Here is a 55573-nt window from a genome sequence, read left to right as displayed (position 1 = left end):
GATGCCGTTGACCGCGTAGAGCTGGTTGCCCTCCCCGTCGAACGTCGTGTTGTACCCGTGCATGACCATCACCAGCTCGTCGGCGGGTGGCCGGTCCTGCGGCGGGTCGATGATGAACGTCCCGTACATCCCGCGGGCGATGTGCTCGGCCAGCGGACCGACGTGGCAGTGGTAGAGGTGCACGCCGAACGGCTCGGCCTCGAAGGTGTACGTGAAGCTCTCGCCGGGTGCGATGACCCCGGGGCCGATCAGAGGCACACCGTCCATGTCCGCCGGGTGGATGCCGTGGAAGTGCATCGTGTGCGGATGCGCGGAGCCGTTGAGGAACCGGACCCTCAGCAGGTCACCCTGCCGGCAGCGGAGCGTCGGACCCGGCACCCGGGCGTTGAAGGTCCATGCCGGGAAACGCACCCCCGGTGCCACCTCGATCTCGAGGTCGTTGGCCGCCACGACCCACTCCCGCACGGTGCGACCGTCGGCGGTCAGCGAGACCGAGCCGTAGTCGAAGTCGCGCAGGGTCTCCGTCGGCGAGAAACCGTTGGCGTCGTGGTCGACGGTGCCGCCGGCGCGGAAGGTCGCGCCGTCGACGCCCCCGCCGTGGGCGGCATGGCCGGCCGGGGCGGCCGCCACGGGAGCAGATCGCGTCAGCGCGCCGGCGCCGAGCGTGACGCCCACCGCGCCGAGTGCCGCACCGCCGGCGAGGAACGCGCGGCGCGAGGTGCTGGCCGAAGTCCGCTGCGGCGGCCCGTCCGGCCGGTCGCTCACGGCTCGATCCTCCCGTGCACGAGCCGGGTCAACGGGGCGCCCAGGGCACGCTGCTGACCGGCGACGCTGATCCACAGGGGGCCACCGAACGGCGCCTTCTCGCCGATCTGGATCACCGCGCCGGGAACGAGCCCGAGCGTGCCCAGGTAACGCAGCGACTCGCTGTCGCGGTCGGACACCCTGACGACCCGGAAACGGTCGCCCCTCCGGGCGCTGTCGAGCCGATCCCCCCAGTCCTCCCGGTGTTGTCCGGAACGCGGCGGGATCGGGTCCCCGTGCGGATCCCGGGTGGGCCGCCCCATCGCCTGGTCGATCCGCTCCTCGAGCCGGTCGCTGACCGCGTGCTCCAGCAACTCGGCCTCGGCGTGCACCTCGTCCCAGGTCATGCCGAGCGTCCGGGCCAGGAAGGTCTCCAGGAGCCGGTGCCGCCGCACCACCCGCAGGGCTGCGCGCTCCCCCTCGGGGGTCAGCCGCAGCCCGCCGCCCGCCGGACGTTCGACGAGCCGCTGGGACTCCAGCCGCTTGATCATGGCCGAGGCCGAGGGGGAGGAGACCCCGAGCCTGCGCGCCAGGGCTCCGGTCGTCGCCCGCTCACCACAGCTGAGCAGGCCGTAGACGGCCTTGAGGTAGTCCTCGCCGGCGCGGGTAGCCCCCACGAAGCCGGAGGGTAGACACGCCTATCGAGAGGTGTCGAGATGCCTCTCATCCTTGAGACAGCTGCCCGACGCGTCTCCAGGATCGTGCTTCACCCGCGGTTCACCGGTGGTGCCCTGCGGGTGCCCGATGCGGCGGGTCTGTCGGGGCGTCAGCCGGTGAACAGGGTCAGGGCCGTCTTGACCGTCTGGAACAGGCCGTAGGCGAGCGGGATGCCGACCAGCGTCCAGGCGAACGCGATCAGGCCGGTGGGCGTGTGCGTGGTGCCGTGCTCGTCGGGCGTGCGGGCGGAACTCATCGGGCGGTGCTCCGTTCCGGGGTGCGGGTGGACGGCGCGGCGTCCTTCCTCGGCTCGTGCCACTTGCTGTCGACCGGCTTGACCAGCAGGTTCGCGACGAACCCGACGGCCAGCAGGCCGACCATGATGAACAGCGCCGGGCGGTAGTCGCCGGCGACCAGCTCGCCCGGGGTGCCGCGGGCGTCGAGGACGCTGTTGATGATCAGCGGTCCGGCGACGCCGGCGGCCGACCAGGCGGTCAGCAGCCGGCCGTGGATCGCGCCGACCTGGAACGTGCCGAACAGGTCGCGCAGGTACGCCGGGACGGTGGCGAACCCGCCGCCGTAGAAGCTGATGATGATCGCGGCGAGGATGACGAAGATCCAGGTGGCCGAGCTGCCGATCGTCGCCAGCGCGACGTAGAGCAGCAGGCCGACGCCTAGGTAGACCATGTAGATGGGCTTGCGGCCGATGTAGTCCGACGTCGTCGACCAGATGAAGCGGCCGCCCATGTTGAACAGCGAGAGCAGCCCGACGAAGCCGGCGGCGGCGGTGGCGGCCACCAGCGAGCCGTCGGCGGTACGGAAGAAGTCCTGGATCATCGGCGCGGCCTGCTCGAGGATCCCGATGCCCGCGGTGACGTTGCAGAACAGCACGGTCCACAGCAGCCAGAACTGCGGTGTCCTGATCGCGTTGTTCGCCGACACGTTGTCGGTGGTGACGAGCGCCTTCTGCTTCACCGTGGAGGGGTCGAAGCCGTCGGGCCGCCAGCCCTCGGCCGGCACCCGCACGATGAAGGCGCCGAACAGCATGAACGCCAGGTAGACCAGGCCCAGGGTGAGGAACAGCAGGGCCACGGACGAGCCGCTCGGCACGGTGCCCGCGGTGCCGTCGTAGGCGGGGTCGTAGACGTTCATCAGCTGGCGGGACAGCGGGGAGGCGATCAGCGCGCCGCCACCGAAGCCCATGATCGCCATGCCGGTGGCCAGCCCCGGACGGTCGGGGAACCACTTGATCAGCGTCGAGACCGGCGAGATGTACCCGATGCCCAGGCCGATGCCGCCGAGGAAGCCGTAGCCGAAGTACAGCAGCCACAACTGCTCGGTGGCGATGCCGAGGGAGCCGACGAGGAAGCCGACCGACCAGAACATCGCCGCGGCGAACATCGCCGCCCGGGGGCCGTTCTTGTCCACCCAGGTGCCGAACGCCGCCGCCGCGATGCCCAGCATGACGATGGCGATCGAGAAGATGATCCCGATCGCGGTCAGGCTGGTGTCGAAGTGCTCGACCAGCGCGGTCTTGTAGACGCTCGTGGCGTACGCCTGCCCGATGCACAGGTGGACGGCGAGCGCGGCCGGTGGGATCAGCCACCGGTTGAAGCCCGGCTTCGCGACGATGCGTTCACGGGCCAGGAAGCCGGGAAGTGCCACGGAACAACCTCCGGAACGGGGACGGCGACCGGTCGGAACGTACGTCGGCGTGCCGGTACCCGCGCGTTCAAATGAAGAAGATCTTGTGGTGCGCGACCGATCCGGTCTCCGCGTCCACCCGGTGGAAGCCGATTCGGCGAGGTCGGTGGCCGGACCTAGGCTCGCGGCATGGCCTACGAAGTGCAGGGCGTCGTCGCCCGCAGCAAGGGAGCCCCGGTCAGCATCGAGACGATCCTCGTCCCCGATCCGGGTCCGGGTGAGGCCGTCGTCGACGTGCAGGCGTGCGGGGTCTGCCACACCGACCTGCACTACCGCGAGGGGGGCATCAACGACGACTTCCCGTTCCTGCTCGGCCACGAGGCCGCCGGGGTGGTGTCCGCGATCGGGGACGGCGTCACGAACGTGGCCGTCGGCGACTACGTGGTCCTCAACTGGCGGGCCGTCTGCGGGCAGTGCCGCGCCTGCCGCAAGGGCAAGCCCTGGTACTGCTTCAGCACGCACAACGCGGCGCAGAAGATGACGCTGGCCGACGGCACGGAGCTCTCGCCGGCGCTGGGCATCGGCGCGTTCGTGGAGAAGACCCTCGTGCACTCCGGTCAGTGCACGAAGGTCGACCCGGCGGCCCCGCCCACGGCGGCCGGGCTGCTCGGCTGCGGCGTCATGGCCGGCGCCGGCGCCGCCATGAACACCGGTGGCGTGGGCCGCGGCGATTCGGTGGCGGTGTTCGGCTGCGGTGGCGTCGGCGACGCCGCGATCGCCGGCTCGAAGCTGGCCGGGGCGACGACGATCATCGCCGTCGACATCGACGACCGGAAGCTCGAGTGGGCGCGCGGCTTCGGCGCGACGCACACGATCAACTCCAAGGACGCCGACCCGGTCCCGCGGATCAAGGAGATCACCGGCGGCTTCGGGGTCGACGTCGCGATCGACGCCGTCGGCCACCCGCACGTGTACGAGCAGACGTTCCGGGCCCGCGACCTCGCCGGCACCGTCGTCCTCGTCGGCGTCCCCAACCCGGCCATGAAGATCGAGCTGCCGCTGATCGACGTGTTCGGCCACGGCGGCGCGCTGAAGTCCTCCTGGTACGGCGACTGCCTGCCCAGCCGCGACTTCCCGATGCTGATCGACCTCTACCTGCAGGGCCGGTTCCCGCTCGACGACTTCGTCAGCGAGACGATCGGCCTCGAGGACGTCGAGCAGGCGTTCGAGAAGATGCACCGCAGCGAGGTGCTGCGCTCGGTGGTCGTGTTCTGATGCCGGCTCGCATCGATAAGGTCGTCGTCCCCGGGGTCTTCAGCCTCGACGGGCAGGACTTCGACGTCGAGAACAACGTCTGGCTCGTGGGCGACGACGACGAGGTGCTGGTGATCGACGCGCCGCACGACGCCGCCCCGATCGTCGACGCGATCGGCGGCCGGCGGGTGACGGCGATCGTGCTCACGCACGGGCACAACGACCACATCACGGCGGCGGTGGCGCTGCGGGAGGCCACCGGTGCGCCCCTCTGGTTCAACTCCGAGGACCGGATGCTGTGGGACATGCTCTACGAGCAGGCGCACCCGCACGTCGTGCCCGACCGGGCTCTGGCCGAGGGCGTGACGTTCGAGGTCGCCGGAACGACCCTGACGGCCCTGCACACCCCGGGCCACTCGCCCGGCAGCACCTGCCTCTACGCGCCCGACCTGGGCACGGTGTTCACCGGCGACACGCTGTTCTGCGGCGGGCCGGGCGCCACGGGCCGCTCGTTCAGCGACCACCCGACGATCGTCGCGTCGATCCGGGCGCGCCTGCTCACCCTGCCCGGCGACACCGTCGTGAAGACCGGCCACGGCGACGACACCACGATCGACGCGGAGCGGGCCACCGTGGGCTGACCGGGGTCACTCCCGAGGGGTGTCCCGGTGGGTGCGCTCGAGGCGCTGGCGGATCGCCGCGACGTTGAGCGCCAGGTCCTCGAGCGCCTCGACGGCGCGCGTCGCGAGCGCGAACGTGAGGTTCTCGCGCTGCTCCTCGGCGCTGGGCCCGCGGTCCTCCCGCGCGGAGCGCGTCGCCCGCGCCCACGGGTCCTCGTCGCGGTGGCTGGCGCCGGGGCTGTCGCGGGGCACGTCGCCGAAGAGCTCGCGCAGCATGCGTTGGGCCTGTGCGATGAACTCGCTGGGGTCGGGTCGGTCGCTGGGCATCGGGTTCTCCTCTCCAGCTCCCGTCAGCATGACGCACGGGCGGGCGGACGGCGCCCGCTGACGACAGTTCGCCCAGTGGCCACCTTCACCCCACCGGCACCGACGAACCGCGCCCGCGCCGGTACGCTCGACGAGTGCCTCGCGGTGACGGACGGCTGACGCACGACCTCGACCCCCACTCTCCCGGACCCCAGGACGCCTGCGGCGTCTTCGGCGTCTGGGCGCCGGGGGAGGAGGTCTCGAAGCTGACCTATTTCGGCCTGTACGCCCTGCAGCACCGAGGGCAGGAGGCGGCCGGGATCGCGGTGTCCGACGGCGCCTCGGTCGTCGTCTACAAGGACCTCGGGCTGGTCAGCCAGGTCTTCGACGAGGCCACCCTCGGCAGCCTGCGCGGGCACCTCGCGGTCGGGCACACGCGGTACTCCACGACCGGCGCCTCCACCTGGGAGAACGCGCAGCCGACGTTCCGCACCACCGAGGCCGGCACCGGCCTGGCCCTGTGCCACAACGGCAACCTGGTGAACACCGCGGAGCTGGCGAGCAAGGCCGCCGACGACGGCGTACCCGGGGCCTTCGTCGCCACCAACGACTCCGACCTGATCACCGCCCTGATCGCCGCGCGCCCCGATCTCTCGGTCGAGGCCGCCGCGATGGAGGTGCTGCCCCAGCTGCGCGGTGCGTTCAGCCTCACCTTCATGGACGAGGACACCCTCTACGCCGCGCGCGACCCGCAGGGCGTCCGACCGCTCGTGCTGGGCCGGCTCGAGCGCGGCTGGGTGGTCGCCAGCGAGACCGCGGCCCTCGACATCGTCGGCGCCTCCGTGGTGCGCGAGGTCGAGCCCGGCGAGCTCATCGCGATCGACGAGAACGGCCTGCGCAGCCAGCACTTCGCCGTGGCCGATCCGAAGGGCTGCGTCTTCGAGTACGTCTACCTGGCGCGGCCCGACACCACGATCTCCGGCCGCAGCGTGCACGCCGCGCGCGTCGAGATCGGCCGCCGGCTGGCCAAGGAGCACCCCGCCGACGCCGACCTGGTCATCCCGGTCCCCGAGTCGGGCACCCCGGCCGCCGTCGGGTACGCCGAGGCCAGCGGCATCCCCTACGGGCTGGGCCTGGTCAAGAACTCCTACGTGGGCCGCACGTTCATCCAGCCCAGCCAGACGATCCGGCAGCTGGGCATCCGGTTGAAGCTCAACCCGCTGCGTGACGTCATCCGCGGGAAGCGGCTGGTGGTCGTCGACGACTCGATCGTGCGCGGCAACACCCAGCGCGCGCTGATCCGGATGCTGCGGGAGGCCGGCGCGGTCGAGGTGCACGTGCGCATCTCCTCGCCGCCGGTGAAGTGGCCGTGCTTCTACGGCATCGACTTCGCCAGTCGCGCCGAGCTGGTGGCCAACGGCCTGGACATCGACGGTGTGCGCGCCTCGATCAACGCCGACTCGCTGGGCTACGTGTCCGAGCAGGGCCTGATCGCGGCCACCGAGCAGCCGCCCAACCGGCTGTGCAGCGCCTGCTTCACCGGCCAGTACCCGATCCCGCTGGGGGAGTCGGAGGTGCTGGGCAAGCACGTGCTCGAGGTGGCCGGCCGCGCGGTGAGCGGCTGGACCGGGCAGCAGGCGGGCAGCGCCACGGTGCCGGGTGGCGCCGAGGACGCGCTCAGTCGCCCGTGAGCGTCGAGCGCCCCGTGAGCAGCGAGTTCACCTACGCGGCCTCCGGCGTCGACATCGACGCCGGGGAGCGCGCCGTCACGCTGATGAAGGCCGCGGTCGAGAAGACCAACCGGCCCGAGGTCGTGGGCGGCCTCGGCGGCTTCGCCGGCCTGTTCGCCCTCGACGTCGGCAAGTACCGGCGCCCGCTGCTGGCGTCCTCGACCGACGGCGTGGGCACGAAGATCGCCCTGGCCCGGCAGCTGGACCGGCACGACACGGTCGGCATCGACCTGGTCGCGATGGTCGTCGACGACCTCGTCGCCTGCGGGGCCGAGCCGCTGTTCCTCCAGGACTACGTGGCCTGCGGGAAGGTCGTCCCCGAGCGGATCGCGGCGATCGTCACCGGGATCGCCGCCGGCTGCACGCAGGCCGGCGCCGCGCTGGTCGGCGGCGAGACCGCCGAGCACGGCGACCTGATGGACGCCGACGAGTACGACCTGGCCGCCACCGCGGTCGGGGTCGTGGAGGCCGACGCCGTCCTCGGCCCCGAGCGGGTACGGCCGGGCGACGCCGTCGTCGCCATGGCGTCCTCGGGCTTCCACTCCAACGGCTACTCGCTGGTCCGCCGGGTCGTCTCGGCCGCCGGGCTCGACCTCACCGCCACCCCGGTGGGGCTGGACCGGCCGCTGGGCGACGAGCTGCTCGAACCCACGCGGATCTACGCGAAGGCCTGCCTGGCCCTGGTCGAGACGCTCGGCGTCGACGCGGTGCACGCCTACGCGCACATCACCGGCGGCGGCCTGGCCGGCAACACCGCCCGCGTGGTGCCCGGGGGCCTCGAGGCGGTGCTCGACCGCACGACCTGGGCACTGCCGCCCGCCGTCCGGTTGATGGAGGAGCACGGGGTGCCGCGGGAGGAGTCGGAGCGGGCGTTCAACTGCGGGGTCGGCATGGTCGCCGCCGTCGCTCCCGACGCCGCCGACGCCGCGGTGCGGCAGCTCACCGCCGCCGGGATCCCGTCGTGGGTCGCCGGCGAGGTGCGGACGACGGACGGCGACGGCGCATCAGCCCGCCTGGAGAACACCTACCGCTGAAGACCCAGCTTTCGGTACAGAAAGCTGAAGTCCCCCGCGCAGCTTTCGGTACAGAAAGCTGGCGGGAGGCGCGCACGACGAACACCGCAGCACCCGGGGGTGCTGCGGTGTCGGTGGATCAGAGCGTGCGGATCAGCGAGGGCTGGCTGCCCAATCGTCGTCCGCGTCGTCGTCCGCCCAGCGGTCGGCGTACTCGTCGTCCTCGTCGTCGTCATCGGTCGCCCGCGCGGGCGCGGAGTACGACGACGACGACCCGGCCAGCTCGCGCTGGAGCGCGGTGAGGTCGGTGTTGGGTGAGCTGTACTTGAGCTCACGGGCCACGCGTGTCTGCTTGGCCTTCGCTCGGCCGCGCCCCATCGGCTCGACCCCCTCGTTACGGAGTGCGGTGGCCCAGCCAGCGGCTGAGCGGCCCGCGTGGCGACCCCGACTGAGTGACTATGTCTCGGACAACCTTACGACACGGATCGGCGCGGAGCACACGTCCCTCCCCCCGCGGTCCGGGCGACACCCGCGAGGGTGATCGATTGTTCAGCGGGGCAGCCGGATGGTGGCCAGTCGACCCACCGAGCGCACCCGCTCCTCGGCCAGCCGGTCGGCCGCCTCGGCCGGCGCGATGCCCGCCCGGTCGGCCTCCTGGAAGACCCGCAGGGCGACGTCGAAGATGCCGCTGGCCTTGGCCTGGGCGCGCTCGAACGAGAACCCGTGCCGCTCGTCCTCGACCTGGATGACGCCCCCGGCGTTGACCAGGTAGTCGGGTGCGTAGAGGATCCCGCGCTCGATCAGCTGCCGGGCCACCTCGGGCGTGGCGAGCTGGTTGTTCGCGCCGCCGCAGACGATGCGCGCCGGGAGCACTGCGACGGTCTCCCGGTCGAGCGCGCCGCCGAGCGCGCAGGGCGCGTAGACGTCGTGCGCGGTGCGCACCAGCGCCGCGGTGTCGGCGACCGCCCGGACGCCGGGGTGGCGGGCCTGGAGGCGCTCGACCGCGGCCGGGTCGACGTCGGTGACGACGACGTCGGCGCCGTCCTCGACCAGGTGCCCGACCAGCCACGAGCCGACCTTGCCCACGCCGGCGACGGCGACCGTCCGGCCGGCCAGCGACGGCGAGCCCCAGCAGTGCTGGGCGGCGGCGCGCATGCCCTGGAAGACGCCGTACGCGGTCAGCACCGAGGAGTCCCCGCACCCGCCGTAGGCCTCGGACCGGCCGTGCGCGAAGCGGGTCTCGCGGGCCACGACGTCGAGGTCGGCGTTGTAGGTGCCGACGTCGCAGGCGGTCAGGTACCGGCCGCCCAGCGCCTCGACGAACCGGCCGTAGGCGCGCAGCAGCGGTTCGGTCTTGTCGGTGCGCGGGTCGCCGATGATCACGGCCTTGCCACCGCCGAGGTCGAGCCCGGCCAAGCTGTTCTTGTAGGTCATCCCCCGGGCCAGGGCCAGGACGTCGGCGAGCGCGGCCGCCTCGCTGGCGTAGGGGTAGAACCGGGTGCCGCCGAGCGCCGGGCCGAGCGCCGTCGAGTGGATCGCGATGATGGCGCGGAGCCCCGATTCCGGGTCGCTGCAGAAGACGACCTGCTCGTGACCTGACCCCAGTACGTCCACGCCGCCAGCCTAGGACGACGGCCGGGCACGCCTGGAACGGCCCGGCCAGGCATGATCTCCGGTCGGGGACCGGACACCGGCGCCGGGGCCCGCACGACCACGGGAGGACCGACATGGCCGCACGCACGCGACTGCTGGCGCTCGCCGCTGCAGGCACCCTGCTGCTCTCGGCCTGCTCCTCCGGCGACGACGAGGACTCGGGCGGGGGCGAGGGAGGGAGCAGCGGCGACCTGTCCTTCGCCGTCATCACGCACGGCTCGGCCGGCGACGCGTTCTGGGACGTCGTGCAGAACGGGGCCGAGGCGGCCGGGGACGACCTCGGCGTCGAGGTCGACTACCAGAGCGACGGCGACCCGCAGCGCCAGGCGCAGCTCATCGACGCGGCGGTCAACCAGGACGTCGACGGCATCGTGGTCTCGATGGCCAACCCCGACGCCCTGCAGGACTCGATCGAGGCGGCCGTCGAGGCCGGCGTCCCGGTCGTGACCATCAACTCCGGCGGCGACCGGTCGGTCGAGTTCGGCGCCATCGGGCACGTCGGCCAGGACGAGACGATCGCCGGCGTCGGCGCCGGCCGCCAGCTGGCCGGCGACGGCGCGAGCAGCGTCCTCTGCGTGATCCACGAGGCGGGCAACATCGGCCTGGAGCAGCGGTGCGACGGCGCGTCCGAGGGGCTGGGCACCGATGTCACCCCGCTGCAGGTCGACATCAACGACCTGCAGGCGGCCCAGTCGACGATCACCTCCGAGCTCCAGCGCGACCCGGACATCGACGCCGTGCTGACGCTGAACTCCGCCGTCGCCGCCGTCGCGGTCGCCGCCACGGCCGATGCGGGGTCCGAGGCGCAGATCGCCACGTTCGACCTCAACGCCGATGTCATCAGCGGCATCCAGGGCGGCGACATCAGCTTCGCCGTCGACCAGCAGCAGTTCGAGCAGGGCTACCTGCCGATCGTGATGCTCAAGCTGTACGCCGAGAACCTCAACACCGTCGGCGGCGGTCAGCCCGTCCTGACCGGCCCCGGCATCGTCGACGCCGACAACGTCGACGAGATCGCCGATCTCGCCTCGGCGGGCACCCGCTGAGCACGCCCGGGACGGAGACCGCCGAGCCCGCGGCGGGCGCCGCGACCGGCAGGGCGGCCGACGAGCGGCTGACCGCGAGCGGCCCGCTGCGCAAGCTCCTGGTGACGCCGGAGCTCGGCGCGCTGGTCGGCGCGGTGGTGATCTTCACGTTCTTCGCCGTCCAGTCGCCGCAGTTCCGGTCGGCCCGCGGGATCGCCAACTGGCTGGACCCGGCCTCGACGCTCGGCATCATGGCCGTCGCCGTGGCCCTGCTGATGATCGGCGGCCACTTCGACCTCTCGGCCGGCGTGCTGACCGGGACGACGGCGCTGACGGTGGGCATCGTCGCGGTCGAGTTCGAGCAGCACATCTGGCTGGCGATCGCCGTCGCCCTGGTGGTGGCGCTCGCGGTCGGCTTCCTCAACGGATGGCTGGTCACCCGCACCGGCCTGCCCAGCTTCATCATCACGCTGGGCACGTTCCTGATGCTCCAGGGCCTCAACCTGGGCCTCACCAAGTTCTTCACCGGCACGGTCACCGCCGGGGGCATCGCGTCGGCCTCCGGGTACGGCGGCGCCGAGGCGGTGTTCGCGTCGCGGATCAGCATCGGCGGGGCGGAGGTGCGCATCGCCGTCCTGTGGTGGGTGCTGTTCACCGCCGTCGCCGCCTGGGTGCTGCTGCGCACCCGCTTCGGGAACTGGGTGTTCGCCACCGGCGGCGACGCGGTCGCGGCGCGCAACGTCGGGGTCCCGGCCCGCCGCACGACGATCACCCTGTTCCTGACGACGGCGACGGCGGCCTGGTTCGTCGGCACGACGCTGGCCGTGCGGCTGACCTCGGTGCAGGCCAACGCCGGCATCGGCCAGGAGCTGACCTACATCGTCGCGGCCGTCATCGGCGGCTGCCTGCTCACCGGCGGCTTCGGCTCGGCGGTGGGCGCGTCGCTCGGGGCGCTCATCTTCGGCATGACGCAGCTCGGCATCGTGTACCTGGGCTGGGACGCCGACTGGTTCGCCTTCTTCCTCGGCTCGATGCTGCTGCTGGCCGTGCTCGCCAACCGGCTGGTCCGGCGCTACGCCGAGGCGGCGCCCCGATGACGGCCGGGGACGGCGCCCCGCTCCTGGAGCTGCGCGACGTCGGCAAGAACTTCGGCACGGTGATCGCGCTGGACGGCATCAGCACCACGGTGCGCGCCGGCGAGGTCACCTGCGTGCTCGGCGACAACGGCGCCGGGAAGTCCACGCTGATCAAGATCCTCGCCGGGGTGCACCGGCCGGACCGGGGGGAGATGCTGCTCGACGGCCGGCCGGTCAGCTTCGGGGCACCCCGCGAGGCGCTCGACGCCGGCATCGCGACGGTCTACCAGGACCTCGCGATGATCCCGCTGATGGCCATCTGGCGGAACTTCTTCCTCGGCTCGGAGCCGACCCGCGGCTGGGGCCCCTTCCGCCGGTTCGACGCGGCCTCCGCGCGTGCCGAGACCCGGCGGGCCCTGGCGGAGATGGGCATCGACATCCGCGACCCCGACCAGCCCGTGGGCACGCTGTCCGGCGGTGAGCGCCAGTCGGTCGCGATCGCCCGCGCCCTGCACTTCGGCGCCCGCGTCCTGATCCTCGACGAGCCGACGTCGGCGCTCGGCGTCACCCAGGCCGGCGTCGTGCTGCGGGACATCACCCGGGCCCGGGATCGCGGGGTCGGCGTCGTCCTGATCACGCACAACCCGCATCACGCCCACCCGGTCGGCGACCGGTTCCTGATCCTGAACCGGGGTCGCAGCCTCGGCAGCTACGCGAAGGGCGAGGTCACCCGCGAGGAGCTGACCCACCTCATGGCCGGTGGCCGCGAGCTGGACCAGCTGACCCGGCAGCTGGAACGCCCCGCCGGCTGACCGGAAGCGCACCGCTCAAGCTCTGCCGCGCAGGTGACGATTCGTTATCTGCGGCCCTCCCGCGTCACGGTACCGATACAGCGTGGCGAGTGTGCCGCGTGTTGCCGCTGTGACTGCTGGTGACACTGCGACGCTTCCGCAGGTCGTACCGCCCCACCCTCTTCCCCAGGGAGCACGTCATGTCGCAGCGCCGTCCTTCCGGACCGGCGACCTCGCGCCCCGGCTCGCGCCGGACCTCCGCAGGCCGTCCCGGCCGTTCGTTGCGGACCGTGCTGGTGACGGGGCTGACCGCCGTGCTGGCGGGGACGGTGCTCGTCGGCGCCGCGGTGCCGGCCGTCGCCGCCCCGCGCAATCCCACCGACACCGAGATCGCCGGGGCCCAGAGCGAGCAGGACGCGGCCGCGGCCGAGGTCGGTCGCATCGCCGCGCTCGTGGCGGGGGCCGAGGCCGAGCTCGAGCGCGTCGGCGTGCAGGCCGAGGCGGCCGGCACGGCCTACCTCGCCGCCGAGGAGGCGCTGCTCGCGGCGCAGGAGGCCGCCGAGCGGACCGCCGCCGAGCTCCAGGCCGCCGCGGACGCCGTCGCCGCCTCGCTGGCCCGCATCGCCACGTTCTCCCGCGACAGCTACATGAACGGCAGCAACCTCAGCGAGTCCGCCGCCCTGCTCGATTCCGACGGGCCGGGCGAGCTGATCCAGCGGGCCGCGCTGCTGGACTACGTCGCCGACAACCAGATCGACGTCCTCGGCCAGCTCGAGGTGGCCCGGGTGCACCAGGCCAACGCCGACTCCGCCGCCCGCAAGGCCCGCGACGAGATGGCCGCAGCCGAGGAATCGGCCCGGGAGGCCAAGGCGGCGGCCGACGCCCAGCTCGCCGCTCAGCAGAGCGCGTACGAGCAGGTGGCCGCGCAGAAGGCCGATCTGGACCAGCAGCTGCAGGCGGCGCAGATCCACCTCCTGGAGCTGCAGGGGGCCCGCAACGCCTACCAGCAGTGGGTCGCCGAGCAGGAGGCCGCGGCAGCGGCCGCGCGGGCCGAGGCCGAGCGGGCCGCGCGGGAGGCCGCCGAGGCCGCCGCGGCGGCCGCCGGGCGGGACAACGCTGCCGGTGGCGGCACCAGCGGCACGCCCCCGTCGAACGCCAACTACGTCTTCCCGACGTCGGGCTACATCAGCAGCTGCTACGGCTGGCGCTGGGGTGCCCTGCACGGCGGCGTCGACATCGCCGCCCCGGTCGGGACGCCGATCTACGCGGTGACCTCCGGGATCGTCGCCCGCAACGGCTTCGCCAACGGGTTCGGCCTGGCCCTCTACATCCGTGGCGACGACGGCGCCGTCACGGTGTACGGGCACGTGAACCGCGAGTTCGTCCGCGCCGGCCAGCGGGTGCACGCCGGCCAGCTGATCGCCGAGGTGGGCAACCGCGGCAACTCCACCGGCCCGCACCTGCACTTCGAGGTGCACCCGAGCGGGGCGCTGCACGGCGGGCAGGTCAACCCGATGCCGTGGCTGCGGGCCCGCGGTGTCGCCGTCGGCGGCTGCTGACCGGTAGCCGAGAACCGCTGTCGACCGGGGCTGTCGGCCCCCACGGACGAGCTGCGGCCCGCCACCTCGGGGATGGGTGGCGGGCCGCAGCTGCCGTGTCAGCTGGTCGGGGACGCGGTCTCGGCCGCCTCGTCGTCGGAGAGGCCGCACTCGGTGGTCAGGTAGGACTGGACGTTGGTGAACGCCGCGCCGTACTGCGTCTGGATCGCGGCCACGTCCTGCTGCCACTGCGCCGAGGCCGCCTGGTCGGTGAAGTCGACGCCCGCGGAGACGGTCGCGATCTCGTTCACGCCCTGGGCGAACTGCGCCCAGTCGGCGGCGAGCTCGGCCGGGGGCTCCAGGGCCTCGATCTCCTGGGCCACCTGGGCGAACAGGTCACCGAAGCTGGACGGGTCCGACTCGCCCAGGAAGCTCGCGGTGATCCGCTCCTGGATGGCGGCGGCCGACGTGCAGAACTCCGAGTCGGCCTGGGGAGCGGTGTTCTCGGTGGTCTCGGTGGCGCTCGAGCTCGAGGAGCTCGACGTCGACTCGGAGGCGGTGGTGTCGTCGCCGGAACCGCCGCAGGCGGTGAGCAGGACGACGGCTGCGGCGGCAGCGAGTCCGCTGCGGCAGAGGATGAGGGTTCGGCGCATGGTCGTGCAGGCTAGCCGCCCGCTGCGCAGCCGGGCGCGGACGCGGCTACCGTGCCGGGCGTGGACGTCCCGGCCGACCCGCGCGCATCATGGGCACTGCCGCCCCCGGGCACGATGGACCCCGTCGTCGACCTCGAGCCGCTGGTCACCCGGGTTCTCGCGCCCAATCCCTCGAGCATGACCCTCGACGGCACCAACACCTACGTGGTCGGCGCGCCGGGCAGCGGCCAGGCGGTGCTGGTCGACCCGGGTCCCGACGACCCCGCGCACCTGGCCGCCGTCGAGCGGGTGCTCGCCGGCCGGGACGCGCGCTGCGTGGCCGTGCTGGTGACCCACCACCACGGGGACCACGCCGAGGCGGCCCTGCCGTGGGGGGAGCGGTTCGGCGCGCAGGTCGCCGCCGCGTCGGCCGTCGTCGCCGGTCCGCGGGGGCGGGTGCTGGAGGCCGGCGACCGGCTCGGGCTGGCCGGCACGACGATCGGCGTCGTCCCCACGCCGGGGCACACCGGGGACCACCTGGCCTTCCGGGTGGAGTCCGGCGCCGTCCTCGTCGGTGACCACGTGCTCGGCCGGGGCACGTCGGTGGTCACCCACCCCGAGGGCGACGTGGTCGCCTACCTGGAGTCGCTGCGGCGGGTGCTGGACCTGGGGCCCAGCGCCCTCTACTGCGGCCACGGCCCAGAGCTCACCGAGAACCCGGCCGCGGTGCTCGAGTACTACCTCGCCCACCGGGCCTACCGGGAGCACCAGCTGCTCGCCGGCCTCGCCAACGGGCCGCGGACGGTGGCCGAGCTGGTCGCCGCCATCTACGCCGAGGTGCCGCGCGCCCTGTGGCCGGCGGCCACGCAGTCGACCCGCGCCACGCTGGCCAAGCTGCACGCCGAGGGCCGGGTCGAGTGGTGGGGCACCGACGAGGACGACCCAGACCGGGTGCGCCTGGCGTGATCGCGCCGATCACCGCGGCCGACAGCGAACGGGACCAGCGGCGGGCCGCCGCGGCCCTGGGCGCTGTCGGGCTGCGGGCGGGGGACCGGCTCGTGCTGTCGGCGGTCGCGTCGCCCGAGCTGGTCGCGGTCGTCCTGGGCGCGCTGCGCACCGGGATCGTCCCGGTCGTCCTCGACCCGGGCCTGCCCGGCGCCGAGCGGGCCGCGCTCGTCGAGGACGCCGACCCGGGCCTGGACGTCGGCGGCGATCCGGGCCGGCTGCTCGGCGACCGCGAGGCCGATCTCGCCGACGTCCCGCTGGCCCGCCCGATGCACTACACGTCGGGCACCACCGGGCGGCGGAAGGGCGTGTGGTCCGGTGTGCTGGCCGAGGACGACGCCCGCGCCCTGGCCGCCGAGGAGATCGACCTCTGGGGCTTCGGACCGCACGACCGGCACCTGGTGCTCTCGCCGCTGCACCACAGCGCGCCGCTGCGGTTCGCGGTGCACACCCTGCTGGCCGGGGGCGAGGTGCTGCTGCCCGGCCCGTTCGACGCGGGCCGCGCGGCGGAGGTCATCAGCACCCAGCGGCCGACCACGACCTTCTGCGTGCCCACGCACCTGCAGCGCCTGCTCGCGCACGGGAACGTCGACTGGTCCTCCTTCCGCCGGCTGGTGCACGCCGGGGCGCCCTGTCCCGAGCCGCTCAAGCGGGCGGTCCTCGCCGCCCTGCCCGACGGCAGCGTCTGGGAGTTCTACGGCTCCACCGAGGCCCAGTTCACCGTCTGCTCCCCCGACGACTGGCTGGCCCACCCGGGCAGCGTCGGCCGCGCCCGCCCCGGGCGGCGGCTGGACGCCGACGAGGGTGGCCAGCTGTGGTGCGCGGTGCCGCGCTGGGCCCGCTTCGAGTACTGGCGGGCGCCGGAGAAGACGGCGGCGGCCTGGCGCGGGGACCGGGTGACTGTCGGCGACCTCGGCCGGGTCGACGACGACGGCACCGTGTGGCTCGACGGCCGGCGCGAGGACCTGGTGATCTCCGGCGGCGTCAACGTCTACCCCGCCGAGGTGGAGGCGGTGCTCGACGCCCACCCCGACGTCGTGGAGAGCGCCGTGTTCGGCCTGCCCGACGAGGAGTGGGGGCAGCGGGTGGTCGCCGCCTACGTCGGGACGGCGGACCCGGACGAGCTGGCCCGCTGGGCGCGGGAGCGGCTCTCGCCGGCCAAACGACCCAAGCGCCTGCACCGGCTCGGCGAGCTGCCGCGCACCTCCACGGGCAAGGTGCGCCGGCTGGACCTCCCCGACGTCCTCGGGGCCGCCGGTGGGTGAACCCTGGGACGTCGTCGTCGTGGGGGCCGGCACCGCCGGCTGCCCGCTGGCCGCCCGCCTCGCCGACGCCGGGCGGCGCGTCCTGCTGCTCGAGGCCGGCGCCGACCACGTCGCCCCCGCCGACTTCCCGGCCGTGCTGCGGGACCCGGCCCGCATGGCCGCCGCGGTCGCGGGCTCCCCGGCCGCGTGGCACCTCGACGCGGAGCTCACCGGCGAGCGCACGGTGCCGGTGCACCGCGGCCGCGTCGTGGGTGGCTCCAGCGCGCTCAACGCGGCGGTGTTCCTCCGGGGCACCCCCGCGGACTTCGACGGCTGGGCGGCGGCCGGTAACGACCTGTGGTCCTACGACCGCGTGCTCCCGGCCTTCCGCCGGCTGGAGAACGACCACGATTTCGGCACCGCGGACGTCGGCGGTGTGGCGGTGCACGGCGCCGAGGGCCCGGTCCCGGTGCGGCGGTTCCCCACCGCCCACCCGGTCGCCGAGGCGTTCGCGGCCGCCGCGGCCGAGCTGGGCTTCCCCGAGGAGCCCGACAAGAACGCCGGGGGCCCGCCGGGCGCCGGGCCCGTGCCGCTGACCGTGGCCGGCGGCGTGCGGGTGAACACGGCGATGGCCTACCTGTCGCCGCGCCGCGGGTCGCCGCAGCTGACCGTGCGCGGCGGCGTCGAGGTGCGGCGGGTGCTGATCGAGGGTGGCCGCGCCGTGGGCGTGGAGACCACCGCCGGCCCCGTGCGGGCAGGGGAGGTCGTGCTCAGCGCCGGCGCCGTGGGCTCGGCGCACCTGCTGCTGCTCTCCGGGATCGGCCCGGCCGGCGGGCTGCGCGCCGCGGGCATCGACGTCGTCGTCGATGCGCCCGGCGTGGGCGCGGAGTTCACCGACCACCCGCACGTGTACGTCGGCTGGCGGCCGTCCCGGCCGGTCCCCGACGGCGACCTGCCCCTGTCCGGGGTGCTGCACCTGCCCGAGCTCGAGGTGCTGCCCTGGCTGACGCCGTTCTCGCGGCTCACCGATGCCGGTGCCGGCGACGACCTCGTCGTCGGAGTCGGCCTGCAGCGCGAGGAGAGCCGCGGACTGCTCACCCTCCGCGCCGGCGACCCGACGGCGTCGCCACGGCTGCGGTACCGCTACCTCGCCACGCCCGCGGACCGACGGCGGATGCGCGACGGCGTGCGCCTGGCCGCCGAACTGCTGCGCACGCGGGCCTTCGCCGCGCTCGGGGCGGCGCGCAGCGGCCTCCCCGGCGACGTGCTCGCCGACGACCGCGCGCTCGACGGCTGGATCCGGGCCCGGCTGGCCACCGCGGTGCACCTGTCCGGCACGGCCCGGATGGGGCCCGACGGCGACCCCGGCGCGGTCGTGGACCAGGAGCTGCGCGTGCGGGGCGTCGAGGGGCTGCGCGTCGTCGACACGTCGGTGCTGCCCGAGGCGCCGTCCCGCGGAGCCGCGGCCACCGCGGTGATGGTGGGGGAGCGCGCGGCCGAGCTGATGCTCAGTTCAGGGCCTGTTCCCCCGGTGGCTGGGGGGCCGGCGGGGGGGCCGGCTGCGGGGCGGGCTGCTGGGTGGGCGGGGACGGGGCCGGCCGCGGCGGAGGGGGCGGACGCGGGTCGGTGAGGCGCAGGCCGGCCGGCGGGAAGTCGACCGGCGCCTGCGCCGAGAGGATCGGCAGCATCGCGTCGCGCCAGATCGGGGCGGCCCCGCGGCCGCCGTACGCGCCGACGTCCTGGTTCTGCTTGGGGTTGAGCACCATGACGCTGGCCGCGTACTGGGGGGTGTAGCCGACGAAGGCGACCGAGTACCGGTCCTGGCTCGTGCCCGTCTTGCCCGCGATCTGGTGGCCCCGGATCGCGGCCCGGGTGCCGGTGCCGATCGGCAGCGCGGTGTCGCCGACCAGGATCTGGTTGAGCGTCGTCGCGACCGCCGCCGGGACCGCCTCCGGGGTGCAGTGGAAACCGGTGTCGATCACGGCACCGTCGGCGCCGGTGAGCGGTTGGCCGAACCGGTCGAGGATCTCGACGACCGGCGTCGGGTCGCACTGCGTGCCGTTCGCCCCGAGGGTCGAGTACGCGCTGGCCAGGGCCAGCGGGCTGGTCGCCTCGGCACCGAGGGTGAAGGAGCCCCGGTTCTCCGCCACGACCTGGTCGGCGACGGGGTCCAGGGAGAACAGGCCCATCCGCTGGGCCATCCGGACCGGCCCCTCGACGCTGCCCAGCTGGTCCTCGAGGGCGACGAAGTAGGTGTTGGAGGAGCGGATCAGGGCCTCGACCATGGTCAGCGTCGCCGGGTAGCGCCCGGCGTTCTGGACGACGTAGGGCGCGAAGCCGTTCTTGTACACCCGGGAGACGTAGGGGTCGCTCGTCGTGATCCGGTTCCAGGCCGGGATGCCCCGCTCCAGCGCCGACGCCGCGACGAAGACCTTGTAGGTCGACCCGGCCCCCTGGCTGGCGGCGACGTTGAGGTTCACCGACTCCTGCGCGGGGTCGGCGGCGTCGTAGCCGAACCGGCGGTTGACGCTCATCGCCAGCACGCGGCCGCTGCCCGGTTCGACGGCCGTGAACATCCCGGCCAGCGGGTCGCCCATGGCCAGGTGGTTGAGCACCGCCTGGTCTCCGCTGGCCTGCAGGTCGGGGCGCATCGTCGTCCGGATGACCAGGCCGCCGTCCTCGAGCGTCTGCTGGCTGATGCCCAGCGTCTGGGTGAGGTAGCGCTGCAGGTAGTCGCAGAAGAACCCGCCGAGGACGGCGTCGACGCAGCCGTTGGGCGGTTGCGGGCTCGGGACGACGGCGACCGGCTGCGGGGAGAGCTCGGCGAACTCCGCCGGGGTGACGTGCCCGAGCTGGACCATCCGGGAGAGCACCTGGTTGCGCCGCTCGCGGGCCCGCTCGGGGTCGTTGATCGGGTTGTCGGAGGTGGGCGTCTGGACGAGCCCGGCCAGGACCGCCGCCTGGGGCAGCGTGAGGTCGGCGGCGTCGACGCTGAAGTACGTGCGCGCCGCGGCCTGGATCCCGTAGGCGCCCTCGCCGAAGTACACGAGGTTCAGGTACCGGGTGAGGATCTCGTCCTTGGAGTAGTTCTCCTCGAGCGCCAGCGCGAGGCGGGCCTCCTTCAGCTTGCGGCGCACGCTGTCCTCGGTGGCCGCCGCCCGCTCCTCGGGGGTCGTCGCGGTCTGCAGCAGTGTCTGCTTGACCAGCTGCTGGGTGATCGTCGACCCGCCCTCGAGCACCGTGCCCGCGCGCAGGTTGCGCAGCAGGGCGCGCACGGTGCCCTCCACGTCGAGGCCGTGGTGCTCGTAGAAGCGGGAGTCCTCGATGTCGACCAGCGCCTGCTTCATCACCGGGGAGATGCGGTCGGCGGTGACCGGCACCCGGTTGTTCCGGTAGAAGTAGGTGATCACCGAATCGTCGGCCGCCAGGACGACCGAGTTCCCGGCGAGCGTCGCGTCGGCGCCCTCGAGCGGCGTGAGCAGGTTCACCGACGAGCGCGCGGCGAGCCCCGGTCCGGCGAGCCACGGCAGCAGGAGGCCGGCGACGAGGGCCCCGGCGAGGGGGACGGCCACGAACATGAGCGTGGCGGCCGCCCGCAGCCGGGGATGCCTTCGCCTGGCCATCGACCACCTCGCCCCCCGGCGGCGCCGCTCCGGGGAGCGGTCGTCGCCGACCTGCGCGCCGCTCCCTTCCCCCCGCGGACGGCGCCCGTCGAGGATCACGCGCGACGACGCTCCGTCAGCCCGACCCGCGCACGGGCCGGGACACGGTGCGGTCACGGCCGCCGCGCCGCGCGCGATCAGTGCGCGATCGCATGCGCAGGGTGACTGCGGGGGAGAGAACCGGACTGTCCCGGCGGCGCGAGCAGCGCAGCCGCCGGGACGCCGGGGCTCAGGGGGTCAGCGGACCGCGGGGATCTCGTTGGTGCCGGTGGTCGACATCGGTGACCAGGCATCGGGATGCGGACGACCGGTGTCGGCGACCCAGGTGGAGGTGCGCCCGCTGTCGGACCGACCCCGCGTCGCGGTCGGCCGGGCGCTGAGGCTGACGATCACCGCGAGCAGCACCAGCAGGCCGACGAGGACACCGCCGATGACCAGGAGCGTCGAGACCATGGACAGAACGTAAGCGGGCGGACCGGTCCGTGTCACCGAGTTGGCCGGGCAGATCTCACCGAAGATGATCGCCCGGTTGCGCAGACTTCGCCGCTTGACGGGTGCCGGCCGGAAGTACCTCTCGGCAGGACCTGCCCGGGGCGCTCACCGTACCGGGAGGCGGTCGCCGTTCAGGTGGCGCCGGCGAGTGCCGCCAGTCCCTCCTCGAGCGCCGTCCACGGGCCCGCGGCGGCGCCCGCCGCGCGCTCGCGCCGGTCGTCCTGCTCGCCGAGGGCCGCCCGGACCATCTCGTCGAGCTGGGCGGCCAGCGAGCGGAGCATCGGCCACACCGTCACGCCGAGCTCGGCCCGGGCGGCCTCGGCGGCCCCGGCCAGGCGCCCGGCCAGGTGCGGGTCGCCGGAGGCGAGACACAGCGCGGCCAGCCCGTCGAGGCAGTAGGCCAGTCCCTCCTGGTCGCGGACCTCCCGGTGCAGCCGGGCGGACTCCACCAGCCGCTCCCGGGCGCTCGGCACGTCGCCCGACAGCAGGGCGTCGAGGGCGAGCTGGTCGAGCAGGGTGGCGGTGAGGTGCTCGTCGGCGATCGAGCGCACCAGGGCCAGGGCCTCCTCGTGCGCGCGGACCGCGGCCGGCACGTCGCCGGCCAGCAGCGCGACGTCGCCCAGGGGCACCAGCGCGTAGGCGATCGACCAGGCGTCACCGCTGCGCCGCAGCGCCGCCACCCCGTCGGCGAGCAGCCCCGCCAGCTGGGGGTCCTCGGGCGGGCGGGTCATCGCGAGGCCGACCAGGCCGTGACCCAGCAGCCACGGTTCGTCCCGCTCCCGGGCGTCGGCGACCAGGTCGACGAAGAGGGGCGCCGCCTCGGCGGGCTGCCCCTGAGCGATGCGGGTGGCCCCGCGCGCCCAGCGGAGCAGCCCCGCGGCGCCAGGATCGAGCCGGGCCGCGGACGGCAGCCGCGCCGTCGCCTCGGCCATCTCGCCCATGGGCACGACCTCGCCGCGCGACCACCACCAGCGGGCCAGCGGTGCGGCGAGGTCCACCGCGAGGTCCGCGCGGTCGTCCTCGACGGCCCAGCGCAGGGCGGCCTGCAGGTCGGTGGCCTCGGCGTCCAGCCGGGCCCGCCACAGCCGGTGCTCGGGCCCGTTGAGCCCGATCCCGGCGGCCGCGCTCACCGACGCCAGGTGCCGGGCCAGCCGCTCGCGGGTGGCCCGCTCCTCGCCCCGCTCGCGCAGGCGTTCCGCGGCGAACGAGCGGACCAGTTCCAGCATCCGGAACCGGGGCTGGCCCTCGCCGGCGTCCGTGGAGGCCACGAGGCTGTGGCCGACGAGGGTGGACAGCGCCTCGAGCACGTCGAGGTCGCCGTCGACGGCGCCGATCGCCTCGGCGGTGTCGAGGGTGCAGCCCCCGGCGCAGACCGACAGCCGGGCCAGCAGGGCGCGCTCGGGCGCGGCGAGCAGGTCGTGGCTCCACGCGATGGTGTCGCGCAGGGTCCGCTGCCGGTCGGGGGCGTCGACGTCGCCGGCGAGGTCCAGCGCGCGGTCGAGCCGGCTCAGCAGCACCGACGGCGGCAGCGTCCGCACCCGCGCCGCCACCAGCTCCAGGGCGAGGGGCAGCCCCTCGAGCCGCCGCACGACCTCCGCCAGCGCCGCGGCGCTGTCCTCGGTCACCGCGAACGCGGGGTCGGCCCGCTGTGCCCGGGAGGTGAACAGCTGGACGGCGGCCGACGCGGCCACCGGCGCGGCTCGACGTTCCCCGGGCTCGGGCAGCGCCAGCGGCCCGAGCGGCACGTCGTGCTCCCCGCGCAGCCGCAGCAGGCTCCGGCTGGTCACCAGCAGCTGGGTGGCCGGGCAGCGGGAGAGCAGCGAGCCCACGCCGGGCACGGCGGCCAGCACGTGCTCGGCGTTGTCCAGGACGAGCAGCACCCGCCGCCCGGCCAGCCGGTCGGCCACCAGGTCGAGCAGGGGGCGGTGCCCCTCGGCGGGCACCCCCACGGCCGCGGCGACGGCGGCGGGGACGTCGTCCGGGTCCCGCAGGGCCGCCAGGTCCACCCACCAGACGGCGTCCCGGTCGGCGACCAGCGTCTCGGCCGCGGCGAGCGCCAGGCGCGTCTTGCCGATCCCGCCCGGTCCCGACAGGGTCACCAGCCGCACGGTCGGGTCGCCCAGCAGCCGCGTCACCAGGGCCAGCTCCGTGTGGCGGTCGACCAGCGGTGCGTCCGGCGTGGGCAACCAGCCGGCGGCCAGCCCGGGCGGCGCGGCCGGGGCGGCGGCGAAGCGCTCGGTGAGCAGGACCGCGAGGTCGTCGGCCACCAGGTCGGCGAGCTGCTCGGGGGAGTCGTACGGCGTCGTCGAGGCCCCGCTCTCGGCCTGCATCCGGCCGATCAGCTCGGTCAGCCGCGGTTCGCGGTCGGCGGCGGCCCGCCGGACGTAGAGCAGCCGCGGCAGCTCGCGCGAGAGCTCGTACTCGTCCTCCAGCCCGGAGATCGCCATGCCGGGCGCGACCCAGCCGTAGCGGTCGCCGTAGATGCCGACGAACACGTCGCTCTGGTCGAGGTAGGCCCGGTAGAGGTCGCGGGGCGGATGGGTCCGCGCGCCCAGCTCGAACAGGACCGGGGTCAGCCGGAGTCCCGCGATGACGTCCCGGACGGCGCGTCGCTCCGCGGCGAGCTCCTCCAGCGTCGAGGAGACGAAGACGCGCAGACGCTGGTCGTGCGTGGGGATGGCGGGCCGCACGCCGGGCCGCGGGGCTGCTCCTGGCACCGAGCCTCCTGCCACCGGGTACGGGCGCGGAGTCTAGGGACCCCGGGCGGGGCCGGAAAGGCGGTGACAGCGCGCGGTGCCCGGTGGTTCCATGGCTCCGCGCACGATCGCGTCACGGGGGCCGACGAGCACGGAGGACTCCCGTGACCGCTGCCTCGACCACCGTCGCGGCGCCCGTCCGCCGCACCCTGCCCGTGATGCGCGGGTTGCTGATGGTCTTCGCCGCGCTGACCGCCCTGGCCGTCGGCGCGCTCTTCGTGCTGGCCGACAACACCAGCGAGACGTTCGCGTGGACGATCCAGCCGCCGATCACCGCGGCCTTCCTCGGCGCCGGCTACGCCGCGGGGTTCGTGCTCGTCGCGCTGTCCCTGCGGGACCCGGTCTGGGCGCACAACCGGGTGCCGGTGCTGACCATCTTCGTCTTCGTCGTCCTCACGCTGGTCGCGACGCTGGTGCACGTCAACAAGATGCACTTCGACGACGACTTCGGCGGGCTGTCGTTCCTGGCGAAGGCGGCGGCCTGGTTCTGGCTGGCGGTGTACGTGTTCGTGCCGGTCGCGATGCTGGTCGCGCTGTTCCGGCAGGAGCGGGCCCCGGGCGACGACCCCGCGCCGGAGCACCCCGTGCCCGGGGCGCTGCGGCTGGCGCTGGGCGTGGAGTCGGCGGTGCTGCTGGTCGTCGGTGCGCTGCTGTTCGTGGCTCCGGACACGGCGACCAGGCTGTGGCCCTGGCAGCTCACGCCGTTCACCGGCCGGGTCGTGGCCGCGTGGCTGCTCGCGTTCGGGCTGGCGACGGCGCTGGCCGCCGTCGCCGGAGACCTGGAACGGCTGCGGACGGCGGCGATCGCGTACACGGTGTTCGGCGTCCTCGTCCTGGTCACGGTCGCCCGCTTCTCGGGCAGTCTCGACTGGGACGACCCGCCCACCTGGACGCTCCTGGCGGTGACCGGCGCGATGTCGGCCACGGGCGCGCTCGGCTGGCGGCTGGCTCCCGCGCCGGGGCGGATCCGTGTCTGACGAGCAGCGGGCGGCGCTGGTTGTCATGACCCGGGACGACGGCCTGCGGAGCTCGGTGTCCCGGGAACTGGACCGGCGCTACGGCCGCGACTACGTCGTCCTCGCCGTCGACGGCCCGGCGGCGGCCCGAGCACGTCTCGCCGAGCACGCGGGGCTGCCCGTCGCCGCACTGCTCGGCGGCTTCGGTGGCGCCGACGCCGACGGGCTGGTCTGCCTGCGCGAGCTGCACCAGGCCCACGGGGGTGCGCTCGCGGTCGCGCTGGTCCGCTGGGGCGCCTTCGAGACCGCCGGGCGGATCTTCGAGGCCGTCACGCTCGGTCAGCTCGACCGCTGGATCTACGCGCCGGAGTGGCAGGGGGACGAGGAGTTCCACCTGATGGTCGCCGAGACCCTCGAGGAGTGGTCGGCGCGGCAGGGTGGCGGCTTCGAGGCGGTCCGGGTGATCGGCGACCGCTGGTCGGAGCGGGCCCAGCACCTGCGCGACAGCTTCACGCGCAACCGGATCCCGCTCCGGTTCTACGAGGCCGATTCCGTCGAGGGGCGCTCCCTGCTCGCCGGACTCCGGCTCGAGCAGCCGAAGCTCCCCGTGGTGCAGTTGCGCTTCCGGCCGGGCAGCCCCGTCCTCGAGGACCCCAGCGACCTGGACATCGCCGAGCAGTTCGGCCTGTTCGAGTCGCTCGACCCGGACGCCGTCTACGACTGCGTCGTCGTCGGCTCGGGGCCGGCCGGGCTCGGGGCGACCGTCTACGCGGCCTCGGAGGGCCTGTCCACGCTGGCGGTGGAGCCGGAGGCGGTGGGTGGGCAGGCGGGTACCAGCTCGCTGATCCGCAACTACCCGGGGTTCCAGAACGGCATCAGCGGCAACCGGTTGACGTTCAGCGCCTTCATCCAGGCGTGGGGGTTCGGCGCCACCTACCGGTTCATGCGGGCGGCGGTCGGCCTGCGGACCGAGGGCGGGCTGCACCACCTCGCGCTGAGCGACGACACGACCGTGCGCGCCCGCGCGGTGATCATCGCGACCGGTGCCGCGTGGCGGCGGATCGGGGTGCCCCGACTGGAGGAGTTCACCGGCCGCGGGGTCTTCTACGGGGCAGCGGTCGCCGAGGCGCCGGCGATGGGCGGACGGCACGTCTTCGTCGTCGGTGGGGGCAACTCCGCGGGGCAGGCAGCGGTGTACCTCTCCCGGTACGCCGACCGGGTGACGGTGCTGATCCGCCGGCCGGATCTGACGACGACGATGTCGGACTACCTGATCCGGGAGCTCGAGGCGCTGCCGAACGTCGACATCCGGCCCCGGGTCCAGGTCGTCGGCGGCACCGGCGAGGACTTCCTGGAGTCCTTCACCCTGCGCGATCTCGACACCGGCGCGGAGTCGGTCGAGTCCGGCGTCCTGTTCGTGCTGATCGGTAGCGAGCCACGCACGGAATGGCTGGCGGGCACCCTGGCCTGCGACCGGTGGGGGTTCCTGCACACCGGCGCGGCCCTGTCCGACCCCGGGGTGGCGCCGGCCTGGCCGCTGGAGCGGCCGCCCGCGCTCCTCGAGACCAGCGTGCCGGGGGTCTTCGCGGCGGGCGACGTCCGGGCCGGGTCGGTGAAACGGGTCGCCTCGGCGGTGGGGGAGGGGGCGCTCGCCGTGACGCTGGTGCACGCCCACCTCGCCGCCGCGGGGGCCGCGACCCACTGACCACGCTGACTGCGCGGGGGCGCGCGGTCACCCGATGGAGTCGCGGACCGGTTGGTCCGGTGCGTCGCGGGGTAGGGCCAGCGTCGGCCTGCTCGAACCCCGGGCAGGCGGCGTCACCGAACGGAGCCCCACGACCGCGTGTCCCTCGCAGACCCCCCGATACCCGGGCCGCCCGCCGTCGGCGGACAGCCGATCCGGGTGGCGACCGTCCCCTTCAGCGACCCGTACGTCGACGCTGTGCTGCCGGCCGACGTCGTCCGGGTGGGCCCCGCGGGCGCACCCAGCCCCTGGCTGGACGACTGGCACCTCACCGCGCACGCGGTCGACGTCGACGTCGTCCACCTGCACACGGGCTTCGGTCACCTCGACGAGGCCGAGCTGGAGCACTGGACCGAGACGGTCCGCAAGCTCGGTGTTCCCCTCGTGGTGACCGTCCACCACCTGCGCGACCCGGCGCACCCCGATTCGGCTCGGCACGACGCCCACCTGGCGGCCGTGCTGGCCACCGCGGAGGTGGTGTTCGCGCTGACGCCGGGCGCGGCCGACGAGATCGCCGACCGCTTCGGCCGGACGGCGATCGTGGTCGCCTGCCCGTCGCTGGCGACCCCCGACCCGGAGCTGGGCTCCGAGCGGGGGCTGGTGGGCCTGCGGCTGGACCGGGTGTTGGCCGCCGTGCCCGACCCGGTCGGGCTGGTGCGTTCGGCGCTGTCGGGCGCGGTGTCCGGCGGCGGCCGGCTGCGGGTGCTGGCCGACGCGGGCGACGCTGCCGTGCCGCCCGGCGTCCAGGAGCTGGTGGACCGCGGCGACGTCGAGCTGGTGCGGTGCCGGCCGGGGGAGTGGCCGGCCCAGCTGCAGCAGCTGCACGTCGCGGTGCTGCCGGAACAGTGCGGCACGCACTCCCGGGACCTCGAGATCTGCCGGGACGTCGGCACGCGCGTGGTGGCCCCGCGGTGCGGGTGGTTCACCGAACAGTGGTCGGAGGTCGTCACCTACGGCACCGACGGCTCGTGCGGGCCCGATCCGGTGTCGCTGGCCGCGGCGGTGGCGGCGGCGCTGACCCGCCCGATGCCGCGGGCTGCCGACCGCGCGTGGCGGCAGGAGCAGGCCGCGGCCGTGGCGCGGGTGCACCGCGACGTCTACGCCCAGGTGGCCGCCGACCGCAGCTGGGCCTGAACCCAGCCCGGGGGCTCAGCCCGGGAGGAGGACAGTGCGCAGCTCGTGGCCGCCGTCGGCCCGGGTCGCCTCGTAGAACCAGCGCGCTCCGCCGCCGGGCAACCCCACCACGTCCGCGTAGCGCAGGCCGTGGGGCGGGTGCGGGCTCTGCAGGAGGGGCCCGTCGCCGACCGCGGTGAAGGAGCCGTCCGGCGTCCCGGTGGCCAGGCCCGTGCGCTCCTCGAAGTTCTCCTCCGCGGTCGCGCGGCCGTCGTACAGCGCCCAGGTGCGCGGGCCGTCGAGGACGACCGCGGCGAACCGGACGCCGCGGGCGTCCCACGCCCCCGGCGTGCCGGCCAGCGCCGTGCCCTGCCACGTCCAGGCGACGCCGTCGGGGCTGGTCGCGTGCTCGGTGGTCATGCGGTCGGTGGCGTCGGGATCGTCCAGGGGGTGGACCGAGGCCCACAGGTGCCAGCGGTCGCCGTCGTGCCGGATCACCGGGTCCTTCACCGCCGCCGTCGCGCTGCCGGGCAGGACGGTGCGCGGCGTGGCCGACGCGAGTCCCTCCACCGTGGCCGCCTCGAGCAGGTCGACGCGCCAGTGCTTCGTCCCGGGGGTGGCGCAGCTGACGTAGAGCCGCCACCGGCCGTCGGGAGTGCGCACCAGGGCCGGTCGTTCCAGCGACTCGGCGCCGAACCGGGCCTTGCCCAGCTCCACGACGGGCGTGAAGGCGACCCCGTCGGTTGACCGGGCGACGACGTTGGCGTGCCCGCGCCCCTCGCCGACCGGGAGACGCAGCCGGTAGGCCAGCCACCAGGTGCCGTCGTCCAGCAGCGCGGAGGGCCCCCCGACCCAGGCGCCGGGCCGGGCGTCCTCGGGTGCCAGGACCACGTCCGCCCCGGCCCAGAAGGGGCCCGGCTCGGGCGGGCTGAGCGGGGAGGGCATGTCGTCCACTATGACGGCCGCGGCGGGTCGTGGACGGACGAGGTGTGTTGTGGGCAGGGGCGGGGTCGAACCGCCGACCTCTCGCTTTTCAGGCGAGCGCTCGTACCGACTGAGCTACCTGCCCCTCCCGGTGTCTCCACCGGAGAGCGACCCTGACGGGACTCGAACCCGCGACCTCCGCCGTGACAGGGCGGCGCGCTAACCAACTGCGCTACAGGGCCTTGCTGGTGATGATGCGTGCTGGTGGTGCTGGTCGTGCGTGCCCCCAACGGGGTTCGAACCCGTGCTACCGCCTTGAAAGGGCGGCGTCCTGGACCGCTAGACGATGGGGGCTCGTGTTCGCCGGGGGCTTGAAAGACAATACATGCCCCGTCCGGAGGCCAGACACCGGCCCGCGGAGAGGGCCGAAGGTCCCGGCGGACACGGTGCCGTGGATCCTCACCCGGAGGCCTCCGGGGTGCCACTCTCCGTGCATGACCGCTCGTCACCGCCTCGTGCCCGCTGTCACTGCCGTCCTCGCCCTGTCCGCCGGACTGCTCGCCGGGTGCGGCGGGGACGGGGACGACGACGCGGGGGCCACGACGTCGTCGTCCACGTCCTCGTCGGCGGAGGAGACGTCGGCCCCGGCCACCACCGGGGGTGGCGACACCGACGGGGACGGCCACACCGACGCGCCGCCCTTCCCCGCGAACACCGAGCCCGACACCGAGACCCCGTCGACGGGCGCGCTGCTGTCGGTGACCGACCTGCGGATCGGGCACCACGACGGCTTCGACCGCGTCGTCCTCGAGATGGACGGCGCCGGGACCCCGGGCTGGGACGTCCAGTACGTGGACTCCGCCAGCTCGCAGGGCAGCGGGGAGGCGATCGACGTCGAGGGCTCGGCGATCCTGCGCATCGTGCTCACCGGCGTCGGCTACCCCGACGACACGGGCGTGGAGGAGTACTCCGGGCCCCGGCGGGTCTCCGTCGCGGAGACCGAGACGGTCACCGAACTGGTCTTCGACGGCACGTTCGAAGGTCAGACCGTCGCGTTCGTCGGTACGACGGCGGAGGTGCCGTTCCGGGTCTACCTGCTCGAGGACCCGGTCCGCGTGGTGCTCGAGGTGACCGAGGAGGACTGAGTCGTCGAGGACCGGCTCGTCAGCCCAGGGTCGCGGTGAGCTCGACCGAGTCGTCGCTCACCGTGGAGCAGGTCAGCTGCAGCGGGCCCGCGGTGACGCTCTCGCCCTGGCCGCACGACACGCTCGCCCCGCCGACGCTGAGCGACGCGCGCCCGTCCTGGGTGCCACCGAAGGTCAGCGTGGTGCCGAGGATCTCGGCCTCCGCGCCGTCGCCGGTCAGGGTCACCGAACAGGTGCTGCCCGAGCACGAGACGTTGTTCGAGGTGAACGTGCAGCCGGTCAGGGGGACGAGGGCCAGGCCGCCGGCGAGCACGCCTGCTGCGAGACGGCGGGTCCGGGTCGTCGACGAGGAGGACATGCCCGCAGCCTAGAGCCGGACGGTCACTCCGCCGGGGAGGTCGGGGAGGCCGGCGACTGCTCGGCCTCGGTCCCGTCGGCGTCCTCCGGTTCCGGGACCACGACACGCTGGATGGTCACCTCGGTCTCGCCCAGCCCGCCCAGGGTGATCTCGTCGTACGCCCGCAGCGCGCCGGTGTCGGGGTCCAGGTAGAGGACCGTGCAGCTCAACGGCGTCGGCTCCTCACCCTGCAGCCCGCGCAGCCCCGCGCCGCCGGTGGAGCCCTGCACCATGAGGAGGGTCCCCTCGTCCATGGTGGACACCTCCCGCCGGTGGGTGTGCCCCGAGAGCACCAGGGGGACGACGCCGTCGAGGGGCGGCGCCATCTTCGGGTCGTGCACCATCGCGATCGCCGGTGGCTCCGGCTGCGCCTCGGCGACCTCCGCCAGGGCCTCACCCGTGTTGATCAGCACGTCCTCGCCGGCGTCGTCGTCGCCGGTGCTCTTGTCGGGGGTGAACCGCGGATCGGGGACGCCGGCGATGTCGATGCCGGCGACCGTCGCGGCCTCGCCGTTGAGCACGACCCCGTTGGGCTGCTCGCTGATCAACCGGGCGGTGGCGGCCGAGTCGTGGTTGCCGCGGATGTAGACGTAGGGGACGTCGAGGGTGCCGACGCGCGTGATCAGCTGGTTCTCCGGCTGGCTGCCCCAGTCGGTGATGTCACCGGTGTCGAGGACGGCGTCGACCCCGAACTGGTCGACCACCTGCCGGACCAGGTCGAAGCCGGCCGGGTTGAGGTGCAGGTCGGACACGTGCAGCAGCGCCACGGAGTCGTCGGCCCCGCCCGGATCGGGCAGCGTGGCCAGCGTCGCGTACAGGTTGCCGACGTTGGCGACCAGGTCCTCGAGGGAGGCGCGGTAGGCGTCGAAGCGCGCCACGATGTCCTCGGCGCTGCCGATCAGGCTGTTGGCGTTGACCAGCAGCCCGGTGTAGGTGGGTGCGGAGAGCGCGTCGGGCCGCCACGTGGCCACCCCGATCCCGGCCGTGCCGACGAGGAGTGCCGTCGTCACCCCGCCGGCGATGAGCGATTCCCGCGGCCGGCGGAGCACGACCAGCGACGCCAGGGCGGCACCGGCGATCGCGAGCAGGGCCGTCGTCCACACCAGCCGGATGACGCCGCTGCGCAGGTCCTCGCTCACCCGGTCGACGACGCCGGCCAACCGCACGGGATCGGTGGCCAGCGCGCGGGCCCGTTCCTGGTCGACCCGCTGCAGCTGGATCTCCAGGCGCAGCGGCCCGTCGTACACGTCGACGGCGAGCGAGCCCAGCGGGGGGACGGCGACCTGCGCTCCACCCCCGAGCGGCCGGAACGCGAGGGTCGCGTCGAACGGGCCGATCGGCGCGGAGATCCGCCCGAACAGCAGGACCGCGATCAGCGCCCCGATCAGGGCGACCGCGACCCGCAGCCCCCACCGGCCGGCCACCCGCCCCCGGTCGCGCCACGGCGAGGGCGCCGGTGCGGTCGCTTCGGTCACCTTGACCACGCTACTGACCGGGGCGCTCCGGCGACGCGTCGAAGCGGGAACCCCGCCCGAAGAGGTCAGGCGCGGGCGGGCTCCTGCGCGCGGAAGAGCCAGCGCAGGGCGACGAAGCGGAGCACGCCGATCGTGGCGGTGACCGAGGCGACCAGCGCGATCTGCAGGGCCAGCGGGGCGGCACCCGCGGCCGAGTCGAGCCAGCTCAGTGCCGTGCTCGTGGCCACCAGGCCGACGAGGGCCACCCCGCCGGCCTCCCACTGGGCGCTGAACCAGTCGACGCGGTCCTCGGCGCGGAAGGAGACCCGGCGGTGCAGTTCGTTGGCCAGCATCGTCGTCAGCACGGTCGAGACGAGGTGCGCCGAGAGGTAGCCGAAGCCGGAGAGCGAGACGTAGAGCGCCGCGTAGACCGCCGTCGTGGCGGCCCCGACGAGGACGAAGCGGGTGAACTGAGCGATCCCGTCGTCCCTGCGGACGCGCTCGGACAGGTCGCCGAGCAGGTCGGCGGCCGCCGGGCGGCAGCGCAGCAGGGTCGGGCAGGTCACGGCGTTCCTCTCCGGGTCGGTGGTGCGGGTCCAGGTTCCTCTGACGGCTGGCCGTTGTCACGGGAAAACGTGCCTGGTCACCCCGTCTGTTCCCGAATGTGAGGAGTGATGTTGATCAACCTGGCCGCGCGAGGCCGGTGACGTCGCGGGAGGGCCGGCCCTACCCTCGTCGCCATGCGAGGGGCGCGGGCAGCGGCGCTCGCGCTGGTGGCGTCGGTGGTCGCCGGTTGTGGGGGGACGACCGCGGGGACGACGGCCACGCCGTCCCCCTCGACCGCGGCCGCGCCCACCGTCCCCGTCGTCCCCGGCATCGAGGCCGAGGCCGTGCGGCTGCGCACCGACGAGCCGCTGGGCAACCAGGTGCAGGTGCGGATCACCGCCACCGGCGACGAGCCGTTCACGGTCACCTCGGTCGCGCTGGACTCGCCGGGCTTCGCGCCGCTGCCCCCGCGCGCGGCGGCGACCGAGTTCACGCCGGGCCGGACGATCGACCTGCCGGTGACGTTCGGCGACCCCCGCTGCGATACCGCGGCCGAGCCCGCCGCGGCGCGGCTGACCGTGCTGCGGTCCGACGGGAGCGCCGAGGATCTGCGGGTGCCGCTGGCCGCCGAGATCCTGACCCTCATCCACGAGGAGGACTGCGCGGTGCTCGCGCTGGCCGAGACCGTGACGGTCGAGGTCACCGGCCTGTCGGACGAGGACGGCGCCGTGACGGGGGAGCTCGTTCTGACCCGGCGCCGCGGGGAGGAGCCGGTGACGATCTCCCGCGTGGGGCGCAGCGTGCTGATCGACGTCACCGCCCCGGAGCTGCCGGCCGAGCTGCCGGCCGACGGCGACGAGCTGAGGACGCCGGTGGAGTTCACGCCGGCCACGTGCGAACCGCACGTGCTGGCCGAGACGAAGAAGCCGTTCGTCTTCCCGCTGGAGGTCGCCGTCGGTGACGGCGATCCGGTGGTGCTGGACCTGCCCGTGGACGACGTCCTGAGGAGCAGCCTCGAGAGGCTGGTCGAGCGGGTGTGCCGGCCGGCCTGAGGAGCCCCGCGCCCTGGAACCAGGCCGGCCCGGCCGTCCCGGGGGGAACGGGTCGGCCGGGCCGGGGTCGTACCCGTCCCGCGTTCCCGCCGGACGGAAGTTCATCGGCCGGGCGGGGGCGACGCTGCCCGGCCGCCCGACCGGAGCGCGATGACGGTACGTAGTCGAGAGGCTGCGGGGGCATCCCCTGAACGGGTGGAACGGCCACGACGGGGGTGACACAGGGCACACGGGGTTCCCAGCTCAGCGGGCCGGGGCACCCACGGCCCGTGTTCTTCTTCTTCTCGAACCGGCTCGGCTGCCTGGGCTCCCTGCTGCTGTCGGCGGCGCTGACCCTGGTCCTGCTCCTCGTGCTCGACGTCCTCTGACCGGCCGGCGCTGAGGGTGCGCCCGCGGCCCGGGCATGGGCCCGGCCTTCGGGCGCCGTACATTACTTCGCATGCGAAGTAGCAGCAGCCGTCGCTTGGTGTTCGAGCTGATGGCGGCCGAACGGTCGGTCCACCGGTGGATCGCCGCCCGCGCCGACGGCAGCGGGCTCGGCGCAGCGGGTGCCGGAGTGCTGTTCTACCTCGAGGGCAACGACCACGCGCTCGTCGGTCAGGTGACCGCCGCGTTGCAGGCGCGCCCGGCCGGGATGAGCGGGCTGCTCAACCGGCTCGCCGCGGCCGGCCTCATCAGCAAGACCCGGGCTCCGGACGATGCGCGGGCCGTCAGGCTCAGCCTGACCCCGGAGGGCAGGGAAGCGGCTGCCTCGGCCCGCTCGGTCCTCGCCGAGCTCAACGAGCACCTCGCCGATGGATTCACGCCGTCCGAACTGGACACCATCAGCCGCTGGCTCGCCCACACCGCGAGCACGCTCGGATCCGGCGACTGACGCCCGCCGTCGGGACGCCCCCGTGACGCGCCCTCGACCTGACCCTGGACCGCCCACCGACCCGCTGGAGGCAGCTGCCGTGCCCACGCTCGACCGTTCCGACGATGTGTTCGTGCTCGATCTCGGAGACACCGAGAACCGGTTCCATCCCGAGTGGATCGCCGCCGTCGACGCCGCGCTCGACGAGGTGGAGAAGGCCGAGGGACCGCGCGCCCTGGTGACCGCCGCCACCGGCAAGTTCTTCTCCAACGGCCTGGACCTGGACTGGCTGCTCACCCACGCCGACCAGCACGAGGACTACGTCACCAGCGTCCACGGGCTGCTGGCGCGGGTGCTGGCTCTGCCGGTGATCACCGTCGCCGCGCTGCAGGGCCACACCTTCGCCGCCGGGGCCATGCTGTCCCTGGCCCACGACTTCCGTGTGATGCGGTCGGACCGGGGCTTCTGGTGCCTGCCCGAAGCCGACATCGGCATCCCCTTCACCCGCGGGATGTCCGCGCTGATCCAGGCCCGGCTGACCCCGCAGGTCGCCCACGCGGCGATGGTGACCGCCTCCCGGTACGGAGGTGCGGATGCCCTCGCCGCGGCGATCGTGGACCGAGCCGTGGACGAGGACGCCGTGCGATCGACCGCCGTCGAGATCGCCGCAGCTCAGGCACACAAGGCCGGCGACACCCTCGGGACCATCAAGGAGCGCATGTACGCGCCGGTCCTGACCGCGCTTCGGGCCAGGACCGACCCTCGCGGCTGAGCCCGGCACCGACCCAGTGGCGAGCTGGCGCCCCAGCGCGGATCGGGTGGGAGAAGGGCGGGGCGGACAGCTCACGAGGGCATCGGGAGTCGACGCGTGGACGCCGGGGGAGGCCGGAGTGGGCGCGGTAGCCTCGCACGCGGCCGCAGGGGCGCCAGCAGTCTCACGCGTTGTCAGGTGGGCTGTCTGGAGGGTTCTCTGCACCCGCCGGGCCTCTAGCTCAATTGGCAGAGCAGCGGACTTTTAATCCGCGGGTTGTGGGTTCGATCCCCACGGGGCCCACCGCGCTGGCCTGCACGTTTACCTATCCCGCGAGTCTCGGCTGGTGGTCGCGCCCACACGGCGCCCACACGCGCGTCCGCGGCTGCCCGCGCGGCGGCGTCCATCCGGTCGGCCAACGCGGTCAGGTCGTCGTCGAACAGGCCGGAGTACACGTCCAGCGTCATGGCCGCCGAGGCGTGCCCGAGCATCCGCTGGACGCTCTTGACGGTCGCGCCGCTGGCGACCGCGAGAGAGGCGGCGGTGTGCCGCAGGTCGTGCGGGGTGACGTCGCTCAGCCCGGCCGTCCGGACCGCCGGATCGAAGACAGCCCGACGCCAGTTCCGCAGCCGCAGCACCGTGCCGCTGGCCGTGGCCATCAGCAGGTCGTCGCCCTGCTTGCCCGCGCAGTGGCGGGCCAGGGACTCGGCGAGGGTCGCGGGCAGGGGCACGGTCCGCCGCTGATGGGTCTTCGGTGTGCCGAACTCCAGCCGCCCGCCGACCTCGGTGACCGCTTCGGCGATGGTGAGTCGGCGCCGGAGGAAGTCGATCCGGCGCACCCGCAGGGCGGCCATCTCGCCGAAGCGCAGTCCGGTGTAGGCGAGCAATCGGATGACGTCCCCGTCCTCATTCGCCGCGTCGGCGAGCCGCTCGACCTCGTCATGGGTGAGGAACCGCGGCTCCTGCCGCGTCACTCGTGGCAGGGGTACGCGCTCGGCCGGGTTGCGGGGAATGCGCCCGTCGCGGACGGCGAGGCCCAGGAGGAGTGAGAAGACGCGGTGGGCCTGGCGGACCGTGCCCGGGGCGGACCCCTGCGTCAGTAGCCCAGCCACCCACACGGCGACGTCGGCGTGGGTGACGTCGACGAGCCGGTGCCGACCCCACGACGGCAGCACGTGGGTCCGCAGCAGGTTCCCGTACCGGTAGAGGGTGCTCGGCTTGACCCCGGTCTGCGAGGACAGCCATCGGTCGGCCCAGTCGGCGACGGTGACCCGGCCTCGCTCCGGCGCCGTCCATGTCTGCGTGACCAGAGCCGAGGTCGCCTCGTCGAGCCAGCGCTGGGCGTCGACCTTCCGTGCGAAGCGTCGCTCGTGCTGGCGACCGCCCGGGTCGCGATACCGAGCGCGGTAGCGGGTAGAGCCGTCGCTGAGTGTGATGCGGGTGATCGAGCCGTCCATGAGGACCTCCGTAGCGAGGTATGTGTCTCCAGCGTGCCGGACACCTCTGACAACAGGCGGCCCTCGTCATCCCGGACATGATTATGCCGCTCGCCGCTGAGCGGCATGGTTCCCGCAAACTCCCGTCCTGAATGGGGTGGCTTGGGTCAGGCCTGCCTGGGCGGGACGGCGCGGAGCTGGCGCGGGTCGGCCGGCAGCGTGTTCCAGGTCTCCTCGGTGCGCACGACCGGCATCTCCCGCAGGGTGATCCGTTCCCGGAAGAGCGCGAGCGTCTCACCCAGGCCGGTGGCCGAGGGGGCGAGGACGGCATGCAGCTCGAGCTGGTGGGCGGCGGCGGCGATGCGCTGGCAGGCGGCGTAGTCGTCGACCTCGGACCTCAGGTCGGCAGCGGAGAGTCCCACGGCGGCGAGGTTGTGGGCGTTGGTGAGGTCGAGCACCGCGTCGACATCCACGGTGACGGTGTAGAAGCGGCGCGGCTGCACAAGCTCGACGGGGATGCCGTAGGCCTCGACCAGGTGCCTGTAGGCCTCGGCGGTGACTGACGCCGGTGGACGGCCGAGGTAGATGACGGGAAACGTCTCTCCCCAGCGTCCCTGGTCGCCGCCGGCGAAGGCGTCGCGGTTGACCGCCGCGTGTCGGTAGAAGGTGCCGTGCACGCTGATCGGTGGCACGGCCGCGACGCGTTCGGCCATGGAGCGCTGCACGCCTTACCGAACCTTCGGCCCGCCGGCGAGGCGCTGCACTAGTTGCAGCACGGTCTCGAAGTCGCCTGCCTTGAGTACGTCGATCGGGCGACGGTCGCCTAGGGCGCGTTGCCGGGCGTGCAGCCAGATGTCGATGCCTTCGGGCTTGTAGACGTCGGAGAGTTCTGCGATGACGTACTGCAGCTCCAGTAGCCGGTCGCGCTTGGTGCCCTCGGGCCGCGCGGCGCCGGCGGCCCATTTCTGCACTGCGCGTTCTCCGGCGCCGACGATCTCCCCGATCTCGGTGAGGGTGAGCGCGCGGCGCGTGTCGGCCACGACATGGCGGTAGACGGGGGAGTCTCCGGCCGGATCGTGCGGCGCAGGCTGGGACGCCGCCGCGGCGGTGCGGGTCGGGCTCATCTGACTGGTCTCCTTCTGAGGCAGCGCCGATCGGTCCGTTCGGCCTGCGAGGTAGACGCTATACACTCTCACTGTTCACCGGTAGGTACATCGTCAAGTTCGTGCTAGAGTTCACCCCGCAAGCGTCACAGTTCGGTAACTCTGTGGTTGGAGACCCACCGATGGATCTGTTGATCAGGGCCGGTCGCGGTGACCACCTGCTCGTCAAGGATCTGTGCGCCCCGGCCGCCAGCGGACTGTGGCCCCTGCGGGAGTTGCCCCTCACCGGCGTGGTTGCCGATGCGCAGGTGGCGGTGGAGCGGCCGGGCCTGCGGGAGACTGCGGATGCGGCCGGGGTGCCGTTCTTGGTCGACCCGCTCACCCCGCTGCTGGCCGATCAGCAGTCGCCGAGCAATGGCTGGGCGCGACTGCCGTACGCGACCGCAGACAAGCTGACCCCGGCAGACCTCGGCCACCACGAACTGCAGGACGAACTGATCGACCAGGTGATCGGCTTCCAGCGCGAGCAGGGCGCCACGGTGCTCATTCCGCCCTACGTCTACGTCGACCGGCGAAACAGCGCCTGGCTGGAGGTCAACCGCAGCCTGCTGATCCGGACCGCCCGCTATCTGGAGCGCGAAGACATCGACCTGCCCGTCGCGCCCGTCTTCGCCGCATCCCTGCACCAGTTCGGCCCCCAGTCCACCTGGGCGGCCGGGCTGGACCCGTTCCTCGCAACCGCCGACGAGATGAACACCCGCTACGTGGCGCTGTCGATGTCCTGGTCCAAGCAGCGGGCCGCCAGCTACGACGCCATCGCCACGCTGATGACCGCCACCCAGCACGCCGCCGCCGGACGGCGGGTGCTGTCCTGGCGTCAAGGCCTCTACGGCGCAGCCCTGACCGGCGTGGGAGCCGCCGGCTACGAGACCGGTCCCGGGCACGGCGAGGCCGGCCACTATCCCCAGTTGCTGGCCCGCAAGCGTCCCAGCGACAAGCCCCGCACGGGCGGCGGAGAGGCCAACGTGTACTTCACCGCCTTCGGCCGCAGCCTCGACCGCAGCCATGGCCAGAAGCTGCTCGAGAACCGGCTGCTGCGGGCCACGCTGGTCTGCCCGGAGAGCTCCTGCTGCCCGGACGGCGCCAGCAGCATGATCAACAGCTGGCGCGAGCACGCCGTGCGGGCACGTCAGCGCGAACTGGCCGAGATCGACCGCATGCCCGCCTCGCCCAGCTGGCGACTCAACAAGATCTCCCGGGATGCCGAGCAAGCCGCACTGTCCACCCGGGCGGCGAACGACGTCCTCGCCGAGGCGGGAAACGGCTGGCGGCTGCCCACGGACACCTACCGGCATCTCTCGGACGTAGCCGCCGACATCCGCGCCAACCTCGGCCGGCGAGTGGCGTGACCAGGACGGGCGGTCACCGTCGACTCCAGCGGCGGGCGGGGTGAGCGCGTACTCGTAGCGGCCGGAGCGAGCACCCGGCCGCACCCGGGTCCCCGGGACTGGCTTGGGCACGAGGGCGCTGGACAGCGGCGAAGGCGACCCGGTCGGCCAGTGGCGCCGGCACCCGCAGCGGCTCCGTGCCGGTGCCCGGATCCCACCGGTCGTCGTCCTCCCACGTGCCCAGGCACAGCAGGATCTCTTCCAGGGCGCGCAGCGGCGCCAGCGGCTCGCCGTCGAGGTCGACGACGAGCGGGATGCGCCGCCCTTGGCGGGGTTTGCTCGTTCGGTCCGGGCTGGCCGGCCGCCTGCTCAGCCACGGGCGGACCACCGCTCGGTCGCCGACCGGCCGGTCACGCCGGTGGCCCGGCCGATATCGGCCTCCGAGGCCCCGGCGGCGACCGCGGCGCGGACCGCCTCATCCAGGGCGCGGGCGGCGGCAGCCTGCCGGGCGGCGGCCTGCTCCACCTCCTCCAGGGCCTGCCATCCGGCGATGTGCCGGCGCCATTCGGTCATCACCCGGTGCTCGTCGGCGGCGTCCAGATCGGCCCACGGGCCGGTGACGGCGAGCCGCCGCGCCGCCGGGTCGGCCAGCTCCGGTGGTACGCGGGTCCAGCAGGTGCCGCGCCAGCCGCAGGTGCGGTCGGCGGCCCACCCGACGACCGCCGCGTCCGGGCGCCACTCCCTCCGCCTGGTCGACCACCTCGAGGCGGCCTGGCGGCTGGTGTGCGAGTGGACGATCCCGTCGCCGCGGAGGATCGTGCCGTCGGACCAGAGGCCCTCGGCGGTGCCGCCGTCGCGGTAGGCCAGCCGCACCCGGTCGCCGTCGCGGGGCCCGTCGTCGGGCCGGCGGGCCATCAGCACGCCGCGGGTGCTGGTGGTGCCCGCGCCTTGTGCGCCGTCGGCGAACAGCGGAACGACCCAGCCCTCGTGCGCCTGGCCGTTCACGACCGGGCCCATCCATCCCATGGCTCCTGCTTCCGGTGATGGGAGCGTCGCTGTTCCGGTGCTGCTGGAGCCGGTTCTGTTCGGCTTCTGTGGAGGACCGTCGTCGTCCACAGGCGGGGCTGGCCGCCGGGCGTCACCCGTGTGCCCGCAGTGCGCAGCGGTCCGGTGCCCGGTCCCGCCGCGCTCAGGAAGCGGCTATCGGCGGAGGGGCTGGTCTGCTTGTGCGTCGATCCAGATGTGCAAGTCGGCGCGGCGGTAGAGGACGCGCCGGCCGAGTCGGAAGCTGTTCGGGCCGGTGCCCAGGTGTCGCCAGTACCGGAGGGTGGCGACGGGCGCGCGGAGTACGTCCGCGGCCTCGGTGATGGTGAGCAGCTCGGGCTCGTGGTCGGCGGCGGGGTCGGGCATGGCTGGCTCCGGGGGTCGTCGGTGGTGGGCGGTGTCTTCACCACAGAAGGCGCCATTTCGGGCCCGGTGGTGACACTTCACAGCCAGCTTTCTCGGACGGTCTCCGGTTTTTCTCCTCTAGCGGCCACCGGTGGCGCGTCACCTGCCAGCGACGGAGGCCCTCCGTCTGCCGACGCCGTGGGTCGGCGCCGGGACCGCCGGTGGACAGCCCCGGGACTGCGGCTGGGTTCGCCGTCCCGGTAGGCGGTGTCCCGGGACCGCCTCCAGTTCGTCTGCGGCCGGTGCCCGGTTGTCCGCCGCGACGCTGTGCCTGGCCGACGCCGACCTGCGCCGCCCGCGCTTCCGAAGCGCGTTCTCCCGTAGGCCGACGACAGTCGGGGTACCCGTGTCCCGCGGGACCTGGAGAATTACTGGAGGTCGCTGGTGACTGACCCGGGGTTCCTCCAGTTGTCCTCCAGTCAGCCGATGCAGGCCGTGAGCATTGGGGCGCTCCTGCGCGATCGGCCCCTGTGGACGACGGCTGCTGTGCACAACATCCGGGCGGACGCCCTCGGGCGCGTGCTGGCCTGGCCAAGCTTGACTCATGGCGCTGGACACCTCGCTCGGGGCACGGCGAGACCGCGGGGCCCGTGATCGGTCCGCCAGGGGTCTCCGCGGCGTGTCGGGTGATCGAGGCTCGCTATCCGGTGGGCGCGCCGTCGACGTCGTCGCGCCGGGACCGTTGGGGCGGGCCAGGAGCACCCTTCGGGCCACGCTGCGCGTGGCGCCGGCTGCGCCGTCGTCAAGGTCCGCCTGCGGCGGGCTGTCCTTACTGTTCCCCCGACCCGTCCGGCAGCTCAGCGTAGGGGCCTCCCGCGCCGCCTCCTCCCGACCGGACCAAGATCCTTCCGCCCTTCGGGCGCTCCGCTGCGGAAGCAGTCTTGGTCCGGTCGTCCCCCCGCCGTCGCTCCCGGCCCCTGAGCAGAGCTCTGTGCCGGACGGGCCGGGGGAATGGGTGGCAGGGCACCTGTTCCGTGGTCCCTCCCGTACCGGTGTCGGCTCCAGTTCCGGGACGGTCCAGATGACCAGCACCAGCACCACGATAAGCAGCGCGGCCAGCGGCACGAGCAGCAGTCGGACCGGCAGGGGAAGTCGGAGTGGGCGACCGCAGCTGAGTCCGGCGCAGCGGGAGGCGGCCGACGCCGCCCGGGCGGCGAAGATCGCCGCCCTGCACGACCAGATCGGCGAACAGGTCGAGGCGCCTACTGCTGATCCGACATCCCCGGCCGCCGCAACTCGGCCATTGCCTAACCTCCGCGATGATCTTGAGGCGTTGCATTGACAGGTGAGTCCATCTCGGTCTTCTTTGCGTCGATGCCCGCATGCCAGGTGCCCGGCGGGGTTCGCTCGTTCCTTCCTGCACCAACCTCAGCGCGACGGGATAGAGGTCAGCAGCGGGAGGAGGACAGCGGCGAGCACCGCGTCGGCGTAGGCGTCGTCGACCGGCTGGCCGGTGAGCAGCCAGCGCTGGACGAGCAGGGAGCTGGCCGCCTCGGCCAGCACCGTACCGGCCAGCCCAGGCGGTACCTCCCCGCGCTGTGCGGCGTGCGCCCATACGTGTTCGAAAGCGTGCTGCCAGCCGTCCAGAGGGCCGCCGCGGAACGCCTCGGCGAGGGTGGGGTCGTGCGGAACCGTCGACAGCAGCGACAGGATGGCTGCCCCGGCCGGTCCGTTGATGAGGGCCACCAGCGCGTGCAGTAGATCGCGCAGGTCGCTTCGAAGCGAGCCGGTATCGGGCGGGATGATCTCGGCCTGATTGAGCTCGGCGATGATGTCGATGACCAAGTCCTGCTTGGTCCGCCAGCGCCGGTAGATGGTGGCCTTGCCGACGCCGGCCTGAGAGGCCACGGCGTCCATGGTCAGCGCGCCGTAGCCGACCGCGGCGAGCAAGTGGAGAACAGCGGCCCGGATTACGCCGTCGCGGGTGGGGTCGCGTGGACGCCCTCCCCGGCTGGCCTGCGCGCTATCGGTCGTCGACCCGGACATGGGGAGACATTAGACACTGGAAGATCATTTCTGAAGAACTCGGCGTGACTGCCGGAGACTGCGCTGCTCCGGAGCAGTCTCTTGGGGTGATCTGGAGCTGGCGGCCTGTGGGGGATGGGTCACCGCACGCCGGGTCGGGCCCCATGCCCGAGCTGCTGTCCACGGCGCCGACCGGTCCTTGAGCCACGATGGCCACATCATGGTCACCGCGACCGGTATCGCTGGGGATCAACTGCCGACCGCCGGGGTCGGCTGCTCCAACCTGAACTGCTGGTGGTGTCGCATCCGGACACCGACGACGATGTTGCTGGGTGGGGATCTGATAGGCCCTTGACCGGAGCGGAGAAATCTGGCGAGACGGCAGCTCCTGTTCCCGTCCCCGTCGAGATCAGGAACGATGCTCTGCTGAGGGGCCTTGCCGTGGCCTGCCCGGTGTCCCGGCGCCCTCGCCGTGGAGGACAGCGTGGTGGGGTCGAGCGGTGCCGCGATGGGCTTCGCCTTGTCGCTGTTGCTCCAGGAAGCCGTCCGCTTCTTCGGCTGGTGCGCCGTGGGATCGTTCGCCGTTGGGGTGTGCTGGATGGCGTGCGCGGCCATGGGTGCCAGTCGGCGCAGTGTCGCGGTCGGCCATGGCAAGCCGGAAGAGGACGAGGCCCAACTCCGACGGGAGGCCGCCAGGGGCATCGCCGAGCTCGAACTCTGGCTGGTGGCGCAGCCGCCGCAGGCTCAGGATCCCGGCGGCCCGGGCTGACCGCGAGGCCACGGAGTCTCCGGTGCAACGTGCAAGCGCCTCGGACCGGGTATATGGTTGCGCCATGCAACAAGGCGTGGACGCGGGTGTCTCCGAGCCGTTGGAGCGCATCGAACGCGAGCTGACCCACCTGGTTCAGCGGGCGCAACGGGTCCACCTGCATGCCGAGTCGTCCGGGCAGCCGTTGGAGCGGTCCGCGTACCTGATCCTCGGCCGGCTGCGCGACGAGGGCCCGCTGCGCAACGGTGCGTTGGCGGCGCTGCTCGGCCTCGATGCGTCCACGGTGAGCAGGCACGTGGCGGCGTTGCAGCAGTCGGGGCTGATCGCGCGGGAGGCCGATCCGGAGGACGGGCGGGCGTGCCGCCTGCGACTGACCGAGACGGGGCACCGGGCCGTGGCGGCCACTCGCAAGGCCCGCCGCGGCCTGGTCCGGGAACTGCTCAGTTCCTGGTCGGCGGAGGACCGGAGGACTCTGGCCGCCCTGCTGGAGCGGCTGAACGCGGGGCTGGACGCCCGACTCCCTGGTGCGCAGACGGACCATCCTCCGCCGTCGGCCCAGAGTCAGATCCACGTCTCGGCCTGAGGATTCCCCTGCTGAGACGGTCGTTCCCCCCTCGCACGGCTCGCTACAGAGAGGCCGCACACCCGTGAGTTCGACACCCGCCGACGATCGGCGCGGAACACCGCACACCGCGCCGGTGATGCCGGCCCTGAGCCATCGCCAAATCCTGACCGTGCTGGTCGGGCTCATGCTGGGCATGCTGGTGGCGGCGCTGTCCCAGACGATCGTGGCCACTGCGTTGCCGACCATCGTCGGTGAGCTCGGTGGGCAGGAGCAGCTGGCGTGGGTGGTGTCGGCCACCCTGCTGACCTCCACCGCCTCCACGCCGATCTGGGGCAAGCTGTCCGATCTCTACGGGCGGAAGATCATGTTCCAGTCCGCGATCGGGATCTTCCTGCTCGCCTCCCTGGCCAGCGGCTTCGCGCAGGACATGGCCCAGCTGATCGGTTTCCGCGCGGTCCAGGGCCTGGGTGTCGGCGGGTTGATGGCGTTGTCGCAGGCGATCATCGGCGACGTCGTCAGCCCGCGGGAGCGTGGTCGCTACCAGGGCTACATCGGGTCGGTGTTCGGGATCGCGACGGTCGCCGGCCCCCTGCTGGGGGGATTCCTGGTCGAGCACCTGTCCTGGCGGTGGACGTTCTGGGTCGGCATCCCGGTCGGGATCGCGGCCCTGATCGTCACCGAACGGGTGCTCCAGCTGCCCTTCCCGCGGACCCGGCACGCCATCGACTGGCTCGGCGCGTTCTTCATCGTGGCATCGGTCAGCGCGCTGCTGCTCATGCTGTCCCTGGGTGGCAAGGAATTCGCCTGGAACTCGCCCTGGACCTACGTGCTGGCGGCCGTGGCCGCCGTGATGCTGGCCCTGGCCGTCTGGCAGGAGCGCCGCGCCCGCGAGCCGATCATGCCGCCGCACCTGTTCGCCAACCACACCTTCGTCATCACCAGCCTGGCCGGCTTCGTCGTCGGTGTCGCGATGTTCGGCGCGATCATCTTCCTGCCGCAGTACCTGCAGATCGTCAAGGGCGAGTCGCCGACCGCCTCGGGGCTCCTGACGCTGCCACTCATGGTGGGTCTGCTCGCTGCCTCCATCGGCTCGGGGCGGGCGATCACGGCCACCGGCCGGTACAAGATCTTCCCGGTGATCGGCCTGCTGATCGCCGCGGTGGGGCTGGGTCTGATGAGCCGGCTCTCAGTGGACACCTCGCTGGTGGTGGCCGGGCTGTACATGCTGGTCACCGGGGTCGGCATCGGCCTGGTGATGCAGGTGCTCGTGCTGGCCGCCCAGAACGCCGTGGAGCAGAAGGACCTGGGCGTGGCCACCTCCGGGGCGACGTTCTTCCGGTCACTGGGCGGTGCTCTGGGGGTGGCGGTGTTCGGCGCGCTGCTCACCCATCGCCTCGCCGACACCATCCCGTCCCGGCTCGCCGAGGCCGGCGTCCCGGCCGAGCGGCTCGCCGGCGGAACTCCGACGCTGGGCAGCCCCGAACAGATCGCCGCCTTGCCCGAGCCGGTGCACACCGCGGTCATCACCGGCTTCGCCGACGCGCTGCAGACCACGTTCCTGGCAGCTGTGCCGTTCGCTCTGCTGGGTTTCCTCGTGCTGCTGTTCCTGCGGGAGACACCGCTGCGCCGGCACGCGCAGGAGCACACCACCGGGGAGAACCTCGCCGAGGCCTTCGAGACGGCCGTCGATCCCGACAGCGATCTCGGCCACGGCGACGAGGACCAGGCCGCAGACCGCCCGGCCGCCGACGCCAGGCGATCCGCACCCGTCAGCCCCCCGCGACCGGAGCAGTAGGACGCCGTCGCGTCGGGAGCCGATTGGTCCGGCTCCGCCTGGCCGGTTGGATCGCGCGTCGGTCTCGGCACATGCAGCGGTCGGCCGGGAGAGTGAACCCCTTTCCACCCGTGCTGGCCGGCGCGATGATGGTGGGCAGATAACAAGCGGATCGAGGTCGGCGCGGCCCGAGTGGGCTCACCCGGACGCGTCGTCGGAAAGCGAAACTCCGGAACCCTCAGGGGAGGGGGCGCTGTGCGGCCGGCCGTTCGAGTCGCTCTCTATGCCGGGGCGACATGGGTACTCGACCTCGGCCGGCTGCTGCTGTGGTGCGTCATGACCGGATGCCTCGCGTGGGGCACCACCTGGTCCGGACGCCCCGCCGTGCTGACCGACTGGCTGGCGACTGGTCCGCCCGCGCGTGGACGATCGCGCACGACACCGGTGGCCATCAAGTTGCAGGCAGGCCGAGGAATCGCAGCCTTGGAGTGCTGGCTGGCGGCTGGCAAGCCGCCCCGGGGTTCGGCCCGCCCGCCGAGGCGGGGCGAGTCGGGACCGGCGAACTGATCGTCATCGATCGATAGCGCGTGGCCCGCGGGGCTGCGGAGCGCCGACCGCACGTGGACGGGAAGGTGTGACCTCTTCCCGCCGTTGATCCGTCCTTCTTCCCTTTGCGCCAGTTGAGCTGTCCCCCACGGCTGAGGGTGCCGTCCCGCGAGGTGGTAACAGTGCAGGGCACTGACCGCGTGGGGATCACGTGCAAGGGGCCATCGAGCGATGGTTAGCGGGACCACGCCGATGGTTCTCCTGGAAGGGCACAGCACACGATGGCCCAGGACCAGTCTGCCTGCTCGAGGTGCTCGAGGCACTGAAGGCCGCCGACGATGTCGATGACCGAATCCGTTCGGCGGCCGCCACCATCTACCAAGCGCTAAATCGAGGCCGAGGAGTTGACTTCGGTGATCGTCGGCTGGGATGGGGTCTTGACCTCGGTGACTTGGAAGCCCTGGTAGTCCTTGGACCGGTACTCCCCAGCGCTGCGCGGTCGTTGGCCACACCGCCCACGTACGACACGACGGTCATCTTCTTGCCCGGTGTTACCGGCCGCGTCCGATGACGACGGCGGCGCGTCGGGATGGTTGATCAGTGCGAAGTGCATGAGCAAGCCGCGCCGGTCGCGGACGCGCGGGGCTTGGTGGTCATGCTGCCGCGGCGGTGGTCATGCTGTCGTGACTGTGGTGATGGCGGCCCGGACGGAGGCCTTGCCGACGATCGCCTTGCCGGCGGCGTAGGCGGCGACCGGTGACTGGACGCCGACGTGGTAGACCGTCGGATGCGGCTGGTGGCGACTGCGATAGTTCCGGCCTGGACGTCGGCGACGTGCCGGGCCAGCAGTTGCGCGGCCCGCGGGTTGGTCACCGACCGTGCTGAGCAGCAGGCCGCTGGCCGCGATCCGGGTGCGCGGCCAGTTGGTCGAGTTGGGCGGTGAGGGCGGCCAGTGCGTAGTCCAGGCCCTCGGCTCGATCGCCAGCTCTTCCACGCCGGCGATCTGCGGCGTGCATCACGTCGGAAACCCACGGGCCAACCAGCTCGATGAGGCCGCCGACGCGATAGACGTGGCGCTCGCCGCCGAGGCTTCGGCGCTTCGCTCGGCAGCGACCGTGGCGGCGCTGCCCACCGGACGCTCGGCCGGCCGCCCGGTGGGATGATCCGCACCAGCGGGCGTCGTCGCGGCTGCCAGCGGCCACGGGCTGGCCGGCGCAGCCTTGATCAGCCTGAGAGCCCCCGGGCAGCCGCCTCGGAGTTCTCCAGCAGTAGTCCGGGACAGGCGGGGATCCGGCTACAGGCGGAGCGGTCGGATGGGGGCGAAGATCAACGAGGGGTCGGCGAGCCACTGGTCACGCGGCAGCACATCGACGTAGAGCTCGATCTCGTGGCCGTCGGGGTCGGCGATGTAGAGCGAGTGGGTGACGGTGTGGTCGCTGGCGCCGAGGACGGGGACGCCGTGCCGGTCGAGGTGGCGGACGACCTCGCGCAGCTCCTCGTCGCTCTCGCCCACCTTGAGGCCGAAGTGGTACATCCCGACGCGCCGGCCCGGCGGCATGGGTGCGGCGGAGGGCCCCACCTCGATGAGCAGCAGCTCGTGGTGCGTGCGGCCGGAGCTGAAGGCGGCGGCGGGAACGGGCAGCGGAACGTCTCCGCGCACCTCGTCCCAGCCGAGTACCTCTCGGTAGAAGTGCCGGGACCGGTCGAGGTCCCGGACGTAGAGGACCAGGTGGCCGAGTTCGTGCACGCGCATCGCTGTGGCTCCTTCTCGATGACCTTGGTGTCGCGGGAGGCCAGGGCCTGGTGTCGGAGGCTCAGCCCCGGTCGGTGGCCGTCGCCCCGCGCGCGTAGTCGTAGGAGGTTCTGACCAGGGCGGCGACGACGTCGGCCTCGGCGTCGTCGCGCGGGGCGTAGAGCATCACCGTGCCCGCGGGGATCAGACCGCGCGCGGCGACCGGATGCTGCTCCGCCCACCCCGCGTCGATGGCCTGGCGGGCCACGTCAGGTGGCAGGGCCAGGTGCAGGGAATGGTCGGGAGCGGGGTGCAGGTGGGCGAACTCCGTGCCGAGCATGAACGCCTCCCGGGGCCCGACCGCCTGGTCCGGGGGCAGGGTGAGGGCACGCGCGCCGGGCACCGAGATCAGGCTGTCGGCCCAGACGACGCCGGGCAGGTCGGCGAGCAGCGCCTCGAGCCGCCGGCGCGGCCGGTCGTCGCTCGGCTGCTGCTCCAGCTGCATGTGCGGGTTGGTCGGGGTGGTGGCCGGCCGACCCCCGCTGCGTCGCGGGAGGGAGGCTGCGCCCGCGGTCACGACAGCTCGAACAGTGGTCCCACGACGACCAGGCCGAGGTCGTCGCCGAGCTGGGCGAACAGGCCGAACATCACCAGCGCCGCCCCGGCCAGCGCGAGGTCCTTGAGGAACTGCGTCTGCTCGGTCATCCGGGCCGCAGCCTCGGTCTCGGCCCAGAATCCGTGCATGAGGACCGCGGTGGGGACCAGGAATGCCGCCAGCAGCAACGCGCCGAGATCGGGCCACACCCCGACGGCGACCATGAGCGCGCCGATCACGATCAGCACGCCGCTGGCCGGCACGGCGGCCCCCGCCGCGGGAACCTTCTTGCTGGCCGCGTATCCGGCCATCATCTGGCGTTGGGTGACGTGCGCGATCCCTGACCCCAGGAACAGCACGGCGAACAGGATCCGCCCGATGAGCACGACGACGTCCATACTGGCTCCTGTCACTAACAAGGAGTACTTACTTTCCGTAAGGTGAAGGGATAGCAGGCGCCGGGGATAGGGTCAAGCGTGAGCAGCTCAGGGCCGACAACGGGACGGGTGTCCGTCGAGCGTGCGCCGCTCGACGCCGACCGCGGGTCGGAGTACTGCGCGGTCTTCCACCGGGCGATCGAGCTGATCGGCCGGCGGTGGAACGGCGTCATCGTCCGGGCGCTGCTCGCCGGCGGGCAGCGCTTCAGCGACGTGCGCGCGGCGGTCCCCGGATTGTCCGACCGGCTGCTCGCCGAGCGATTGCGCGAACTGGAGCGCGAGGGGGTGGTGACGCGGTCGCTGCCCTCCTCGGCCGGCGGTTCCTGCTACAGCCTGACGGCCAAGGGGCGGGCCCTCGCTCCAGTCCTCGATGCGGTGTCGTCGTGGGCGGCCGCCTGGGTGGCGACCGGCGGGGCGGAGTCCGGCGACGGCGAGGCGGCGGGAAGCCGCCGCAAGGTTGATCGAGGGAGCGGCCAGGCGACGGATGAGGAGCTGACGCGAGGGTCTCGGAAGCCTCTTGAGGACCCCACGTGACGGCGATGACGGGTCGCTACGTCAGCCATCAGTAGTCCTGGACGGCGGCGGCCTCGCCGAGCCGCAGGCCGGCGAAGGCGTAGGGGCGACGAACGGTCGGAACGCGTCGTCGGTGGCGCGCAGAACGCTTCCCATGGGCGGCGGTGGGCAGCCGCATGACCGCCTCGGTGCGCCGACGGCGGGGGAGGGTGATGCCTGCGCTGGGGTCGTTGTGATCGGCTTGTCGCCGACAGCACCGCGAAAGACGCCGCGCAGGCGGCTCGACCGAACTGATCGTCGCCGGGTCGTTCGGCCAGGTCGCCTGGCTACGGTGGGACGACCGCCAACCGGTCCGGAAGGTGCTGAGGTGCCTCGCCGTTCTTTCCGTCCGGCTGTCATGCCCTATGGCCGTGAACGGCTTCGAGCGTCCGATCCCCGTGGAAGTCCATGCGCAGATCGTTTGTGGACCGTCTCGACGATTCGCCGGTCAGGGTGAACCGATTCTCAGGTGGAGTCGAGCCGCAGGGTGCGCAGGGCGATCCGAGCGAGGCTGCGGGCGGTGGTGGTCTGGTCATCGGCGGGTAGTACGAGATGGCTGACGGCGAGTCGGACCAGGGCGTCCACGCCGTCGGCCAGGTCTTGCGGGTCGAGCTGCGGGAAGTGCTCGGTGAACCAGGAGATCAGGGTTCGGGTGGCGGCGTCGAGCACAGGTGCGGAACGCGTCGTGAGCATGGGCAGCAGCTCGTTGTCGGCGTCGCGTGCAGAGGTGAGGATGGCGCACAGCAAGGGACTGGCGTCGGCCTCGGCGAGCACGTACTCGATTGCTGCGGTGATTCCTCCGGCGGCGTCCTGAGGGTGGGCTTCGAGGGTGCGGGAGATGCCGACGAGAAACCGCTCGGTTTCCTGCATGATCAGCGCTTCCCCGAGGCCCTGTTTGTCGCCGAACTCCTTGTACAACGTCGGGCGCGATACCCCGGTCAGCGCGGCGACATCGCCCACGCGCACCCGCGACCAGCCCTTCTCGACCGTCAGGGCCCGCGCTGCGTCCAGTGCGCGATCGCGCACGTGTTGCCGGAAGGTCAGACGAAGAGGCTCTGCCGCCACTGGCCGCCCCCGTCCGGTCATGTTTGTTCGGTCCTTGACAATTGCCGACAGTCTGTCACAGCCAACTGTCGGAGACTCCTTCCATCGAAGGCCGGTCCTGACAAGTACGAGGTCTGGGTCCATAACTTGACAAAAGTTGGCTGTGTGTCAACCTGGGGCCACCCGTACGGAGCAGACCCTGGAGCCGTGATGACCACTGTTGCCCATCCGCGCGACACCCGCCCCTATGACCCCGCGGACATCTCGTCCCGAGCGTTCTGGTCGCAGACGGCCGCCGAGCGGGAGAAGACCTACGCCGTACTGCGTGCCGAGCGTCCGGTGAGCTGGCACCAGCCGGTCGAGGACATGCTGATGAAGGACCCGAACGACCAGGGGTTCTGGGCTGTCGTGCGCCACGCCGACCTGGTCGAGGTCACCAAGCGGCACGAGGACTTCATCTCGGGCGAGGGCATCGTGATGGAGTCGATGCCGCAGGAACTGCTCGACGCGGGCCAGGGCTTCATCGCGATGGACCCGCCGCGGCACACCAAGATCCGGCGGCTGCTGAGCTCGGCGTTCACCCCGAAGCAGATCCGCCGCATCCACGACCAGATCCAGGCCAACGCCGGGCGCATCGTGGACGACATCGCGACCCGGGGGGAGGTCGACTTCGTCCCCGAGGTCGCGGCTCTCGTCCCGATGCACAACATCTGCGACATGATGGGCATCGACGAGGCCGACCGGACGAAGATGGCCTACGAGGCGCAGTTCGCCGGCGGCTGGAACGACCCGGAGTTGATGGGTGACCAGGAACCCCTCGGCCGCCTGTTCGAGGCCATGCTCTACCTCGGTGAGCTGGCCGGCAGGTACATCGCCGAGCGCCGGCGCAACCCGGGCGAGGATCTGCTCAGCAACCTCGTGCAGGCCGAGGTCGACGGCGAGCGGCTGACCGACGACGAGATCATGTCCTTCTTCGGGCTGCTCACCATCGCCGGTAACGACACCACCCGGCAGAGCACCAGTCACGCGATGAAGGCCCTCACCGACTTCCCCGAGCAGAAGGCCTGGCTCATGGAGGACCTCGACGGCCGGCTCAAGGGGGCGGTCGAGGAGATGGTCCGGTGGGCCACCCCGATCATGACCTTCCGGCGCACCGCGTCCCGCGACTGCGAGCTGAACGGGCAGCAGATCACCCATGGCGACAAGGTGGTCATGTTCTACGCCTCGGCCAACTGGGACACCGAGGTGTTCGACGCGCCCGAGCGCTTCGACCTCTCCCGGAACCCGAACCCGCACGTGAGCTTCGGCGGGGGCGGGATCCACCACTGCCTGGGCAATCAGCTGGCCCGCCAGCAGCTGGCGGCCATCTACCGCGAGCTGCTGACCCGGCTGCCCGACATCGAGGTGTCCGGCGAGCCCTCCTACACGGTCAGCACCTTCTTCCACGGCGTCAACCACCTGCCCGTGCGCTTCACCCCGGAGCGCTGACCGACCCACCCGACCGGAAAGGACACTCCCGTGAGGATCGTGCTGGACGAGAACAAGTGCTCGTCGCTGGGGATGTGTGAGTCGGTGGCCCCGAACTTCTTCGAGGTCGGTGACGACGGCGCACTCAACCTGCTGAACCCCACGCCCCCGGAGGACCGGCGGGCGCTGATGGAGGAGGCCGTCGCGGCCTGCCCCACCAGCGCGCTGAGCATCGAGGAGTGAGGATGGGCGCACCGCGCCCGGAGCACGACGCCGACGTCCTGGTCATCGGCAGCGGCTTCGGTGGCAGCGTCGCGGCGCTGCGGCCGTCGGAGAAGGGCTACCGGGTCACCGTGCTCGAGGCCGGGCTGCGCTTCACCGACGACACCTTGCCCCGGACCTCATGGGATGTCCGCCGGTTCCTGTGGGCCCCCCGCCTGGGGCTCAAGGGGATCCAGCGGATCAGCAAGGTCGGCAAGGTGGTCGTCTTCGCCGGCGCCGTTCTTCCGGGACCGGCAGTGTTCGCACATCACCGACTGACAGGACGAGCTGGCGCCCCGGTACGACCAGGCCAGCCGGATGCTCGGCGTCGTGCAGAAACCCGACGCTCACCGCCTACGACGAGGTGATGCGGTCGGTGGCCGAGGAGATGGGCGTCGGTTCGACCTTCACCCTGACACCGGTCGGGGTATTCCTCGGCCGCGAGCCACCCTCCTAGCACGTCGGCACGCTCCGCCGGCCCACCGTCCCCGGCCGTTCCCTGGAGGAAATTTGCCCGAGGAACCCTTCGTCGTCGTCGGCGCGTCCCTGGCCGGCTTGCGGGCGGTCGAGTCCGCCCGCAAGAGCGGCTACACCGGTCGGCTGATCCTTGTCGGGGCCGAGGAGCACCTGCCCTACGACCGGCCACCGCTGTCCAAGACCTTTCTCGACCCGGGCGACGAACCGGCGATGCCGCACCACCGCACCGAGGACGAGCTGCGCGCCCTGGACGTCGAGCTGCGGCTCGGCGTCCCCGCGACCGCGCTCGACACCGCCGGCCGGGAGATCATCCTTGGCGATGACGAGTGGCTGCGCTACGAGCGGCTGGTCATCGCCACCGGTGCGCGCGCCCGCCAGCTGCCCGGGAAGCAGCTCGACGGGATGCACACCCTGCGCACCGTCGAGGACGCCCGCAGCATCCGCCGGGCCCTGGACGCTGGCTGCCGCACGGTCGTCGTCGGTGGTGGCTTCATCGGGTCCGAGGTCGCCTCGGCCGCCCGCAAGCGGGACGTCGACGTCACCATCCTCGAGGCGGCCCCGCTGCCGCTCGTTCGTGCCGTCGGCGAGCAGATGGCCGCCCCGTGCGCAGACCTTCACGCCCGCAACGGCACCGAGCTGCGGTGCGGTGTCTCCGTTACCGGGCTCGAAGGCGAGGATCGCGTCGAAGGCGTCGCGCTGTCCGACGGCTCGGTCCTGCCCGCCGATCTCGTCGTCGTCGGCATCGGCGCCGACCCCGTCACCGACTGGCTCACCGATTCAGGACTGCAGGTCGACGACGGCGTCGTCTGCGACGAGACACTGCGCGCCGACACCGAGGTGTACGCCGCGGGGGACGTCGCCCGCTGGCCCAACCCGCTCTTCGGCCGGACGATGCGCCTGGAGCACTGGACGTCGGCCGCCGAGCAAGGCGCCGCAGCCGCGCGCAACGCTCTGGCCCCCGCCGAGGCCACCCCGTACGGCACCGTTCCTTACTTCTGGTCGGACTGGTACACCGACAAGTTGCAGATGGTCGGCATCACCGCCGCCGACGAGGTCACCGTGATCGGGGACCTGGACGGCACTCGGTGGCTCGCGCTGTACCGCCATGAGGACCTGCTCGTGGGCGCCCTCGCGTTAAACATGCCGGGCAAGATCATGAAATATCGGGCGATGATCGGACGGCGAACCGCCTGGCAGGACGCTCTCGCCTTCGCTGGTCGATGAGATGCGCAGATCCCAGTCGCCCGGCAGTTGCCGCGTGCCATTTCGGGTGACGGCCGACCTGGCCTGCCACGGAACGCACGCCGAAGACCAGGAAGAGGACCAGCCATGAGAAGTGCATCGGAGATTTGCTCAAGTTGGATGCCGGTGCCGCATGAGTGAGGCCGACGGCGTGCTCGCGGACTGGGCCGCCGGCTTCAATCACCGGTCCACAGCGGCGGACGTCCTGCCAGCGCACCACCCGGAGTGCCTCGGCTGCGGGCCGGACAATGCACACGGTCATCACCTCCAGGTGCGGCGCGCCGGTGAACGCGTAGTGAGCGAGCACGTCTTCGATGCCCGGCACGTCGGCGCGCCAGGCATCGCTCACGGTGGCGCGGTGGCGACCGTCGTCGACGACCTCTTCGGGTTCGTCCTCTACCTCGTGGGAGAGCCGGCCGTCACCCGGCACCTGGAGGTCGACTATCACGCCCCGGTGCTGCTCCAGCGTCGCTATGTGCTCGAGGCCCGATTGGAACGGCGGGAAGGCCGCAAGCTGTTCGTCGAGGCCACCGGGACCGATGACGCCGGCAACACAGCGTTCACCGCGAAGGCGCTGTTCGTCGTCGTGCCACTCCAGCACTTCGCCGGCGCAGCGGCAGGAGATCCGCCCGTCGCACCCTGAGCATCGACTCAAGGGGACGATGCCTTCTCTTCACGACATCGACGAGGGCGCGTATCCGACGTGCTGGAGAAGTGCAGCAACCGGCATAGCAAGACGGTGTTGCGTCGGCGGGTGAGTGCGAACCCGAGTGGACTCGGTGACCGCCTGCGCCCGTGCGCTTCAGGCTTGGGGTGGTGCCCGGGACGTTTGTTCAGCCCCCAGGGGCTCAGCGAGGATCATCGTCTAACCGTCCGGAGGGCACCGCGCCTGACTACCGCCTGCGATGTCCTCGTCGGTGCAGGAGCAGTCCGGTGGCTGCGGTGGCTGCGATGAGGTCCTGGCTGAGGAGGGCGGCCGGCACGCCGAGCACCCGTTGCGGGAGGCGGTGCTGGTCGTAGGGGGAGGTGCCGGGCAGGAGCAGGGTGAGGTTGAACGGTGCCCACCGTGCGATGGGCAGCAGCGCGGCGGCGGTGACGGTCCGTTGCGACCCGGGGTGGTCGCGTTCGCCCTCGCGCAGGAGCCAGAGGGCGATCAGGCCGTCCAGGGTCGCGCTGACGACTTCGGAGGCGCCGTGCCAGCGCGCGTGCGGGCCGTACTCCGGCCCGAACGTGTGCCGACGGTTCCAGTCGGCCAGCCATGGCAGGGTGGCGCTGGCGACGGCGGAGGCGGCGATCAGCCGCCGTCCCCACCGCCGCAGGTCTGGCCCGCGGGCCGACGTGCCCGTGGTCCTCCTGCCGGGAGTGCGCGCGCTCATCGGCTCGGGGTGGACACCGGTTCTTCGGCGGTCCGCCGTTCCGGCGCGGCGGCGTCCTGTCTCTGCCGGTCGAGCTGCTGGAGGAGCTTGTCTCCCTCGACGTCGAGGTCGGGCAGGAGGCGGTCCAGCCATCGGGGCAGCCACCAGGCCCGGTCGCCGAACATGGACATCACCGCCGGGACCAGGGTGAGGCGGATGAGGAACGCGTCGATGGTGATGCCGATGGCCAGGGCGAAGCCCATCTGCTTGACCATCGGGTCGGCGTTGAAGATGAACCCGCTGAAGACGGCGATCATGATGACGGCCGCGGCCACCACGACCCGGCTGGCCTGGGTGAACCCGTCCACCACGCTGTCGGTGCCGTGGTGGCCGTGGACGTGGGACTCGCGCATGGAGGACACCAGGAAGATCTGGTAGTCCATCGCCAGCCCGTACAGCACGCCGGTGACGATGATCGGCAGCATGCTCATCACCGGCGTGGTGGTGTCGAACCCGAAGACCTCGTTCAGCCAGCCCCACTGGAACACCGCGGTGGTGGCGCCGAAGGTGGCCAGGATG

Annotated in this window: 54 protein-coding genes, 4 tRNA genes and 3 pseudogenes (2 of these 61 only partly in view); 31 read left to right on the top strand and 30 right to left on the bottom strand. The window is 72.9% G+C overall.

What is annotated here, in order from left to right; all coding sequences use genetic code 11:
• The 4 genes from ABD644_RS03020 to ABD644_RS03005 all read right to left on the bottom strand — a co-directional run.
• Window positions 1-765 carry the 5' portion of a multicopper oxidase domain-containing protein gene (locus ABD644_RS03020; protein ID WP_344687012.1) on the bottom strand. 303 nt of this gene lie to the left of the window's left edge, so only the first 765 of its 1068 coding nucleotides appear in the window; it begins with the start codon at window positions 763-765; its stop codon lies beyond the left edge, outside the window.
• On the bottom strand, window positions 762-1421 hold the full coding sequence (locus tag ABD644_RS03015; protein WP_344687010.1) for a metal-dependent transcriptional regulator: 660 nt from the start codon (window positions 1419-1421) through the stop codon (window positions 762-764). Before ABD644_RS03015 ends, ABD644_RS03020 begins: the two co-directional genes overlap by 4 nt.
• A 149-nt stretch (window positions 1422-1570) precedes the next feature.
• Window positions 1571-1717, bottom strand: a complete 147-nt coding sequence (locus tag ABD644_RS03010) for an MFS transporter small subunit (protein WP_344687009.1) — start codon at window positions 1715-1717, stop codon at window positions 1571-1573.
• A complete protein-coding gene (locus tag ABD644_RS03005; RefSeq protein ID WP_344687008.1) occupies window positions 1714-3126 on the bottom strand; it encodes an OFA family MFS transporter in 1413 nt (470 codons plus the stop codon). Before ABD644_RS03005 ends, ABD644_RS03010 begins: the two co-directional genes overlap by 4 nt.
• A 168-nt stretch (window positions 3127-3294) precedes the next feature.
• Here ABD644_RS03005 and ABD644_RS03000 point away from each other — a divergent pair, with 168 nt between their 5' ends.
• Together ABD644_RS03000 and ABD644_RS02995 are read left to right on the top strand one after the other, a co-directional pair.
• Window positions 3295-4380 (top strand): S-(hydroxymethyl)mycothiol dehydrogenase, encoded by a 1086-nt coding sequence (locus tag ABD644_RS03000; RefSeq protein WP_344687007.1) that lies wholly within the window; start codon window positions 3295-3297, stop codon window positions 4378-4380.
• Complete coding sequence (locus ABD644_RS02995) at window positions 4380-5000, top strand: MBL fold metallo-hydrolase (RefSeq protein WP_344687006.1); 621 nt, start codon at window positions 4380-4382, stop codon at window positions 4998-5000. The genes ABD644_RS03000 and ABD644_RS02995 overlap by 1 nt, the downstream gene beginning before the upstream one ends.
• A gap of 6 nt (window positions 5001-5006) precedes the next feature.
• On the opposite strand, the gene ABD644_RS02990 is transcribed toward ABD644_RS02995, so the two are convergent.
• A complete protein-coding gene (locus tag ABD644_RS02990) occupies window positions 5007-5306 on the bottom strand; it encodes a hypothetical protein (protein WP_344687005.1) in 300 nt (99 codons plus the stop codon).
• 134 nt (window positions 5307-5440) lie between these two features.
• Between ABD644_RS02990 and purF the strand changes: the two genes are divergently transcribed.
• Both purF and purM read left to right on the top strand, forming a co-directional pair.
• Window positions 5441-6976, top strand: a complete 1536-nt coding sequence (gene purF / locus ABD644_RS02985; protein WP_344687004.1) for an amidophosphoribosyltransferase — start codon at window positions 5441-5443, stop codon at window positions 6974-6976.
• Between the two features lie 14 nt (window positions 6977-6990).
• Window positions 6991-8049, top strand: coding sequence for a phosphoribosylformylglycinamidine cyclo-ligase (gene purM, locus ABD644_RS02980; protein ID WP_344687003.1), 1059 nt, complete (start codon window positions 6991-6993; stop codon window positions 8047-8049).
• Between the two features lie 132 nt (window positions 8050-8181).
• On the opposite strand, the gene ABD644_RS02975 is transcribed toward purM, so the two are convergent.
• Both ABD644_RS02975 and ABD644_RS02970 read right to left on the bottom strand, forming a co-directional pair.
• On the bottom strand, window positions 8182-8406 hold the full coding sequence (locus tag ABD644_RS02975) for a DUF3073 domain-containing protein (RefSeq protein ID WP_344687002.1): 225 nt from the start codon (window positions 8404-8406) through the stop codon (window positions 8182-8184).
• A gap of 171 nt (window positions 8407-8577) precedes the next feature.
• A complete protein-coding gene (locus tag ABD644_RS02970) occupies window positions 8578-9642 on the bottom strand; it encodes a Glu/Leu/Phe/Val family dehydrogenase (RefSeq protein ID WP_344687001.1) in 1065 nt (354 codons plus the stop codon).
• Between the two features lie 113 nt (window positions 9643-9755).
• On the opposite strand from ABD644_RS02970, the gene ABD644_RS02965 reads away from it, so the two are divergent.
• The 4 genes from ABD644_RS02965 (at window position 9756) to ABD644_RS02950 (ending at window position 14132) form a co-directional block, all read left to right on the top strand.
• Window positions 9756-10727, top strand: coding sequence for a sugar ABC transporter substrate-binding protein (locus ABD644_RS02965; RefSeq protein ID WP_344687000.1), 972 nt, complete (start codon window positions 9756-9758; stop codon window positions 10725-10727).
• A gap of 101 nt (window positions 10728-10828) precedes the next feature.
• Window positions 10829-11803: an ABC transporter permease gene (locus tag ABD644_RS02960; RefSeq protein ID WP_344686999.1), complete on the top strand. Its 975-nt coding sequence runs from the start codon at window positions 10829-10831 to the stop codon at window positions 11801-11803.
• Window positions 11800-12594 (top strand): ATP-binding cassette domain-containing protein, encoded by a 795-nt coding sequence (locus tag ABD644_RS02955; protein WP_344686998.1) that lies wholly within the window; start codon window positions 11800-11802, stop codon window positions 12592-12594. Before ABD644_RS02960 ends, ABD644_RS02955 begins: the two co-directional genes overlap by 4 nt.
• A 275-nt stretch (window positions 12595-12869) precedes the next feature.
• The gene (locus ABD644_RS02950; protein WP_344686997.1) at window positions 12870-14132 is read left to right on the top strand and encodes a peptidoglycan DD-metalloendopeptidase family protein; all 1263 of its coding nucleotides are present in this window, start codon (window positions 12870-12872) and stop codon (window positions 14130-14132) included.
• 98 nt (window positions 14133-14230) lie between these two features.
• Here ABD644_RS02950 and ABD644_RS02945 read toward each other — a convergent pair whose 3' ends face one another.
• Entirely contained in the window at window positions 14231-14764 is a 534-nt protein-coding gene (locus ABD644_RS02945) for a hypothetical protein (RefSeq protein ID WP_344686996.1), read from the bottom strand.
• 60 nt (window positions 14765-14824) lie between these two features.
• On the opposite strand from ABD644_RS02945, the gene ABD644_RS02940 reads away from it, so the two are divergent.
• From ABD644_RS02940 to mftG, 3 genes and pseudogenes are all read left to right on the top strand, one after another.
• Window positions 14825-15709, top strand: coding sequence for an MBL fold metallo-hydrolase (locus ABD644_RS02940; protein WP_344686995.1), 885 nt, complete (start codon window positions 14825-14827; stop codon window positions 15707-15709).
• Complete coding sequence (locus ABD644_RS02935; protein WP_344686994.1) at window positions 15706-17013, top strand: class I adenylate-forming enzyme family protein; 1308 nt, start codon at window positions 15706-15708, stop codon at window positions 17011-17013. Before ABD644_RS02940 ends, ABD644_RS02935 begins: the two co-directional genes overlap by 4 nt.
• Window positions 17006-18439, top strand: a pseudogene (gene mftG, locus ABD644_RS02930) (mycofactocin dehydrogenase MftG); the annotation flags it as partial. The gene ABD644_RS02935 and the pseudogene mftG, both read left to right, overlap by 8 nt.
• A 61-nt stretch (window positions 18440-18500) precedes the next feature.
• On the opposite strand, the gene ABD644_RS02925 reads toward mftG, so the two are convergent.
• From ABD644_RS02925 to ABD644_RS02915, 3 genes are all read right to left on the bottom strand, one after another.
• The gene (locus ABD644_RS02925) at window positions 18501-20615 is read right to left on the bottom strand and encodes a transglycosylase domain-containing protein (RefSeq protein ID WP_344686992.1); all 2115 of its coding nucleotides are present in this window, start codon (window positions 20613-20615) and stop codon (window positions 18501-18503) included.
• 276 nt (window positions 20616-20891) lie between these two features.
• Complete coding sequence (locus ABD644_RS02920) at window positions 20892-21107, bottom strand: hypothetical protein (RefSeq protein ID WP_344686991.1); 216 nt, start codon at window positions 21105-21107, stop codon at window positions 20892-20894.
• Between the two features lie 170 nt (window positions 21108-21277).
• Window positions 21278-23863 (bottom strand): ATP-binding protein, encoded by a 2586-nt coding sequence (locus ABD644_RS02915; RefSeq protein ID WP_344686990.1) that lies wholly within the window; start codon window positions 23861-23863, stop codon window positions 21278-21280.
• Window positions 23864-24006: 143 nt separating this feature from the next.
• Here ABD644_RS02915 and ABD644_RS02910 point away from each other — a divergent pair, with 143 nt between their 5' ends.
• The 3 genes from ABD644_RS02910 (at window position 24007) to ABD644_RS02900 (ending at window position 27736) form a co-directional block, all read left to right on the top strand.
• Complete coding sequence (locus tag ABD644_RS02910; RefSeq protein WP_344686989.1) at window positions 24007-24879, top strand: hypothetical protein; 873 nt, start codon at window positions 24007-24009, stop codon at window positions 24877-24879.
• Entirely contained in the window at window positions 24872-26563 is a 1692-nt protein-coding gene (locus ABD644_RS02905) for an NAD(P)/FAD-dependent oxidoreductase (protein ID WP_344686988.1), read from the top strand. Before ABD644_RS02910 ends, ABD644_RS02905 begins: the two co-directional genes overlap by 8 nt.
• A 198-nt stretch (window positions 26564-26761) precedes the next feature.
• A complete protein-coding gene (locus ABD644_RS02900) occupies window positions 26762-27736 on the top strand; it encodes a hypothetical protein (RefSeq protein WP_344686986.1) in 975 nt (324 codons plus the stop codon).
• Window positions 27737-27751: 15 nt separating this feature from the next.
• On the opposite strand, the gene ABD644_RS02895 is transcribed toward ABD644_RS02900, so the two are convergent.
• The 4 genes from ABD644_RS02895 to ABD644_RS02880 form a co-directional block, all read right to left on the bottom strand.
• Entirely contained in the window at window positions 27752-28660 is a 909-nt protein-coding gene (locus ABD644_RS02895; RefSeq protein WP_344686985.1) for a glycoside hydrolase family protein, read from the bottom strand.
• 50 nt (window positions 28661-28710) lie between these two features.
• Window positions 28711-28784: transfer RNA gene (locus ABD644_RS02890), tRNA-Phe, on the bottom strand.
• A gap of 23 nt (window positions 28785-28807) precedes the next feature.
• Window positions 28808-28881 (bottom strand) — tRNA-Asp (locus ABD644_RS02885).
• Window positions 28882-28920: 39 nt separating this feature from the next.
• Window positions 28921-28993, bottom strand: a tRNA-Glu gene (locus ABD644_RS02880).
• Between the two features lie 140 nt (window positions 28994-29133).
• Between ABD644_RS02880 and ABD644_RS02875 the strand changes: the two genes are divergently transcribed.
• Complete coding sequence (locus ABD644_RS02875) at window positions 29134-29784, top strand: AMIN-like domain-containing (lipo)protein (RefSeq protein ID WP_344686984.1); 651 nt, start codon at window positions 29134-29136, stop codon at window positions 29782-29784.
• Between the two features lie 19 nt (window positions 29785-29803).
• On the opposite strand, the gene ABD644_RS02870 is transcribed toward ABD644_RS02875, so the two are convergent.
• The 3 genes from ABD644_RS02870 to ABD644_RS02860 all read right to left on the bottom strand — a co-directional run bounded on the left by ABD644_RS02870 (window position 29804) and on the right by ABD644_RS02860 (window position 32201).
• Window positions 29804-30142 (bottom strand): hypothetical protein, encoded by a 339-nt coding sequence (locus ABD644_RS02870; protein WP_344686983.1) that lies wholly within the window; start codon window positions 30140-30142, stop codon window positions 29804-29806.
• Between the two features lie 23 nt (window positions 30143-30165).
• Entirely contained in the window at window positions 30166-31656 is a 1491-nt protein-coding gene (locus ABD644_RS02865; protein WP_344686982.1) for a metallophosphoesterase, read from the bottom strand.
• A gap of 65 nt (window positions 31657-31721) precedes the next feature.
• Entirely contained in the window at window positions 31722-32201 is a 480-nt protein-coding gene (locus ABD644_RS02860; protein ID WP_344686981.1) for a GtrA family protein, read from the bottom strand.
• A gap of 174 nt (window positions 32202-32375) precedes the next feature.
• Between ABD644_RS02860 and ABD644_RS02855 the strand changes: the two genes are divergently transcribed.
• The 4 genes from ABD644_RS02855 (at window position 32376) to ABD644_RS02840 (ending at window position 35140) form a co-directional block, all read left to right on the top strand.
• Window positions 32376-33233, top strand: a complete 858-nt coding sequence (locus tag ABD644_RS02855) for a hypothetical protein (protein WP_344686979.1) — start codon at window positions 32376-32378, stop codon at window positions 33231-33233.
• A gap of 439 nt (window positions 33234-33672) precedes the next feature.
• Window positions 33673-34107: a MarR family winged helix-turn-helix transcriptional regulator gene (locus tag ABD644_RS02850; protein WP_344686978.1), complete on the top strand. Its 435-nt coding sequence runs from the start codon at window positions 33673-33675 to the stop codon at window positions 34105-34107.
• 79 nt (window positions 34108-34186) lie between these two features.
• Window positions 34187-34858, top strand: a complete 672-nt coding sequence (locus tag ABD644_RS02845; RefSeq protein WP_344686976.1) for an enoyl-CoA hydratase-related protein — start codon at window positions 34187-34189, stop codon at window positions 34856-34858.
• 209 nt (window positions 34859-35067) lie between these two features.
• Window positions 35068-35140, top strand: a tRNA-Lys gene (locus ABD644_RS02840).
• Window positions 35141-35343: 203 nt separating this feature from the next.
• On the opposite strand, the pseudogene ABD644_RS22680 reads toward ABD644_RS02840, so the two are convergent.
• From ABD644_RS22680 to ABD644_RS02825, 3 genes and pseudogenes are all read right to left on the bottom strand, one after another.
• A pseudogene (locus ABD644_RS22680) lies at window positions 35344-36294 on the bottom strand (tyrosine-type recombinase/integrase); the annotation flags it as partial.
• A 146-nt stretch (window positions 36295-36440) separates the two neighbouring features.
• Window positions 36441-36998 carry an RES domain-containing protein gene (locus ABD644_RS02830; RefSeq protein WP_116450878.1) on the bottom strand — a complete coding sequence of 186 codons (558 nt, stop codon included), beginning with the start codon at window positions 36996-36998 and terminating at the stop codon, window positions 36441-36443.
• Between the two features lie 3 nt (window positions 36999-37001).
• On the bottom strand, window positions 37002-37397 hold the full coding sequence (locus tag ABD644_RS02825) for an antitoxin Xre/MbcA/ParS toxin-binding domain-containing protein (RefSeq protein WP_116451124.1): 396 nt from the start codon (window positions 37395-37397) through the stop codon (window positions 37002-37004).
• Window positions 37398-37498: 101 nt separating this feature from the next.
• On the opposite strand from ABD644_RS02825, the gene ABD644_RS02820 reads away from it, so the two are divergent.
• A complete protein-coding gene (locus tag ABD644_RS02820) occupies window positions 37499-38785 on the top strand; it encodes a hypothetical protein (RefSeq protein ID WP_163204627.1) in 1287 nt (428 codons plus the stop codon).
• Window positions 38786-39133: 348 nt separating this feature from the next.
• On the opposite strand, the gene ABD644_RS02815 is transcribed toward ABD644_RS02820, so the two are convergent.
• From ABD644_RS02815 to ABD644_RS02805, 3 genes are all read right to left on the bottom strand, one after another.
• Window positions 39134-39790, bottom strand: coding sequence for a hypothetical protein (locus ABD644_RS02815; protein WP_116450880.1), 657 nt, complete (start codon window positions 39788-39790; stop codon window positions 39134-39136).
• A gap of 174 nt (window positions 39791-39964) precedes the next feature.
• A complete protein-coding gene (locus ABD644_RS02810) occupies window positions 39965-40174 on the bottom strand; it encodes a helix-turn-helix transcriptional regulator (RefSeq protein ID WP_116450881.1) in 210 nt (69 codons plus the stop codon).
• A gap of 1407 nt (window positions 40175-41581) precedes the next feature.
• Window positions 41582-42199 carry a TetR/AcrR family transcriptional regulator gene (locus tag ABD644_RS02805; protein ID WP_116450883.1) on the bottom strand — a complete coding sequence of 206 codons (618 nt, stop codon included), beginning with the start codon at window positions 42197-42199 and terminating at the stop codon, window positions 41582-41584.
• A gap of 451 nt (window positions 42200-42650) precedes the next feature.
• Between ABD644_RS02805 and ABD644_RS02800 the strand changes: the two genes are divergently transcribed.
• The 5 genes and pseudogenes from ABD644_RS02800 to ABD644_RS02785 all read left to right on the top strand — a co-directional run bounded on the left by ABD644_RS02800 (window position 42651) and on the right by ABD644_RS02785 (window position 46995).
• Window positions 42651-42947: a hypothetical protein gene (locus ABD644_RS02800; RefSeq protein WP_164704463.1), complete on the top strand. Its 297-nt coding sequence runs from the start codon at window positions 42651-42653 to the stop codon at window positions 42945-42947.
• 64 nt (window positions 42948-43011) lie between these two features.
• Entirely contained in the window at window positions 43012-43530 is a 519-nt protein-coding gene (locus ABD644_RS02795) for a MarR family winged helix-turn-helix transcriptional regulator (protein ID WP_163204623.1), read from the top strand.
• A gap of 64 nt (window positions 43531-43594) precedes the next feature.
• Window positions 43595-45307: an MDR family MFS transporter gene (locus ABD644_RS02790; protein ID WP_344686971.1), complete on the top strand. Its 1713-nt coding sequence runs from the start codon at window positions 43595-43597 to the stop codon at window positions 45305-45307.
• Window positions 45308-46113: 806 nt separating this feature from the next.
• Window positions 46114-46251, top strand: a pseudogene (locus ABD644_RS22675) (IS256 family transposase); the annotation flags it as partial.
• Window positions 46252-46710: 459 nt separating this feature from the next.
• Window positions 46711-46995: a hypothetical protein gene (locus tag ABD644_RS02785; RefSeq protein WP_204261770.1), complete on the top strand. Its 285-nt coding sequence runs from the start codon at window positions 46711-46713 to the stop codon at window positions 46993-46995.
• 131 nt (window positions 46996-47126) lie between these two features.
• Here the strand turns inward: ABD644_RS02785 and ABD644_RS02780 are convergent, their stop codons facing one another.
• The 3 genes from ABD644_RS02780 to ABD644_RS02770 all read right to left on the bottom strand — a co-directional run bounded on the left by ABD644_RS02780 (window position 47127) and on the right by ABD644_RS02770 (window position 48557).
• The gene (locus ABD644_RS02780) at window positions 47127-47585 is read right to left on the bottom strand and encodes a VOC family protein (RefSeq protein WP_116450885.1); all 459 of its coding nucleotides are present in this window, start codon (window positions 47583-47585) and stop codon (window positions 47127-47129) included.
• Between the two features lie 61 nt (window positions 47586-47646).
• Window positions 47647-48141 (bottom strand): luciferase domain-containing protein, encoded by a 495-nt coding sequence (locus tag ABD644_RS02775; protein WP_164704465.1) that lies wholly within the window; start codon window positions 48139-48141, stop codon window positions 47647-47649.
• Window positions 48138-48557, bottom strand: a complete 420-nt coding sequence (locus ABD644_RS02770; protein WP_116450887.1) for a DoxX family membrane protein — start codon at window positions 48555-48557, stop codon at window positions 48138-48140. The genes ABD644_RS02775 and ABD644_RS02770 overlap by 4 nt, the downstream gene beginning before the upstream one ends.
• Window positions 48558-48665: 108 nt before the next feature.
• On the opposite strand from ABD644_RS02770, the gene ABD644_RS02765 reads away from it, so the two are divergent.
• A complete protein-coding gene (locus ABD644_RS02765) occupies window positions 48666-49130 on the top strand; it encodes a winged helix-turn-helix transcriptional regulator (RefSeq protein WP_116450888.1) in 465 nt (154 codons plus the stop codon).
• Between the two features lie 483 nt (window positions 49131-49613).
• Here the strand turns inward: ABD644_RS02765 and ABD644_RS02760 are convergent, their stop codons facing one another.
• Complete coding sequence (locus tag ABD644_RS02760; protein ID WP_116450889.1) at window positions 49614-50234, bottom strand: TetR/AcrR family transcriptional regulator; 621 nt, start codon at window positions 50232-50234, stop codon at window positions 49614-49616.
• Window positions 50235-50402: 168 nt separating this feature from the next.
• On the opposite strand from ABD644_RS02760, the gene ABD644_RS02755 reads away from it, so the two are divergent.
• The 5 genes from ABD644_RS02755 (at window position 50403) to ABD644_RS02735 (ending at window position 54282) form a co-directional block, all read left to right on the top strand.
• Window positions 50403-51680: a cytochrome P450 gene (locus ABD644_RS02755; protein ID WP_116450890.1), complete on the top strand. Its 1278-nt coding sequence runs from the start codon at window positions 50403-50405 to the stop codon at window positions 51678-51680.
• A 30-nt stretch (window positions 51681-51710) separates the two neighbouring features.
• On the top strand, window positions 51711-51902 hold the full coding sequence (locus tag ABD644_RS02750; RefSeq protein WP_116450891.1) for a ferredoxin: 192 nt from the start codon (window positions 51711-51713) through the stop codon (window positions 51900-51902).
• 2 nt (window positions 51903-51904) lie between these two features.
• Complete coding sequence (locus tag ABD644_RS02745; protein WP_275585492.1) at window positions 51905-52288, top strand: FAD-binding protein; 384 nt, start codon at window positions 51905-51907, stop codon at window positions 52286-52288.
• A 142-nt stretch (window positions 52289-52430) separates the two neighbouring features.
• Window positions 52431-53621 carry an NAD(P)/FAD-dependent oxidoreductase gene (locus tag ABD644_RS02740; RefSeq protein ID WP_116450892.1) on the top strand — a complete coding sequence of 397 codons (1191 nt, stop codon included), beginning with the start codon at window positions 52431-52433 and terminating at the stop codon, window positions 53619-53621.
• Between the two features lie 151 nt (window positions 53622-53772).
• Entirely contained in the window at window positions 53773-54282 is a 510-nt protein-coding gene (locus ABD644_RS02735; protein ID WP_116450893.1) for a PaaI family thioesterase, read from the top strand.
• 250 nt (window positions 54283-54532) lie between these two features.
• On the opposite strand, the gene ABD644_RS02730 is transcribed toward ABD644_RS02735, so the two are convergent.
• Together ABD644_RS02730 and ABD644_RS02725 are read right to left on the bottom strand one after the other, a co-directional pair.
• Complete coding sequence (locus ABD644_RS02730) at window positions 54533-55015, bottom strand: hypothetical protein (RefSeq protein ID WP_116450894.1); 483 nt, start codon at window positions 55013-55015, stop codon at window positions 54533-54535.
• Window positions 55012-55573 carry the final stretch of an MMPL family transporter gene (locus ABD644_RS02725; RefSeq protein WP_116450895.1) on the bottom strand. The gene runs 1793 nt beyond the window's last position, so the window shows 562 of its 2355 coding nt (coding positions 1794-2355); its start codon lies beyond the right edge, outside the window — the gene reads right to left on this strand; the stop codon is at window positions 55012-55014. Before ABD644_RS02725 ends, ABD644_RS02730 begins: the two co-directional genes overlap by 4 nt.

Source organism: Blastococcus jejuensis (assembly GCF_039534705.1).
Taxonomy (GTDB): domain Bacteria; phylum Actinomycetota; class Actinomycetes; order Mycobacteriales; family Geodermatophilaceae; genus Blastococcus_B; species Blastococcus_B jejuensis.
The sequence above is the reverse complement of the archived record's forward strand: the minus strand, read 5'-3'. Positions and strand labels throughout refer to the sequence as shown.

Coding starts and splice junctions, on each gene's coding strand:
- ABD644_RS03010 (WP_344687009.1), bottom strand. CDS start 1,717: ATGAGTTCCGCCCGCACGCCCGACGAGCACGGCACCACGCACACGCCC.
- ABD644_RS03000 (WP_344687007.1), top strand. CDS start 3,295: ATGGCCTACGAAGTGCAGGGCGTCGTCGCCCGCAGCAAGGGAGCCCCG.
- ABD644_RS02995 (WP_344687006.1), top strand. CDS start 4,380: ATGCCGGCTCGCATCGATAAGGTCGTCGTCCCCGGGGTCTTCAGCCTC.
- ABD644_RS02990 (WP_344687005.1), bottom strand. CDS start 5,306: ATGCCCAGCGACCGACCCGACCCCAGCGAGTTCATCGCACAGGCCCAA.
- ABD644_RS02975 (WP_344687002.1), bottom strand. CDS start 8,406: ATGGGGCGCGGCCGAGCGAAGGCCAAGCAGACACGCGTGGCCCGTGAG.
- ABD644_RS02965 (WP_344687000.1), top strand. CDS start 9,756: ATGGCCGCACGCACGCGACTGCTGGCGCTCGCCGCTGCAGGCACCCTG.
- ABD644_RS02955 (WP_344686998.1), top strand. CDS start 11,800: ATGACGGCCGGGGACGGCGCCCCGCTCCTGGAGCTGCGCGACGTCGGC.
- ABD644_RS02945 (WP_344686996.1), bottom strand. CDS start 14,764: ATGCGCCGAACCCTCATCCTCTGCCGCAGCGGACTCGCTGCCGCCGCA.
- ABD644_RS02925 (WP_344686992.1), bottom strand. CDS start 20,615: ATGGCCAGGCGAAGGCATCCCCGGCTGCGGGCGGCCGCCACGCTCATG.
- ABD644_RS02920 (WP_344686991.1), bottom strand. CDS start 21,107: ATGGTCTCGACGCTCCTGGTCATCGGCGGTGTCCTCGTCGGCCTGCTG.
- ABD644_RS02895 (WP_344686985.1), bottom strand. CDS start 28,660: ATGCCCTCCCCGCTCAGCCCGCCCGAGCCGGGCCCCTTCTGGGCCGGG.
- ABD644_RS02875 (WP_344686984.1), top strand. CDS start 29,134: ATGACCGCTCGTCACCGCCTCGTGCCCGCTGTCACTGCCGTCCTCGCC.
- ABD644_RS02870 (WP_344686983.1), bottom strand. CDS start 30,142: ATGTCCTCCTCGTCGACGACCCGGACCCGCCGTCTCGCAGCAGGCGTG.
- ABD644_RS02855 (WP_344686979.1), top strand. CDS start 32,376: ATGCGAGGGGCGCGGGCAGCGGCGCTCGCGCTGGTGGCGTCGGTGGTC.
- ABD644_RS02850 (WP_344686978.1), top strand. CDS start 33,673: ATGCGAAGTAGCAGCAGCCGTCGCTTGGTGTTCGAGCTGATGGCGGCC.
- ABD644_RS02825 (WP_116451124.1), bottom strand. CDS start 37,397: ATGAGCCCGACCCGCACCGCCGCGGCGGCGTCCCAGCCTGCGCCGCAC.
- ABD644_RS02815 (WP_116450880.1), bottom strand. CDS start 39,790: ATGGGATGGATGGGCCCGGTCGTGAACGGCCAGGCGCACGAGGGCTGG.
- ABD644_RS02810 (WP_116450881.1), bottom strand. CDS start 40,174: ATGCCCGACCCCGCCGCCGACCACGAGCCCGAGCTGCTCACCATCACC.
- ABD644_RS02805 (WP_116450883.1), bottom strand. CDS start 42,199: ATGTCCGGGTCGACGACCGATAGCGCGCAGGCCAGCCGGGGAGGGCGT.
- ABD644_RS02795 (WP_163204623.1), top strand. CDS start 43,012: ATGCAACAAGGCGTGGACGCGGGTGTCTCCGAGCCGTTGGAGCGCATC.
- ABD644_RS02780 (WP_116450885.1), bottom strand. CDS start 47,585: ATGCGCGTGCACGAACTCGGCCACCTGGTCCTCTACGTCCGGGACCTC.
- ABD644_RS02770 (WP_116450887.1), bottom strand. CDS start 48,557: ATGGACGTCGTCGTGCTCATCGGGCGGATCCTGTTCGCCGTGCTGTTC.
- ABD644_RS02760 (WP_116450889.1), bottom strand. CDS start 50,234: ATGACCGGACGGGGGCGGCCAGTGGCGGCAGAGCCTCTTCGTCTGACC.
- ABD644_RS02755 (WP_116450890.1), top strand. CDS start 50,403: ATGACCACTGTTGCCCATCCGCGCGACACCCGCCCCTATGACCCCGCG.
- ABD644_RS02745 (WP_275585492.1), top strand. CDS start 51,905: ATGGGCGCACCGCGCCCGGAGCACGACGCCGACGTCCTGGTCATCGGC.
- ABD644_RS02735 (WP_116450893.1), top strand. CDS start 53,773: ATGAGTGAGGCCGACGGCGTGCTCGCGGACTGGGCCGCCGGCTTCAAT.
- ABD644_RS02730 (WP_116450894.1), bottom strand. CDS start 55,015: ATGAGCGCGCGCACTCCCGGCAGGAGGACCACGGGCACGTCGGCCCGC.